The organism is Arthrobacter sp. YAF16 (assembly GCF_052113385.1).
Lineage (GTDB): Bacteria > Actinomycetota > Actinomycetes > Actinomycetales > Micrococcaceae > Arthrobacter.
Window position 1 is genome coordinate 1 of sequence record NZ_JBFRDC010000011.1, and the last position, 54,984, is coordinate 54,984.

Genomic DNA, 54,984 nt, shown 5'->3' on the forward strand with positions numbered 1-54,984 from the left:
GACCGGCGGTCGAGGCCGCAGAAATCCCTCGACGGCCTGGTCGGCGCCTGCAAAGTGGCCCTGGCTTCCGGCGCACTGCCCGCCACCGGAGGGCTCCGGCCCCAGGTCATGGTCACCATCGATTACCGCGACCTCCTCGAACGCCTCCAACGAGACACCGGCACGGCCGCCGACGGGGCCGGCCAGGTCAGCGCCACCGGCCAGTTCGAGCGGGCCGGAACCACCGGACCGGGCCAGTTCGGCCGGGTCGGAGCCACCGGACACGGCCCCGGGGCGGGATCGCTCGGGTTCACCGGCACCGGGACGCTGGCCTTCACCGGCCCCGTCACCGCCGCGACCATCCGCAAAATCGCCTGCGACGCGGACATCATCCCCGTCCTGCTCGGAGCCCAGGGCCGGATCCTGGACATCGGCCGCACCAGCCGGATCTTCCCGCCCCACCTCCGCAAAGCCATCACCGCCCGCGACCAGGGCTGCGCCTTCCCCGGCTGCACCATCCCCGCACCCTGGTGCGAAGCCCACCACATTAACTACTGGTCCACAGGCGGCACCACATCCACCGACAACGGAACGCTCCTCTGCTCCCACCATCACCACCTGACCCACAAAGAACAATGGACCATCCAGATCCGTGCCGGGATCCCGTGGTTCATCCCGCCACCCCACCTCGACCCACGCCAAACACCCCGAAGAAACCACTACTTCAGAAGCTGAACGGCGCACCCGGAGTTGCTGAACGGCGCACCCGGAGTAGCTGAACCACGCACCCGGAGTTGCTGAACGGCGTACCCGGCCGACCGGAATCCGAACGGTCACACGATAGGGGAGCCCAGCAGGGCCGCCGCGTCCGGCCGTGACTGCAGCGAAGGTGTCATGCCGCCTGGGCTCCGAGACCGACGACCCGAGACCGACGACCCGAGACGGACGACCCGAGACCGAAGTCCGAGAGGGAAGGCCGACGGCCGAAGACCTGCGGCCCGGGGCTGTGGACCGGACGTTGGGCCACGGAGGCGGCATCGGTCGCTAGAGGAACCGCACAGCAGATGCGATAGTGACGGGATGATTAACCAGCAACAGCTCTGGGACGACGAGACCGCGAGGAAGTACGACACGCCTGGAGAGGGAATGTTCGCGCCCGAGGTTCTCGGCCCCACGGTAGAGGTCCTGTCGGAGCTCGCGGGTGACGGTCCGGCCATCGAATTTGCCATTGGCACGGGCCGGGTTGCGATTCCGCTTTCGGAAGCGGGGGTTCAAGTCAGCGGTATCGAACTGTCCCACGCGATGATCTCCCGTTTGCGTGAGAAGGCCAGCGAACGCAACATTCCCGTCGTTCAGGGCGACATGACCGAGGCATTGGCGGGGGAGAACTTCTCGCTTGCATTCCTGGTGTTCAACACCATCGCCAACCTCTTGACGCAGGACGATCAGGTGCGCTGTTTCCAGAACGCTGCGCGTCATCTTGCGCCTGGCGGGCGCTTCGTCATAGAGCTCTGGGTGCCACAACTCCGCTCACTGTCGCCCGGCCACGGTGGGACGGTTGAAGAGAGCGAGCCCGGGTATCTCCTAGTCGATACCTACGATGTGCTGAATCAGCACGTCATCTCGCACCATGTGCGGTTCGCCCCGGAGCTAGCGGACGGTCAGGAGGCGCGGATCGGACGGACGCCGCACCGGTACGTCTGGCCCAGCGAGCTGGATCTCATGGCCCGGCTGGCCGGGTTCGAGTTGGAATCCAGGTGGGCGGACTGGGATGGCAGCGAGTTCACCGGAGAATCCCGCAGCCACGTCTCGGTGTACCGGCTTACTTCACCCTGAAGGACCGCTCAGCCGGTCTTGAAGGGGATCGGGGTGCCCGGCGGGAACGGGACAGTGCCCTGGTCCGGCGTCATCGTAAACCAACCGTCGTTTTGCTCGGTCAGGAAGAAGAGATGCCGGCCGCCGACGTCGAGCGGGTCGCCGTCGGGATAGGACTTTCCGCAAGTCACCGGCATGGACGCGATACGGACCGGGCCCTTGCCCAGGCTGCCTTTGAGCACTTTCTCCACTTCCACCACGTGGACATTGGCCTGGTAACCGTAGATCCGGATCTCACCGTCTCTCTGGAGGGGCGTGCCGACCAGGACCGCGCCGGCGTGGTCGAAGCGTTGTTGCATGGTCTGGAAGCGGACCCAGTCAACGCAGGCGTCCGTGCGGGTGACAGGCACCAGCCAACACCCGCAAAGCAGCACGCCCAACACGACGCCGATCGTCGCTGTCCCCGCCAGTCTCCGCATGCTCGAACCTTAGCCGCCACCGGGAGTGCAGTCCATGAAAAGCGTTCTCCCAAGCGCCGCGACGGCAAGGGGCAATAGCCGCAGACCGGTGCTAGCGGATCAACGCGAAAACCCGCAACGGCTCAGGGCTGAAGTCAGCGCCTTCGGTGAAACCCAGGGCTTCGTAGAAGGCTCGCTGGCCCGGCTCGTTGTCGGTGAGGAGGACCGTCTGCCGGACGTGCCCGTACCGCGCCTGGACGGCTTCCAGCAGCGTCCTTCCCACACCGGTTCCTTGGAACGCCGGGTCCACGAGGATGTCCTGCAAGTAGCAGATGGTCGCATCGTCGGAGACGGCCCGGGCAAGCCCAACCAGTTCCCCTCCGACACTCCGGGCAGTGACCACAAACGAAGAATTCCGGATGGCCCGCACGAGCAGTCCCAGGTCCCGGGAGTAGGCGGCCCACCCGACGGATTCATAAAGCGCCAGCGCCTCGGCGTCGGTCACGTCGGCGCTGGCGGAGATAGAGAACTGGGGCATCGCACCAGTGTGGCATGCTGAACTTCGTGCACCCCCGGAATCCAACCGCTGCCCCCTCGCGAGTCCTCTTCTACGGCGTCACCGGGAGCGGGAAGTCCTCCGCCGCCCGTGCCTATGCGGCGAGAACGGGGCTCCCGGAGTTCTCTGCCGACGACGACATTGGCTGGCTTCCGGGCTGGCGGCAGCCGGACACCGCCGTGCAGCGGGAGCTCGCGGCGCGCATCGCCGGCCAGGATGAGTGGGTCCTGGACAGCGCCTATGGAGTGTGGCGTGACCTTGTTGTGCCGCGAGCGGAGCTGATTGTCGGACTGGACTATCCGCGCTGGCTTTCGCTGCTCCGGCTGCTCCGCCGCTCCTTTCGCCGGGTCATCGCCCGAGAGGAAGTCTGCAACGGGAACCGGGAAACGTTCGGCCGCCTGTTCGCCCTGGACTCGATCATCGGGTGGCATTTCCGCTCGTTCAGCCGCAAGCGACGGGTCATGCGCGAACTGGAGAGCAACCCTGGCACCGCCGAGGTCCGCATCTTCCGCCATCCGCGGGAACTCGAGGCGTGGCTCCAAGGGCTCCCGACAGCAGGCCCGCACCCAGCCGGGTAGTGCCAGCCCCGCTCCTGGAGGCCCAATCCAGCGTCAGCGGACGCTATTTCTTCCCGAACAGTCCGCCCAACAGTCCGCCGAGGCCGCCGTCGTTCTTCCGGGGCTCAGCGTCCTGCGGCGCCTCTTCCTGAGGCTGGCCCGGGAGGTCAATGTCGATCAGCTCACCCGGTCGCGGCTCACTGCCGGACGGCTGGACCTGCGGGACAGCCTGCGGCTGGAGCTCGGGCTCGGCGGCATTGCCGGCGTCCGGGGCTACAGCTTCATTGGCCGTCCGCTGCTGCCCGCCGCCAAGCATGCCCCCGAGGATGTCGCCCAGGCCGCCGCCGGCTGCGCCCCCGCCGCCGCCGAGAATTCCACCGAGGATGCCGCCCAGGTCAATGCCTCCGGCTCCGGCCCCGGTTCCGCCGCCGGCCTGGCCGCGACCGCCCAGGACCTTGTTGGCGAGGTAGGACATGACGATCGGCGCGAGCAGCGGCAGGAGCTTGCGGACCAGGTCCCCGCCCATGCCGCCGAGCTGCGCGGTTCCCGCCAGCTGGTTGGCGACCTGGTCCTGCCGGCCGCCAAAAACATGGTTGACGATCTTTTCGCCGTCGGCAGTGTCCACCTGCGCCGCATCGACGCCGCCGTCGACCAGCCCGTCGCGGTGCTGGCCGAGCGCGGACTCCAGCGAGGCCGCGCCCTCCGGAGCCTGTGCGTTGTTATGCAGTCCGGCGAGGAGCGTGGGCACGGCAGCCTCCACCGCGGCCTGGGCGGTCTGCCGGTCAGTCCCGAGCATGCCGGCAATTTGGTCTACCGGGATCTGCCCGAGGATGTCCTGAAGCTCAGTCATGGCGTTCTCCTTCAGCCGCGGGCCGGGCCGCGGACATTGTTGGCGGCGCCGGCAGCGTTGCCGTGGCCGAACTGGTGCCCTTGCATCGTAGCCCGGGGCGGGGGAGGCGGAAAGGCGTCCGCCGGAGCCCCGGGTGCCGTCCAGGAACCGGGGCGATAGCGGGTAATCTTAGAGAGTTCCGGAGCCGGTCCCAACCCTCCGGAGGAGTCAATGGCAGGCAGCAAAAGGCGAGGTAGATGGTCCACATCTGGAACGATCCGTCCGAAGTCCCGGCGGACTTCGGCCCGTCCGTGGTCACGTTCGGCAACTTCGACGGCGTGCACCGCGGCCACCAGCAGGTGCTCTCGCAGCTCATCCGTACCGCCCGCCTGAACCATGCCCGCGCCGTCGCCATCACCTTTGACCCGCACCCGGCGCAGGTCCATCGCCCCGAATCCGCCCCCGAGCTGATCATGGGCCTGGAGGACAAGCTCGTCGCCCTCGGCGAGGTGGGCCTCGACGCCGTCCTTGTGATGAAGTACTCGCTCGAACTGGCCAGCCTCACGCCGGAAGAGTTCGTCTCCTCCGTGCTGGTCGATGCGCTCAAGGCCAGCCACGTGGTGATCGGCCACGACGCCCGCTTCGGCCGCGGCAACTCCGGGGACCTGGACACCATGAAGGAACTGGGGGAGAAGCTCGGCTTCGAGGTCCAGGTCATCAGCGAGTTCGGTTCCGAAGGCTACCCGTTGCACGGACACCACGGCGGCGGACACGACGACGGCGGCGCGAGCGACCGCCGTTGTTCCTCCACCTGGGTCCGGGAAGCGCTGCGGGAGGGCGACGTCGCCACCGCCGCCGCCGTCCTGGGCCGGCCGCACCGGATGCGCGGCGAGGTGGTCCACGGGGCAGCTCGAGGCCGCGACCTCGGTTTCCCTACGGCCAACCTCTCCTCCGATGCCAGCGGCTACATCCCCGCGGACGGCATTTACGCCGGCTGGCTCGTGGACCAGGCCGGCACGCGGTGGCCCGCCGCCATTTCCGTGGGCTCCAACCCGACCTTCGACGGCGTTAGCCGGCAGGTCGAGGCGCACGTGATCGACCGCCCGGAAGAGGCCGTCGAGGACTTCGATCTGTACGGCCAGACAGTGGTGGTCGAGTTCGTGGCCCGTTTGCGCGGCATGGTCGCGTACCGTGGCCCTGAGGCGCTGGTTGAGCAGATGCGGCTGGACGTCGTGCAGGCGCACGACATCCTTTTCACCGGCTAGCGCGCCCCGTTTGGCAAGGAAGGCAAGACGTGACGATTGAGAAGAACACGCGGGAGCTGGACAAGGACATAGTCCGCGACTTCAGCGCCCGGATGAGCTACGCCTCGTACCTGCAGTTGCCGACGCTGCTCAGTGCCCAGCAGCCGGTCAGCGAGCCGGAGCACCACGACGAGATGCTGTTCATCATCCAGCACCAGACCACGGAACTGTGGCTCAAGCTCGTGCTGCACGAACTCCGCAGCGCGGCCGCCTGGCTGCGGGCGGACGACCTCGGCTCCGCGCTCAAGGCGATCGCCCGGGTCAAACACATCCAGAAAACCCTGACCGAGCAGTGGTCCGTGCTGGCCACGCTCACACCCACCGAGTACTCCCAGTTCCGCGGCTTCCTCGGCAACTCGTCCGGGTTCCAGTCCAGCCAGTACCGGGCGGTGGAATTCCTGCTCGGCAACAAGAACCGCAAAATGTTGCCGGTGTTCGAATCAGACCCCGAAGCCCACCTGATGCTCCAGGAACTCCTCGAAGCCCCGAGCATCTACGACGACTTCCTCGCCTACCTCAAGCGCCAGGGCTTCGACGTGCCGGCCTCGGTGCTCAACCGGGACGTGAGCCAGGCCCACGAGTTCTGCCCCGAGCTCGTCCCGGTGTTCAAGTACATCTACGAAAACGCCGCGAGCAACTGGGGCGCCTACGAAGCCTGCGAAGAACTCGTGGACCTGGAAGACAATTTCCAGCTCTGGCGCTTCCGGCACCTGCGCACCGTGCAGCGCACCATCGGCATGAAGGCCGGCACCGGCGGATCCAGCGGCGCCGCGTTCCTGCAAAAAGCCCTCGAACTGACCTTCTTCCCCGAGCTGTTCGCGGTCCGCACGGAGATCGGCCAGTGAGCGCCGAACCGGCGGCCCAGTCCGGCACCGATGCTCTCTGGCAGCGCGCGCTCGACCTCGACGCCGCGGATCCCCTTGCCTCCTACCGCGAGCACTTCCTCGGCACCGACTCGGAGCTGTCCTATCTCGACGGCAACTCACTGGGCCGTCCGCTCAAACGGACCGTCACGGACATCAGCAGCTTCATCCAGGACAGCTGGGGCGGGCGCCTGATCCGCGGCTGGGACGAGGAATGGCTGGAGCTCCCGCAAGCAATCGGAGACCAGCTCGGCCGCGCCGTGCTCGGCGCCGCCCCTGGGCAGACCATCATCGCGGATTCCACCACGGTGGTGCTCTACAAGCTGATCCGCGCCGCGCTGGCCGCCGTCACCGACCCCAGCCGCACCGAGATCGTGCTGGATACGGACAACTTCCCGACCGACCGCTACCTCGTCGAAGGCATCGCGCGCGAGGAGGGCCTCACCCTGCGCTGGATCGAGGCGGACCCGGCCTCCGGCGTGACCGTGGAGCAGGTGCGCGCCGCCACCGGCCCGGCCACGGCCGTCGTGGTCCTGAGCCAGATCGCCTACCGCTCCGGATTCCTCGCGGACCTTCCGGGCATTACCGCCGCCGTGCACGACGCCGGCGCGCTTGTCGTGTGGGACCTGTGCCACTCCGCCGGTTCGGTGGAGATCGGCCTGGACGCCGCGGACGTGGACTTCGGAGCGGGTTGCACCTACAAATACCTGAACGGGGGACCCGGCTCGCCCGCGTTCGCCTACGTCAACGCCCGGCACCTGCCCGGGCTGCAGCAGCCGATCTGGGGCTGGATGGGGCGCAAGGACGCCTTCGAAATGGGGCCCGGCTATGAGGCCGCTGCCGGCATCCGGGGTTTCCTCAGCGGCACCCCGGCCGTCTTCGGCATGCTCGCCATGCGCGGCACGCTGGACCTGCTCGAGGAAGTCGGCATGGCCGCCGTGCGGGAGAAGTCCCGGCTGCTGACCGCGTTCGCCGTCGAACTCCATGACGCCTGGCTGGAACCGGCCGGCGTGCGGCTGGCAACTCCGCGGGACCCGGAGCTGCGCGGCAGCCACATCACCGTGGACCACCCGGCCTTCCGGGAGATGACGGCGGTGCTGTGGGAGCAGGACGTGATCCCCGACTTCCGTGCACCGCAGGGCATCCGGATCGGTCTGTCGCCGCTGAGCACCTCGTTCGCCGAGCTGTACCGGGGCGTCGCGGCGATCCGCGGGCTGCTGGCAGACTCCGAGTAACGGTGGACGGCCCGCGGACTGTTTAGACAACTTCGACGGCGTGCCAGTAAACTAAACGTTGGATCCGGCTGCAGTCCGTGGCGGCTGGCTCTTGTTGTGCTGTGGAAGCCTTCCCAAGGGCGGGGATTTCCGGCGCGGCACACCCGGCAGTGAATTACTGATTCGGGCCTCACGGCACATCTCTAGGAGTTAACGTGGCACTTGAAGCCGCTGTAAAGCAGTCCATCATGAAGGATTTCGCAACGTCCGAGGGCGACACCGGCTCGCCGGAGGTCCAGGTTGCAGTCCTGACCCAGCGGATCAAGGATCTGACGGAGCACATGAAGGTGCACAAGCACGATTACCACACCCAGCGCGGTCTGCTGGCCATGGTTGGTCGTCGCAAGCGCATGCTCACCTACCTCAAGAACACTGACATCAACCGCTACCGTGCGCTCATCGAGCGCCTCGGCCTGCGCCGCTAGTCAGCTCTAGGGGGCGGCCCTTTCCATCGGAAGGGGCCGCCTTCTGCAAAAAAACTCAACAGGAGGATCAACCGCATCACGCATTCGCGGTCCTCGGTAGTGATCTCCGGGAACGGCTTCAAGGACTGAAGCCTTGGCCCGTGGGTCTCGATCGATGACCGGGTGCAGTGCAGTCCAGTAGACAGATGCTGGACTGGGTTGATGCGGCTGGACTCCGTAAATCAAGAAACGGAGGTGACTCTCTTGGAGGGTCCCGAAATCCAGTTCTCAGAAGCCGTCATTGACAATGGCCGCTTCGGCAAGCGGGTTATCCGCTTTGAAACCGGCCGTCTTGCCAAGCAGGCAGCCGGCGCAGCAATGGTCTACATCGATGAAGAGACCGCGCTGCTGTCCGCAACTACCGCCGGCAAGCACCCGCGCGAAGGTTTTGACTTCTTCCCGCTGACCGTCGACGTCGAAGAGCGCATGTACGCCGCGGGCCGCATCCCGGGCTCGTTCTTCCGCCGCGAAGGCCGTCCCTCGACGGAAGCCATCCTGGCCTGCCGCCTGATGGACCGCCCGCTGCGCCCCGCGTTCGTGAAGGGCCTCCGCAACGAGGTCCAGATCGTCGTCACCGTGCTGTCCATCAACCCGGACGAGCTGTACGACGTCGTCGCTATCAACGCGTCCTCGATGTCCACCCAGCTCTCCGGCCTGCCCTTCTCCGGCCCGATCGGCGGCGTCCGCGTTGCCCTCGTCGCCGACGAGCACGGCTCGCAGTGGGTTGCCTTCCCGAAGCACTCGCAGCTGGAGAACGCCGTCTTCAACATGGTTGTTGCCGGCCGCATCGCGGGCGACGACGTTGCGATCATGATGGTCGAAGCCGAAGCCACGGACAACTCCTGGAACCTGATCAAGGAACAGGGCGCCACCGCCCCGACCGAAGAGGTTGTTTCCGAGGGCCTCGAGGCCGCCAAGCCGTTCATCAAGGCTCTCTGCGAAGCGCAGTCCGACCTGGCAGCCCGCGCCGCCAAGCCGACCGTCGAGTTCCCGGTCTTCCTGGACTACCAGGACGACGTCTACGCCGCCGTCGAGTCCGCTGCCGCCGAGAAGCTGGCCGCTGTCTTCCAGATCGCCGACAAGCAGGAGCGCGACACCGCCTCCGACGAGCTGAAGGACGAGGTCACCTCTTCCCTGGCCGGCCAGTTCGAAGGCCGCGAGAAGGAACTGTCCGCAGCCTTCCGCTCCGTCACCAAGCAGGTCGTGCGCCAGCGCATCCTCAAGGACCAGATCCGCATCGACGGCCGCGGCCTGACGGACATCCGCCAGCTCACCGCCGAGGTCGAGGTCCTGCCCCGCGTCCACGGCTCGGCCATCTTCGAACGCGGCGAGACCCAGATCATGGGTGTCACCACGCTGAACATGCTCAAGATGGAACAGCAGATCGACTCGCTGTCTCCCGTGACGCGCAAGCGCTACATGCACAACTACAACTTCCCGCCGTACTCCACCGGCGAGACCGGCCGCGTCGGTTCGCCGAAGCGCCGCGAAATCGGCCACGGTGCCCTCGCAGAGCGCGCCATCATGCCGGTCCTGCCCTCCCGCGAGGAATTCCCCTACGCGATCCGCCAGGTATCTGAGGCTCTCAGCTCCAACGGTTCGACGTCGATGGGTTCCGTCTGCGCCTCCACGCTGTCCCTGCTGAACGCAGGCGTGCCGCTGAAGGCCGCCGTTGCCGGTATCGCCATGGGCCTGGTCTCCGACCAGGTTGACGGCCAGACCCGCTACGCAGCCCTGACCGATATCCTCGGCGCCGAAGATGCCTTCGGCGACATGGACTTCAAGGTTGCCGGTACCTCCGAGTTCGTCACGGCCATCCAGCTGGACACCAAGCTCGACGGTATCCCGGCGTCGGTCCTGGCCGCCGCCCTGAAGCAGGCCCGCGAGGCCCGCCTGCACATCCTGGACGTGCTGAACTCCGCGATCGACACCCCGGACGAGCTCTCCGAGTTCGCGCCGCGCGTCATCGCGGTCAAGATCCCGGTAGACAAGATCGGCGAGGTCATCGGCCCGAAGGGCAAGATGATCAACCAGATCCAGGAAGACACCGGAGCCGACATCTCGATCGAGGACGACGGAACTGTCTACATTGGCGCCACGAACGGCCCGTCTGCCGATGCAGCACGGTCCGCGATCAACGCCATCGCCAACCCGCAGGTCCCGGAAATCGGCGAGCGTTACCTGGGCACGGTCGTCAAGACCACGACCTTCGGCGCCTTCGTTTCCCTGACCCCGGGCAAGGACGGTCTGCTGCACATCTCCGAGCTGCGCAAGATCGCCGGCGGCAAGCGCGTGGACAACGTCGAAGACGTTGTTTCCGTTGGACAGAAGATCCAGGTGGAAATCACCAAGATCGACGACCGCGGAAAGCTCTCCCTCTCGCCCGTCGTGGCCGATGAGGAAGGGTCTGCGGACGCTGCCAACACTGAGGTCTCCGAGGAGTCCGCAGAGTAGTCTTTCCTGACCCAAGCAGCGGGGCCGGTGGATTCGTCCACCGGCCCCGCTGCCGTTAAAGGCAGGTAGGATTGCAGGCAGATTTGGCACGTTTCCCGTGACGGTTTTATTGAAAGGCCTTAATGACTGTCGTTCCCCTGCCGCTTGAGCAGAACCAGCACGCTGACACCCTCATCCACGGAGCCGACGGCGGCTCGCAGGTGCGTCGGTCGGTACTGCCCGGCGGCGTCCGGGTGCTGACCGAGGCAATGCCGGGGCAGCGCTCCGCGACCATCGGTTTCTGGGTCGGCGTCGGCTCGCGTGATGAGGCCCCCGGGCAGCACGGCTCCACCCACTTCCTGGAGCACCTGCTGTTCAAGGGCACCAAGCGGCGCACCGCGCTGGAAATCGCCTCCGCCTTCGACGAGGTGGGCGGGGAATCGAACGCCGCCACCGCCAAGGAGAGCACCTGCTACTTCGCCCGGGTGCTGGACACGGACCTTCCGATGGCCATCGACGTCATCGCGGACATGATCACCGGCGCCGTGCTGGACCCGCAGGAGATGGAGCAGGAGCGCGACGTCATCCTTGAGGAAATCGCCATGGACAGCGACGATCCCACCGACGTCGCGCACGAACACTTCGTCGCCGCGGTCCTCGGCACGCACCCGCTCGGCCGCCCGATCGGCGGCACGCCGGATGCCATCCGCGCCGTTGCCCGCGACTCGGTCTGGGACCACTACCGCCGTTACTACCGACCGGATGAGCTGGTCATCACCGCCGCCGGGGGACTGGACCACGACGTCGTCTGCGAACTCGTGGTGCACGCTTTGCACTCTGCCGGCTGGGAACTCGAACACGACGCCGCCCCCGTGCAGCGCCGCTCCACCGAACGCGCCTCGATCACCGGCACCGCGGGATTGCACGTGGTCAAGCGCCCGGTGGAACAGGCCAACATCATCATGGGCTGCCCGTCCCTGGTAGCCACCGATGACCGGCGCTTCGTGATGAGCGTGCTCAACGCCGTGCTGGGCGGCGGCATGTCATCGCGGCTGTTCCAGGAGGTCCGCGAGAAGCGCGGCCTGGTGTACTCGACCTACTCCTTCGCCTCCTCCTACGCCGACGCCGGCTACTTCGGCATGTACGCCGGGTGCACGCCGTCAAAGGTCCGGCAAGTCCTGGAGCTCCTCGGCGCCGAGCTGGACAAACTGGCCGAGGGCGGCATCTCCGAAGAGGAACTCCGCAAGGCCGTCGGCCAGCTCAGCGGTGGCATCGTCCTGGCCCTGGAAGACACCGGTTCGCGGATGTCCCGGCTGGGCCGCGCCGAACTGGTCTCCGGCGAGTACCAGGACATCGACGAGACCCTGCGGCAGATCAAAGCCGTCACCGCGGCCGAGGTCCAGGAGCTGGCGCGCGAACTCGCGGCCGCCCCGCGGACCGTCACCGTGGTAGGTCCCTTCGAGGAAACCGAGACGTTCGGCCTCTAAGCCGGTCCTCCCGCAGCTCGGGAGGGGTAATTGCCGGTCCTCCCGCAGCTCAGGCGGCGACGGGCGCGGGCTCCGGGACGCGGCGGCACACCGTGGTCATGAAAGGGCTGAAGTCGCTCGCGCTCCCTAGCCGCAGCCCGGCGGAGTGCGTCAGCTGGCCGTTCTCAACCCGCAGGGTGTGCCGGGCGGTACCGCGGTCGCTGCGCCGTTCGATGGTCAGGGTGCCGTCGTGCCAGCTGGCCCGGGCGGGCGCCTCCGGGGGCAGGCCCATGCTGTTGACGTGGTACCAAAGCGTATCGGGATGGTCGGGGTCCATGGTGAACACCCCGACGCCCTCGGTCTTGGCGCCGTCGGCGCCGGTATGGCGGTAGCTCATGGTCACAGCCAGGCCGGCTGCGGCGCGGGCGAAAACGACCTCGGCCGCGGCGGCCCGGGCGGGACCCCAGGCGGTGGCTTCCCACTGGGTGGTGCCGCTCCATTGCCCCAGGAATGCCTCAAGGGCCTCGTGTGCGCTGCCTGGCAGCGGTCGATCCATGCTTCCTCCGACTGGGCTTCGCTTCGGCTGGCCCCGCCACCATCATCACGCCGTGCCCCGCGGCTGTAAAGGATCGGACCCGATTGGGATCCGGGGGAGGGCTCGACGGTCCCGCTCCGGATCCGGGGGAGTGGCGGATGTTCCGCACCCTTCTGCGGGAGGGCCGTTGACGCACGCGGCGCCGGAAAGTTGCCGTTTCGTTACCGGGGCTGCCCCGAATCCCATTGACATGGTGTGAGCCGCGTCATAGGTTTGCCGTAATCTGAATCACCTTTCAGGTTCAGCTGCTACCTCCTGTCGGATCTCCTGCTGAGATTCCGCGGATTCTCAACGAAAGGAACCTCTCGCTCTCACGGACCCTGGACATGGGCAGCAATGACGTGGTGCTGGCCGTGCTCCCGCAGTTCCACGTGAGCGGCTGGAACATCCAGCCGCTGCTGGCGTGGTGGGTCGGCGCCACCGTGGTGCTGGAACGCGGGTTCGATCCGGGCCGCGTGCTGCAGCTCATCGCCGAGCGGGGCGTGACCATGCTGATGGGTGTCCCCACCCAGTACCTGATGCTGGCCGAACACCCGGACTTTGCCCGGGCCGAACTCGGCAGCCTGCGCCACGCCGTGGTGGGCGGGGCGCCGATGCCGGCGCCGCTGCTGCGGATCTGGCACCGCCGGGGAGTGGCCCTGAGCCAGGGCTACGGCCTGACGGAGGCCTCGCCCAATGTGCTGTGCCTGCCGAACGAGGACGCCGAACGGATGGTGGGCTACTCCGGCAAGCCGTATCCGCACGTCGCCGTCGCCGTGGCGGACCCGGTCACCGGAGAAATCCTCGACGGCGCCGCCAGCGGCGAGCTGCTGGTCGGGGGCCCGGGCGTATTTGCCGGCTACTTCCGCGATCCCGCCGCCACGGCTGCCGTCCTCGCCGGCGGCTGGCTGCGCACCGGCGACCTGGTGGAGCGCGACGCCGAGGGGTACATCAAAGTCGTGGACCGGCTCAAGGACATCTACATCTCCGGCGGCGAGAACGTGGCCCCGGCCGAGGTCGAGGCCGCCCTGCTGGGCCACCCGGCGGTGGCGCAGGCCGCCGTCGTCGGGGTGGAGGACGCACGCTGGGGCGAAAGCGGCATGGGCTTCGTCGTGGTCCGTCCCGGGATGGCCACCGACGAGCAGGAGCTGCTGGAACACTGCGCCTCCCAGCTGGCCCGCTTCAAGGTCCCGGCCCGGATCGAGCTGGTCCCAGCGCTGCCACGCACCGCACTGAACAAGGTACTCCGCGCCAAGCTGCGCCAGGACCTGGCCGGTCGCGGCTCCGCGGCAGGGGGACGGGCATGAGCGCCGCGCCGCGCACCGCCCGCGGCACCCGTACCCGGGCCAAGCTGCTCGAGGCCGCGGAGTCCGTCTTCGCCTCCGTGGGCTACCACGAAGCCTCGATCGTCAAGATCACGGAGGCGGCAGGCGTCGGCCTCGGCACGTTTTACCTGTACTTTGACGGCAAACAGGCCATCTTCGACGAAGTGGTCGAGGACCTGAACCGGCGCGTCCGGCACGCCATGACCGATGCGGCCAAGAGCGCAGGTACCCGGCTCGAGGCGGAACGGGCCGGCTTCCGGGCCTTCTTCCGCTTCACCGCGCAGCACCCCGCCCTGTACCGGATCATCCGGCAGGCCGAGTTCGTCTCGCCCGGCGCGCTGCGTCTGCACTACACCCGGGTCGTGAACGGCTACATCGAGGGCCTGAAGGCGGCCCAGCTCAGCGGCGAGGTCCGGGAGATGGACCCCACCGTCGCGGCCTGGGCCCTGATGGGCATCGGTGAGCTGATCGGCATGCGCTGGGTCCTTTGGGACGAGGAGGGTGCCGAACCCGCCACCGGCGCCCGGCCCGACGTACCCGAAGAAGTCTTCGAGGAGATGATGCAGTTCATCGAACGGGCCCTTGCGCCCTCGCCCGGTTCCGCGCCAGGAACGGCCGCGAACCCCACACCGCCCCAGGAAGGGACAGCCCCATGACCCAGACAGCCAGCAAGGACACGTACCGCACCGCCGAAGTGGAGGTCCGCGGCGGCGCGCTGCACACCGCCATCTGGGGCCCGGACGAACCCGACGCCCCGACCATCCTCGCCGTCCATGGGGTCACCGCCTCGCACAAGGCCTGGCCGTACCTGGCCGAGGCGCTGCCCGACGTCCGGATCATCGCCCCGGACCTGCGCGGACGCGGCCGCAGCAATGCTCTTCCCGCCCCGTACGGGATGCCCTCGCACGCGGAGGACCTCGCCGCGGTGCTGGTGGCGCTGGCCCCGGGGCCGGTCGTCGTCGTGGGGCATTCGATGGGCGCCTTCGCCTCGCTCGTCCTGGCGAACCTGTTCCCGGAGCGCGTCCGCTCCCTGGTGCTGGTGGACGGCGGACTGCCGCTCCAGGTCCCGGAGGGGATTTCCGACGAGCAGCTCATCTCCTCGGTGCTCGGCCCGGCTGCCGAGCGCCTCAACGCCACGTTCCCTAGCCGCGAGGTGTACCGCTCCTTCTGGCGGCAGCACCCGGCGTTCAGCGCCGGCTGGGGGCCGCTCGTGGAAGCCTACGTTGACTACGACCTCACCGGCGAGGAGCCGGAACTGCGGCCCGCCACGCGCTATCAGGCGATGGCCGAGGACACCGCGGAACTGCACCGGGGCGCCTCGCTGCTCAAGGCGCTGGACGAACTCGCCGTGGACACCGTGGTCCTCCGGGCGCCGCGCGGGCTGCTGAACGAGCCGGCCGCCCTTTACGCGCCCGGCTACCTGGACGACTGGGCCGCGAAGCTGCCGTCCCTGCGGGTCCGGGAGGTGCCGGATGTCAACCATTACACGATCGTGATGGGCGAGGCGGGCGCCGCGGCCGTGGCCGAAAGCGTGCGGGAGGCCCTGGCCGGCAGTTGAGGGAGCCTGTGGACGGCGCCTGGCGTTGCCGGTGCCGGGCGGCACCGCTCCTCAGCCGGCGGACTCGAGGATCCGGGTTGTCGGAGTCCCCTGCAGTGCCGGGGCCGCGGCGGGCGAATTCCAGACACGATCCTGTAGCTTGGCCAGCAGGGCTTCCGCCTGGACCCGCTGCCCGAAGTCGAGCTCCACCACTACATAATGCGGATCGTCCACCGGCCGGCTGATGCGGTGCGCGGTAACCCCCGACTCCGCACGGTTGACGGGGTCACGGTCGAACGCTGTCTTCCACAGGTCGAAATCCTTGATCTTGTGCTCAATCTGCAAGGTGTACATCTCGAGTCCTCCTAACGTCTCTTCTGTGGCTGCGGGATATTCCACGGTAGGAGCCGCGGGCCGGCCCGCGGTATCCCAGATATCTGGGAGGCCGCCAGGGCCGCGCCGGGGTCCGGAGCGCCCTTGAGCCGGTCGATTCAGAAGGCGATGCCCAAGGTACATACTGATGTCATGACCACCAGTTGGGCGCTGAGCCGGAGTCTGGAACGCATCGGCAACCTCTGCCGGGACGTGCTGGATGACCATGAGCTGCGCCGGGGATTACTGGCTGAACTCGGAAGGACTGTGCCATTCAGCGCCTATGCGTGGCCCTTGGCAGACCCGGAGTCGGCCACCGCTATCTCGCCGATGGCCAGGATTCCCTGCCCGGAAGAACTGCCCGAACTGATCCGGCTTAAATACCTGACGGCGGATGCCCGCTGGACCTCCTTAATGCGTCAGCGCCGGCCGGCGACGACCCTGCTGCTGGCCACGGGAGGGCAGCCGGCGCGGAGCCGGCTCTGGAATGGGCTACTGAGGCGCTACGGCGTGACGGACGTGCTGTCCGTGGTATTCGCCGATAAACAAGGGTGCTGGGGCTGGCTCGACTTGTGGCGTGGCGACGATGAAGGCGCGTTTTCCGAGCCGGAGACCGATTTCCTGGCCACGGCGGCTCCGCTGGTGGCAGCAGGCCTGCGGCGGAGCCGGGCGGCACAATGGCGGCAGGGCGTCGACGTCGGTGCCGCGGCCCGGGCGGGCGTCGCTAAGCCCTTGCCGCCCCAGGCCGTGCTCGTCCTCGACGAGCGGCTCGCCGTGCGGGGCCAGACGGCTTCGGCCGCCGACTGGCTGGGGCTGCTGCAGCGCGGGCCCCGGCCCTACGAAGGGATCCCCGCCGAGGTCCTGAATGTCGCCGCCCAACTCCTGGCGGAGGAAGCCGGAGTGGACGACCACCCGGCGATGTCCCGCGTACCGGTGGGGCGCGGCGGCTGGGCTCTTTTGCGCTCCACCCGGATGGACCCCGGGACGGGGGCAACGCCTTCGCTCGCGGTGACCATCCAGGAATGCCCGGCGGCGGACCGGCTGGAAGCGTTCGCGCGCTGCTTTGCCCTGACGCCGCAGCAGCACCGGTTGCTGGGGCTCTCCGCGGGCGGCCTCAGTACCTCCGAGCTGGCAGCCGCACTGCAGATCCGCCCCTATACCGTGCAGGACCTTTTCAAGGCACTCTTCTTGGCCTGCGGTGTACGGAGCCGGGGCGCCCTGCTAGGGCTGGCCCTTGGAGCGGCGGCCGTGTCGCCTCCGGCTGCGGCAGCAGCTGACGGACAGTGATGACCAGGTGGGGCGCGCCTAGCCGCCGGCGAAGGGCGGCAGCACGTCGACGACGTCGTCCGGGCCCAGGACGGCGGCAGTATTACGGACAGCCACCTCGTTGAGCAGGAAGCTGGAGCGGGAGAGGATGCGTGCCAGCGGCGGCGTGCCGGCGGGCGGCTCTGGGCGTTCGACAGCGAGGACCGCCTCGACCAGGGTGGCCAGCGTGGCGCCGTCGGGCAGCTCGAACTTTTCCTCGTCCATGCCGGCGGCAGCGCGCGCGGCAGCGAAGTAGCGTACGTTCACGGGTGGTTCAGCCTCCGATGGCGCTCATGCTGCGGTCCGGCTGGACGAAGTCCGGGGCGTCCAGTCCGACGTGGTCCATGCCGTGGGCCTTGGGCTTGAGCCACATGGCATCCTGCCAGCGCTCGGCGAGCTGTGCGTCGCTGGCACCGCCGCGCAGCAGCCCCAGCAGGTCGGTCTCCTCGCGGGAGAAGAGGCAGCTCATGATCTTGCCCTCCGCGGTGATCCGGGTGCGGCGGCAGTCCGCGCAGAACGGTTCGGTGACCGAGGCGATGATCCCCACGGTGCCCAGCACCGGGCCGGTGGCCTGGTCCGTGCCCGGCACGCGGGCGCGGACTTCGAATCGCTCGGCCGGGGCACCGTCGCGCTCCCGCGGATCGGCGCTGAGCACGTAGTCGACGGAGAGCAGGTCCCGGATCTCCGCGGCCGTGATCATGTTCCGGCGGGTCCAGCCGTGGTCGGCGTCGAGCGGCATCTGTTCGATGAACCGCAGTTCGTAGCCGCGGCCCAGGGCCCAAGCGAGCAGCGCGGGGGACTCGGCGTCGTTGATGCCGCGCATCAGCACGGCGTTGAGCTTCACGGGCCCCAGTCCGGCGGCCCAGGCGGCGTCGACACCGGCGAGGACTCGGCCCAGGAAAGGACGCCGGGTCAGCTGGGTGAAGGTTTCCTCGTGCAGCGAGTCCAGGGAGACGTTGATCCGGGTCAGCCCGGCTGCCTTCAGCCCGGCGGCCTTCTTGTCCAGCCCGACGGCGTTCGTGGTCATCGAGATCGGCAGGTCCGGGTGCGCCTGGCGAAGGGCCGAAATGATGTCCAGCAAGTCCGCCCTGACCAGCGGTTCGCCTCCGGTGAGCCGGAGTTCGCGGACCCCCAGCTGTTCGACGCCGATCCGCACAATCCGCACGATTTCCTCCGCCGTCATGACAGCCTGCTTGGACAGCCATTCGAGGCCTTCGGCCGGCATGCAGTAGCTGCAGCGGAGGTTGCATTTGTCCGTCAGCGAGAGCCGCATGTCGGTGGCGCGGCGGCCGTACCGGTCCACCAGCCCGGGAGCCATTCCGGCCGGGCGCCCGGCCGGCTGCGGCGCCGGTACGTTCGGGCCGGGGCCGCTTTCCGCACGGGGCTGGGGCATGCCAAGCTGAACACTCATAAAGTCAGGCTACGCCACTGCGGGCCAGGCATCACGCCCCGGAGCCAACGAACTGACGCCTGCGAACTTATGCTGGAAGCGTGAACACGTCCCAGGCCGTTCCATCTTCGGCCCCCAGCGGAACGCCGCAGCCCGCCCCGCGGCGCACCCTGTGGTGGGCCGCCGCTGCCGGGGTGGCCGCCGTCGGGGCCGGCGTCGTCCTGGGCGAACTCGCGGCCGGGCTGCTCAGCCCCTCGGTTTCGCCGGTCACGGCGGTCGGCGGCGCGGTGATCGACGCCGTCCCGCCGGGCGTCAAGGACTGGGCCATCTCGCTCTTCGGCACGGCCGACAAGCTGGCATTGCTCGGCGGGATGGCGCTGGTGATCGCGGCGCTGGCCGCACTGGCCGGGGTGCTGGAATGGCGCCGCCGCTTCGCCGGGCTGGCCGTGATCGCCGTCTTCGGCCTGGTGGGCGTCGCGGCCGTGCTGACCCGGGCCGAGGGGAGCGCCAATGCCGTTCCCGTCCCGCTGCTGGCCGCCGTGCTGGGCATGGTGCTGCTGCGCTGGCTGATCCGCCGGCTCAAAGACTGGTTCGACGCCGGCCCCGCAGCGGAAGGCCCCGCAGCGGAAGGCCCCGCAGCGGAAGGCCCCGCAGATGGCGAACCGGCCGAGGTCACCAGGCGCGAACCGGCCGGCCGCCCTGCCCGCCGCCGCTTCCTGCAGTCCCTTGCGGTTACGGCGGCGATCGCGGGCGTGGGCGGGGTGCTTGCGTCTACGTTGCGCGGCGCGGCGGCGGCCGTCGTGGAGCTGCGCGGCAGGCTGGTCCTGCCCGGCCCGGCGTCCCGTGCGCAGCCGATACCCGCCGGAGCCGAGCTGTCCCTGGCGGGACTGGACCCCCTGGTCACCCCGAACAAGGACTTCTACCGGATCGACACCGCCCTGCGTGTCCCGCTCGTGGATCCGCACGAATGGAAGCTCAAAGTCACCGGCCTCGTGGACCACGAGATCGAGCTGGACTTCGACACCCTGCTGGCCAAGCCCCTGACCGAGCGGTACATCACCATCGCCTGCGTCTCCAACGAGGTGGGCGGTGACCTGATCGGCAACGCGCGCTGGCTCGGCTGGCCGGTCCGGGAACTGCTGGCGCAGGCCGGGCCGAAACCGGGAGCGGACATGGTGCTCTCCCGCAGCGCGGACGGCTGGACCGCCGGCACGCCGCTGGAGGTGCTCACGGACACCCGGGACGCACTGCTGGCGGTGGGCATGAACGGGGAGCCGCTGCCGCTCGAGCACGGCTTCCCGGTCCGACTCGTCGTGCCGGGGCTCTACGGCTACGTCTCGGCGACCAAGTGGGTCACCGAACTGAAGATCACCCGGTTCGCGGACGACGTCGCCTACTGGACCCCGCGGGGCTGGAGCGAGCGCGGACCGATCAAGACATCGTCGCGGATCGACGTGCCGCGGGCCGGCCGGAGCGTGAACGCGGGGACGGTGGACTTCGGCGGCGTGGCCTGGGCCCAGCACCGCGGCATCGGCAAGGTGGAAGTGCGGGTGAACCGTGGTGAGTGGAAGCAGGCCGAACTGGCACCCGCGATCTCCACAGACACCTGGCGCCAGTGGAAGCTCTCCCTGCCGCTGGGCCCGGGACAGTACGAGGTGCAGGTCCGCGCCACCGACCTCGACGGCGTCCCGCAGGCGGAGGAGCGCGCCCCGGTGGCGCCCAGCGGGGCCACCGGCTACCACACCGTTACAGTGGACGTGAAGTCCTAGCCAGCCGAGCCAAAGGTCAACAACGTATGCGCCGCACCGCCAACAGGCCCGTAACCGTGGAAGCCCACCGGGACAAGGTCCGGGCGCTGCTGGCGCCGCTCTCCGCCCGCGTCGACACCGTGCCGCTCCGGGAGGCGCTGGGCCGCGGACTGGCCCTCGGGATCACTGCCCCGCTGGACCTCCCGCCGTTCGCCAACTCGCAGATGGACGGCTTTGCCATCCGCAGCGCCGACGTGCCCGACGGCGGCGCCGAACTGCGCGTCGCGGATCCCGTCCCGGCCGGCGCACAGCCCGCCGGACTGGCCCCCGGCACAGCCGCGCCCATCATGACCGGAGCCATGATCCCGGCCGGGGCAGACGCCGTCGTGCCCATTGAGCAGGCCGTTCCGGATTCCTTCCCCGCCCCCGGGGAAGCCGCCACCGTCCGCCTGCCCGCGACCCCGGCGGGCACCTTCGTCCGCGACGCCGGCCGCGACATTGCCGCCGGGCAGCCAGCCCTGGCCGCCGGAACCTTCCTGGGCCCCGGCCAGCTGGGACTGCTGGCCGCGTTGGGCCTGAGCCAGGTGCCGGTGCACGCCGTTCCGAGGGTCTTGCTGGTGACGACCGGCGATGAGGTGGTGGAACCGGGCAACCCGCTGCAGCCCGGCAAGATCTACGACGCGAACGGCACCTTGCTCGAGTCCGCCCTCCGCCAGGCCGGCCTCCACGTCACCCGCACCGGCATCTCCGCCGACAACCCCGAGGAGCTGGCATCCCTGCTGCGCCGGCACGCGGCCGAGGTGGATCTGATCATTACCACCGGGGGAGTCAGCAAGGGAGCGTACGAGGTGGTCCGGCAGGCACTGGCGGGCCACGACGTCGAGTTCGGCGGCGTGGCAATGCAGCCGGGCGGCCCGCAGGGCATCGGCACCTTCGAGGGCGTGCCGGTCCTCGGCTTCCCGGGGAACCCGGTGAGCTGCCTCGTCTCCTTCGAAATGTTCCTGCGGCCCGTGCTGGCCGAACTGTTCGGCTCGCCGGCGCCGCGGACCGTGGTCCGGGCCCGGCTGGCCGAAGCACTGACTTCCCCCGAGTCCAAGCACCAGGTCCGGCGTGGCACCCTCGGCGCGGACGGCACCGTCCGCTTGGAAGGCGGCGCGGGATCCCATCTGGTGCACGCCCTGGCACACTCCAATGCCCTCGTTCAGCTTCCGGTGGGAACCGCGGCGCTCGCTGAGGGCGACGAGGTGGAAGTATGGATGCTGTGAACGAAGCAGATACCCCAGACAAGCCCGTGCTGACCCATCTCCGGCAGGACGGCACCGCGCAGATGGTCGACGTGTCCAACAAGGCCGAGACCACGCGGGAGGCCACCGCCACCGCCACGGTCAACAGCACCGCGGAGGTCCTGGCCCTGCTCGGTGCAGGTGAATTGCCCAAGGGGGATGCGCTGGCCGTCGCGCGGGTCGCCGGAATCCTGGCTGCCAAGAAGACCCCGGACCTGATTCCGCTCTGCCACCCGCTGCCGATCACCAAGGTGACCGTCGATTTTGAGCTCGCAGCCGAGTCCGTCACCGTGTTCGCCACGGTCAAGACCCGCGGTGTGACCGGGGTGGAGATGGAAGCCCTCACCGCTGTCTCCGTGGCGGCCCTGAGCGTGTACGACATGATCAAGGCCGTGGACAAGCATGCAGTCCTGACGGACATCAAGGTGCTGGCCAAAAGCGGCGGCAAGAGCGGGGACTGGACACTGTGAGCAGCACCGAACCGCACCGCCACGGCGAAGCCACCGGCCGGAAGGCCGGCATCGTGATCGCCTCCACCCGCGCCGCGGCCGGGGTCTATGAAGATCTCACCGGCCCCGTCATCGTCGACTGGCTGACCGAACACGGCTTCGAGACGTTTCCCGCGCTGGTAGTTCCCGACGGCGAGCCCGTCGGTGCAGCCCTGCGGGCGCTGCTGACCCAGCACCCCGCCGTCATCATCACCAGCGGGGGCACCGGCCTCAGCCCCACCGACGCCACCCCGGAACAGACGTTGCCGCTGCTGGACCGGGAGATCCCCGGCATCATGGAAGGTCTGCGGAGCGCGGGCACGGCCAAGACGCCGACTGCCATGCTGAGCCGCGGCCACGCCGGCGCCGCCGGCAGCACCTTCATCGTCAACCTCCCCGGATCCCCGAAGGGCGTCATGGACGGCCTGGGCGTGCTGGACCCGATCATCGGACACCTCTGCGACCAGCTGGAAGGCAGCCATGGACACTGAATCCGCCTTTGAAATCGTGCACGCCGTCCTCAGCGCCGAGCCCATCTCGGTGGACCAGGCCATCGCGGCGGTCGAATCGGACACGGCCGGAGCCGTGGTGAGCTTCAGCGGCGTCGTCCGCAACCACGACGGCGGCAAGCCCGTGCAGCGGCTCAGCTACAGCGCCCATCCCACGGCACACCAGGTGCTGGCCGACGTCGTCGCGCAACTCGTCGCCGAGCAGTCGGCGGCCGGGGCGGGCCAGCCGGGCCAGCCGGTCCGGATCTGGGCCGCGCACCGGACCGGCCCGCTGGAGATCGGCGATCCCGCCCTGGTCTGCGCCGTCTCCGCGGCGCACCGCGGACAAGCCTTCGCGGTCTGCGCCGAACTGGTGGACCGGATCAAGGAGCAGGTTCCGATCTGGAAGGAACAATTCTTCGCCGACGGCACTGTCGAGTGGGTCGGCGCGGGGGGGTAGGAGCCGCGGGCGGGGCGGGTAATGCACGGGTCCCGGTTCCAGCCGGGAAGCGCCACGGCGGTAGGGTTGATGCCATGACCGAACAACTCGCCGTCGCCGTCCTGGGCGCCAACGGGCGCATGGGCGCCGAGGCTGTCAAAGCCGTGGAAACCGCCGAAGACTTGAAGCTAGTCGCTGCCCTGGGCCGCGGTGACTCCCTCGACGCCCTGGTGGACTCCGGCGCCCGCATCGTGATCGACCTGACCGTGCCCGAGAGCACCGAAGCGAACGTCCGCTTCGCCGTCGAACACGGTATGCACGCCGTGGTCGGCACCACCGGCTGGGACGCGGAACGGCTGGCACGGCTGGAAGCGAACCTCGCGGGCCAGCCCGGCGTTGGCGTCCTCATCGCCCCGAACTTCGCCCTCGGCTCGGTCCTGGCGTCCGCGTTCGCCGCGAAGGCATCCCGCTATTTCGAATCGGTTGAAATCATTGAACTGCACCACCCGGAGAAGGTGGACGCCCCCTCCGGCACCGCCGTCCGCACCGCCCAGCTGATCGCCGCCGAGCGCGCCGGCGCCGGCGTCGCGTCCAGCCCCGATGCCACCACCAGCGAACGCCCTGGCGCGCGCGGCTGCGAGGTCGACGGCGTCCGCGTCCACAGCGTCCGGCTGCGCGGCCTCGTGGCGCACCAGGAGGTCCTGCTGGGCGGGCCGGGGGAGCAGTTGACCTTCCGCCACGACTCCTTCGACCGTGCCTCCTTCATGCCCGGCGTCCTGCTGGGGGTGCGCAACGTCGCGGCGCACCCGGGGCTCACCGTAGGCCTGGACGGCTACCTGGATCTGGGCCTCTGATGGCCACCCTCCTGGCGTCCTTCAAAGCCAACCGCACCAAGATCTGGGTGGGCGCGGTGACGCTCCTGCTGGTGTTCTACCTGGTGGTGTCCCTGCAGCGCTCGGTGCTGCTGCTTTCCGATTCGAACATGGTGGCGAAGGCCCTCGGTCTGGCCTATCTGCTGCTGCCGATCGTCGGGGCCTGGGCGCTGGTACGGGAGCTCTTGTTCGGGGCCCGGACCGAGCGGCTGGCCAAGATCCTGGAAGCCGAAGGCGGCCTGCCGGAGGACACCCTGCCGCGCACGCCTGCCGGCCGGATCATCCGCGAGGCGGCGGATCTGGAGTTCGAGAAATACCGGGCGGAAGCCGAGGCCGCCCCGGGGGACTGGCGCTCCTGGTTCCGGCTCAGCTGCGCCTACGACGCCGCGGGGGACCGCAAGCGCGCCCGCGCCTCGATGCGCGACGCCGTCCGCCTCTTCCGCGCCGGGTCACCGGACACCGGCGCCTAGCCGGGCGGACCTTGGCGGGTCGCTATCGGCCGGCGGACGACGGCGGCTAGCCGTTTCCCGGGCCTAGCGTGACCGTGCCCAGCGGCCGCGGCCCAGCTGGTTCGCGGCGTGGCCCACCCATTCCAGCGGTCCGCGCCAGGCCTGTGCCGCGAAAACGCCGCCAATGACCAGCGCGGCGACCGCCTGGGCCAAGTAAACGCCTTCCGTGCTCCACCCGGCGGGCAGCGGGTGTCCGTGCAGGGACGCCATCAGGCACACATGCGCCGTATACAGACTCAGGGTCAGGGCGCCGGCGCCGCGGAGCGGGAGCAGCGGGTCCAACTGCACCCAGTCGGCGAGCCGTGCCAGCAGCAGGCAGAAACCCACCACCGCGGCGGCGACCCCAGAGGTGTGCAGCAGGTCCAGCGTGGTGCCAGAATGCGGGGCGCTCGACGCCAGCCACCAGACGGAACCAGACTGGTCGATGCCCGCGAGGTTCACCTGCAACAGGCTCGCCAGCGGATAGGCCGGATCGCCCACCTTCTCCTGCAGCGCCGCCCGGCCGCCCCAGTCCTCCATCAGCACCACGCTCAGCCACTTGGCGAGAACCGCGGCGATGGTTCCGGCGGCCAGCAGCAGCCAGGGAACGGCCGCCTTGGCCAGCGCCAGCCGACCGATCGCCAGGCCGATCAGCAGGTAGGCGAGCCATTGCAGCACAGGGTAGTACCCGGTCAGGAACACGTCGCCGAGCAGCCGCGCCGGAGTGGCCAGATCCTCCCAGCCGGGGTTGTGGCCGAGCCGGAGGGGCGGTTCGGCGGACAACAGCCATGGCCGCAGGAGATAGGCCAGGACCGGGGTTGCCAGCAACCAGGCCGCCGCCAGGGTCCAGAGGCGTTTCGCGCGGAGGCCGACGAACGGCAGCACACAGAGAAACAGCAGGGCGTAGTTGACCAGGATGACCGCGATGTTGACCTCCAGGCCGCCGAGGGAAAGCCCGACGGCGCCCACGACGAGTGCCCGGAGCGCTATGCCGCGGCGGGCCGCCCATAACTCCGCGCCCTCCAGCGGGCGCTCCTTTCCGGTGGACAGCGCCAGGCCGATCCCCGCGAGCACGGCAAAGAGTGCGGCCGCGCGGCCGGAGAACGTGAGGCCGACCAAGGTCGGGGTGAGCTGCGGATCGGTTTCGAAGGTGGGGAGCACGTGGGTCGCCATCATGCCCAGCAGCGCCAGCCCCCGGGCTGCGTCGACGCCGGTAAGCCGGGGCGCCGCCGCCTTGGCACTGGCGGTCCTTGAAGTCGTAGCCATACCGCGCGAGGTCATCTTCTGATCGTCTCATGTACCGCCGGCCCCGGCCCGTCGCCGGGGCTGCGCCGGCAGGGGTGGCTGTTCGGGTACAGCGGCAAAGCAGTCCTTGTATTCGAATATATGTTCGAATAACATGGCCAGCATGAACAATGCATCAGAGCCGGGCCCCGAAGTCCGCCAGACGGCCGCATTCCACCAGACAGCCGGTTTCCACCAGACGGCCGGTTTCCATCAGACTGCCGCTCCTCTCAAGGCAGCTGGCGCCGTAGATACCACCGGCGTCCTCAAGGCCATGAGCCCGGGTGTGGTGGATTTCCTCTTCCGGCGCCTGGTCGCGGGGGAGGCCGCCGAAGACGTCCAGTGGCATCGTGAAGGGACGGCCCTGTCCGCCCAGGCGCCCGGCGCCGAACTGGCCCGCCGGCTCGCCGAGACCGACCTCGAGGCGCTCACCCCTACGGAGCTGTTCCACTACGTCCGTGCCGCGCAGCGGCTCTCGGCCTGGGCTGAGGCGTTGCGCGAGGAGGCTGTGAGCCGCTACTGCGCCGTTCCCCCGGGGCGTCCCGGAACCCCGGCAGACGCGGCGCGGGAGGGCTGAATTTGACGCGCATCACTCCGTCGCCATTGTCCTAACAAGCCACGGACAAGGTAACGTTTTTCCTATGGCTGACTCTGACATTCGCTCTTACACGTTTGGAACCCTTGTGACCGCCATGGTCACTCCGTTCACCAACGACGGTGAGGTCGACTATCAGCAGTCCGCAGAGCTGGCCAACAAGCTCGTCGACGACGGCAACGACGCCCTCGTAATCTCCGGCACCACGGGTGAAACCTCGACGCTGGAAGATGACGAAAAGGAAAAGCTGTTCCGCGTCATCGTCGAGGCCGTGGGGGACCGGGCCAAGGTCATCGCCGGCACCGGCACCAACCACACCTCGCACTCGATCGAGATGGCCAAGCGGGCCGCCAAGGCCGGCGCGCACGGCCAGCTGATCGTCACCCCCTACTACAACAAGCCGAGCCAGGCCGGGATCCAGGCCCACATCGAGGCCGTCGCCGACGCCGCGGACCTGCCCGTCATGGTCTACGACATCCCGGGCCGTGCCGGTGTGCCGATCCTGCCCGAGACCATGATCCGGCTCGCGGACCACCCCCGCGTCATCGCCCTCAAGGACGCCAAGGCCGACTTCGCCGCGGTCACGCGCGTGATGGCGAACACCGAACTGGATGTCTACTCCGGAGACGACGGGCTGACCCTGCCGTGGATGGCGGCCGGCGCCGTCGGGCTGGTCAGCGTCTCGGCGCACGTGGCCACCAAGCAGTTCCGTGCGATGATCGATGCCGCACTTGCAGGCGATTTTGCCACCGCCCGCACCATACATTTCGAACTGGACCCAGTGGTCCGTGCAGTGATGACCCATATCCAGGGTGCTGTTGCTGCGAAGCAAGTTCTTAAGTGGCAGGGAGTCCTGCCCAACTCGGTTGTCCGTTTGCCCCTCGTGGAGCCGGGCGAAGCCGAGATCGAAACGATCCGCGAGGACTTGGCGGAAGCAGGACTCGTCTTCTCCTGATCCGGCCCTGCCTGATCGAACAGAAGATCCCTCCTGCTCCGCCTGGAAAGTAGTGCACTATGACCCAAACCGCCCTTCCCGGCCTTGTCACGCCGCCGAAACTGCCCAAGAACACCCTGCGGATCGTTCCGCTTGGCGGCCTCGGGGAGATTGGCCGCAACATGACTGTCTTCGAAATCGACGGCAAGCTGCTCATCGTTGACTGCGGCGTCCTCTTCCCGGAAGAGACCCAGCCCGGCGTTGACCTGATCCTGCCCGATTTCTCCTACATCGAGAACCGCATGGACGACATCGTCGCCGTCATCCTCACGCACGGCCACGAGGACCACATTGGTGCCGTCCCGTACCTGCTGCGCCTGCGCAACGACATCCCCATCGTCGGCTCGCAGTTGACGCTGGCCCTGATCGAGGCGAAGCTCCTGGAACACCGGATCAAGCCGAACACCCAGATCGTGAGTGAGGGCCAGATCCAGAAGCTCGGCCCCTTCGAGTGCGAATTCGTAGCCGTCAACCACTCGATCCCGGACGCCCTCGCCGTCTTCCTGCGCACCTCCGGCGGCACCGTGCTGCACACCGGCGACTTCAAGATGGACCAGCTTCCCCTCGACGGCCGAATCACCGACCTGCGCCACTTCGCCAAGCTCGGCGAAGAAGGCGTAGATCTGTTCATGTCCGACTCCACGAACGCCGACGTCCCCGGCTTCACCACCGCGGAAAAGGAAATCGGCCCCACCCTGGACCGGCTCTTCGGCCAGGCGTCCAAGCGCATCATCGTGGCGTCGTTCTCCTCGCACGTGCACCGCGTCCAGCAGGTCCTCGACGCCGCCGCGAACCACAACCGCAAGGTGGCCTTCGTCGGCCGCTCCATGGTCCGCAACATGGCCATCGCCGCCAAGCTCGGCTACCTCGAGGTGCCGGCGGGCATCCTCGTCGACATCAAGAACATCGACAATCTGCCGGATAACCGCGTGGTCCTGATGTCCACCGGCTCCCAGGGCGAGCCGATGGCGGCGCTGTCCCGCATGGCGAACGGCGACCACCGCGTCATCGTCGGCCAAGGCGACACCGTGATCCTCGCGTCCAGCCTCATCCCGGGCAACGAAAACGCCGTCTTCCGCATCATCAACGGCCTGCTCAAGCTCGGCGCGGACGTCATCCACAAGGGCAACGCCAAGGTACACGTCTCCGGCCACGCGGCCGCGGGCGAGCTTCTTTACTGCTACAACATCCTTGAGCCGCTCAACGCGATGCCGGTGCACGGCGAGACGCGCCACCTGATCGCCAACGGCAAGATCGCCCTCGAGTCGGGCGTCCCGGAGGAAAGCATCCTGCTGGCGGACAACGGCACCGTCATCGACCTCCGCGACCACCAGGCCGACGTCGTCGGCCAGGTCGAGGTCGGCTTTGTCTACGTTGACGGCTCCAGCGTCGGCGAAGTCACCGAAGCGGACCTCAAGGACCGCCAGACCCTGGGCGACGAGGGCTTCATCTCGATCATCACGGTCATCCACCGTGCCACCGGCAAGGTGGTCTCCGGGCCGGAGATCCACGCCCGCGGCGTGGCCGAGGACGATTCCGTTTTCGACGAGATCATCCCCAAGATCAACGCCGCACTCGAGGAAGCCGTACAGAACCGGGACCACACCTCGCAGCAGCTCCAGCAGGTTGTCCGCCGCGTCGTCGGTACCTGGGTCAACCGCAAGCTGCGCCGCAAGCCCATGATCATCCCGGTGGTCCTGGAGGCGTAGGCCCGCGCCCGGCCAGGCAAAAGCACAGCCCGGCAACGAGCACGGCACACGAGCTGCAAGGAAACGGCCCTCCCCGCCGGCACCGCCTTCCCGGCGGCGCCGCCGGGGAGGGCCGTTTCCGTTGCCAGGAAGCCCCCTGGGCGCGGTGGCGGCGGGGAAACCAGCCGCCCGGGCGGTTCAACATGAACCCCGCCTGCCCCGGAAATCCGCGGTTTTCCGCCCGGCGTCGGGTACCGTTGCGGGTATGGCGACACGCACCTCCTCCGCGCCTAGAGGCAACTCCAGCGGCAACTCACGCGGCAATTCAAAGAGCACCACCGGCGGCTCTGCAGGCCGGGGCTCGGGCGCAGCTGCGTCCAAGACCAGCCGTCCGCAGGGAACCGCGCGCACCCGGCAGCTTGCCGCCGTCGAACCGCGGCAGCCGTGGCTGGTGCGGATTGTGGCCGGGGCCTGGCTGGGGGTAGGCCATGTGGTGGGCGCCGGTATCCGCCGGATCGGCCACGATGTCAGCGACCTCGACCCGGCCGACCGCCGCGACGGCGCCGCCCTGTTCAACCTCGCGCTCGGCGTCTTCATTGCCACCTTCGCCTGGTGGGGCTTCCAAGGCTGGCTCCCGGACCTGGTCTTCGGAGTCGTCAACGGCACCTTCGGCTGGATGTCCCTGCTGCTGCCGCTGATGCTCTTCGTTTGCGCCTTCCGGCTCTTTCGCCAGCCGGTCGACGGCCGCGGCAACAACCGGATCGGCATCGGCTTCCTCATCATGACCTTCGCCGGCAGCGGCCTGGCGCACATCATCGGCGGCCAGCCGACCGTCGCCGACGGCTTCGACGGGCTCCGCCGCGCAGGCGGCATGCTCGGCTACCTCGCCGCCGCCCCGCTGGCGACCATCCACGCCGCCGTGCCCGTCGCGCTCTACAGCCTGCTGGCCTTCACCTCGCTGCTCATCGTCACGGCCACACCTTTCGGCGCCATCCCGTCCCGGCTGCGCGGCGCCTACGAGCACCTGATGGGCATCGACCTGCAGGACTACCCGGACGAAGCCGGGAACGGCGCCCACGACCGCAGCTACCTGTACGAGAACGACGCCCCCGCACCCAAGAAGAAGCGCAAGCGCCTGTTCGGCAAGGACGACGACGGCGACGCCCGGCTGGAAGGCTACGTCGGCGACGAAGCCTTCGAACACGCCGTCGTCGACGACGACGAAACGACCGCAGGCGCCGCCGGCACAAAGGCAGGCGGCAAGGCCGCCAAGGCCGTGGCGCCCGGCGTCCGGCGGCCCACACAGGCCGAAATCGCCGTCGAAAAGATCAAGGCGGCCCAGGGCCTTGGCAGCACCGCGGCCGGCGCCGCGGCGGAGAACGCCACCGAGGCGATCCCGCTCGTCACCCCCGGCATGGTCGCCGCCGGATCCCTGAACCCCTCCCCGAACGCCGGCGCCGCCGCTCCCAAGGTCCCCGCGAACCCGGTTGCCCCGGCGCCGCCGCCCACCCCGATCCCGCAGCGCACCGAACAGCTCTCGCTCGCCGGCGACGTCACCTACACGCTGCCGGCGTCGGACATGCTCACCCCCGGCTCCATCCCCAAGGAACGCACCGAGGCCAACGACGCGATCGTCGCCTCGCTGACCGAGACGCTCACCCAGTTCAACGTCGATGCCCAGGTCACCGGCTTCAGCCGCGGACCCACCGTGACCCGCTACGAAATCGAACTGTCCCCGGGCACCAAGGTGGAGCGCGTCACCGCCCTGTCCAAGAACATCTCCTACGCCGTCGCGAGCTCGGACGTGCGCATCCTGAGCCCCATCCCGGGCAAGTCGGCCATCGGCATCGAGATCCCCAACACGGACCGCGAGACGGTGTCGCTCGGCGATGTGCTGCGCAGCCAGAACGCGCGCCGTACGGACCACCCCATGGTCATGGGCGTCGGCAAGGACGTCGAGGGCGGCTACGTCGTCGCCAACCTCGCGAAGATGCCGCACCTGCTCGTGGCCGGCGCCACCGGTGCCGGTAAGTCCTCGTTCGTGAACTCGATGATCACCTCGATCCTGATGCGCGCCACCCCGGACGAGGTCCGCATGGTCATGGTGGACCCCAAGCGGGTGGAGCTGACCGCCTACGAGGGCGTCCCGCACCTGATCACCCCGATCATCACCAACCCCAAGAAGGCCGCCGAGGCGCTGCAATGGGTGGTCCGAGAAATGGACGCCCGCTACGACGACCTCGCCAACTACGGCTTCAAGCACATCGACGACTTCAACAAGGCGGTCCGGGCCGGAAAGGTCCACCCGCCGGAGGGCTCCAAGCGCGTCATCCGCCCGTACCCGTACCTGCTGGTGATCGTGGACGAACTCGCCGACCTCATGATGGTGGCCCCGCGCGACGTCGAAGACTCCATCGTCCGCATCACCCAGCTCGCCCGCGCCGCCGGCATCCACCTGGTGCTCGCCACGCAGCGGCCCTCCGTCGACGTCGTCACCGGCCTGATCAAGGCCAACGTCCCGTCCCGCATGGCCTTCGCCACCTCCTCCGTGACCGACTCCCGCGTGGTCCTGGACCAGCCCGGCGCCGAGAAGCTGATCGGCCAGGGCGACGCGCTCTTCCTGCCGATGGGTGCCTCCAAGGCGATGCGCGTGCAGGGCGCCTGGGTGACCGAGTCCGAAATCCATAAGGTCGTCGAACACGTCAAGGGCCAGCTCAAGGCCGTCTACCGGGACGACGTTGCCCCCGAGGCGCAGAAGAAGCAGATCGACGACGACATCGGAGACGACCTCGAGGTCCTGCTGCAGGCCACCGAGCTCGTCGTCACCACGCAGTTCGGCTCGACGTCGATGCTGCAGCGCAAGCTCCGGGTCGGCTTCGCCAAGGCCGGCCGCCTGATGGACCTGCTGGAGTCCAGGGGAGTGGTGGGCCCCTCAGAGGGCTCCAAGGCCCGCGACGTCCTGGTCAAGCCGGACGACCTTGCCGCGGTCCTGGCCGCCATGAAGGGCCAGGACGGCCCGGTCGCCACCGATTCGCAGACGGCCGCGCTGAGCGAGAACGCAAACGCCAACATCGCCCAGGGCGGCTACGCGGAGGACCTGGTGGCCGCCGACCTGGACAACCGCACCCAGAGCGTCGACTACTACGACGGCGCCGACGGCCCCGGCGACGACGACGAGGGTTCCGAGGACGCCTGGTCGCTGACCGGACGGTAGCCGGCGGCGAGACGGTAGCCTAGGAAGGTGACTAGCGCCGAAACCAACGCCGGGTCCGCCCCGCGGATCTGGAACCTGCCCAACATCCTCACGATGCTGCGGATCGCGCTGGTGCCGTTTTTCGTCTGGTTCCTCCTCGCCGATGCCCCGGGCCTGGACGCGCAGAACGGCGCGTGGCGCTGGGCCGCCGTCGTCGTCTTCGCGGTGGCGATCTACACTGACAAGCTCGACGGCGACATCGCGCGCAGCCGCGGGCTAATCACCGACTTCGGCAAGATCGCGGACCCGATCGCGGACAAACTGCTGATCGGCTCGGCCCTGGTGATGCTTTCCCTGCTCGGCGAACTGCCCTGGTGGGTCACGGTCCTGATTCTCGTCCGCGAGTGGGGCGTCACGGCGCTGCGCTTCTTCGTGATCCGCTACGGCGTGATTCCGGCATCCCGCGGCGGCAAGCTCAAGACCGTCGTGCAGACCGCGGCGATCTTCCTGTACGTGATGCCGCTGGCCTCGATTGCGCCGTGGCTGGGATTCCTGGCCTTCGCGGTCATGATGGCCGCCCTGGCGATCACGGTCTGGACCGGCGCCGAATATGTCGTTGAAGCCCTCAAGCTGCGCGCCAGCGGCATCCGGGCCAAAAAGCAGCAGGTCCAGGAGGGGACGCCATGAGCAATCCGCAGCAAAACGCCCACCCGGGGCTGCACCCGAATCTGCACCGACTCGCCGAGCAGGCTGTGGCCCGCGCCATTGAGCGCGGGCTGACCGTGGCCACGGCTGAGTCGCTCACCGCCGGAATGGTGGCCGCCGTGCTGGCCGATACCCCCGGTGCGTCCGGCATGCTGCAGGGCGGTGTGGTCGCCTATGCGAACTCGGTCAAGGCCAGCATCCTGGGCGTGTCCCGCGAACTCCTCGACGCCGCCGGGTCGGTGGACGGTCAGGTTGCCGCGGCGATGGCCGCCGGTGCGCGCACCGCGTGCGGTACCGACGTCGCCGTGGCCACCACCGGGGTGGCGGGCCCGGAGGCGCACGACGGCAAGGATGTGGGAACCGTTTTCGTCGGCCTCGCCACGGCAGAAGGCGCGACCTCGTTCGCGTACCACTTCGAGGGGAGCCGCCAGGAGATCCGGGCGCTGGCGTGCGGCGCCGCCCTGGAGCGCCTGCTCGAAGCCCTATCGCCGGCAAGCTACCGCGGGTAAAGTTGCCGGGAACAAAAGTTGATTCCGAATAGTTGTTACATTGTGTCGCCCCCGAATAAGGGTGGCGCCTAGGATGAAATCATCACAACGTTCGCACTAAACCGCGAACAACACATACGAGGGAGCAAGGCGATACAGATGGTAAAGCAGCCCGTATCCGTAAACGGCGTTGTCCGCTGGAAGGATGTGGGCCTCGCCGATCAGGCAAAGAGCGAACAGAAGGAGCGCAAGATGGTTGTACTTCGTCACGAAATCGGTGATGTCCTGCGCGATGTCCGCCAACGCCAAGGCCGTACCCTCCGCGAAGTCTCGCACAGTGCCCGTGTATCCCTGGGCTACCTGAGTGAAGTGGAACGCGGCCAGAAGGAAGCCTCCTCGGAGCTGCTCTCCTCGATCTGCTCGGCCCTCGACGTCCCGTTGTCCAGCATGCTCCGCGAAGTCAGCGACCGCGTCGCCGTGGCCGAGGGCGTAGCGGTACCGGACACCGTGCCCCAGGAATTTGCGCAGCGCTACGGCCGTGACCTGGACCGTGAACTCAACACCGAGCTGAACGACGAGCTGGCCACAGGCCTGCTCTCCGGGGCCCGCTAGCCCCACTCCATTCGATCCAAAGGAAGGTCCCCGGCGGTGTGCCGGGGACCTTTTCCGTGTCCTGGAGCCATATGTTCTGGCCGGTGCTCCTTCGCCGGAGCGGCTTAGAGGCCTTCGTCGCGCGGGAAGCCGTCGCGTTCGTAGGTGGCGTTGAGCTTCGCCATGTAGCCGGCGAAGGCTTCCAGTTCCCCGGCCGGCCACTCTGCCAGCCGTTCGCGGAAGACCTCGCGGCGCGCATCCTGGACCAGGTGCATCTTCTCCTCGCCCTTGGCCGTCAGGCTGATGGCCTGGGCGCGGCCGTCCAGCGGGTCGGCTTCCTTTGATACCAGGCCGAGGCCTTCCAGGAAGGCGACCTGGCGGCTCACCGAGGGCTTGCCGACGCCGATGCAGGAGGCCAGTTCGGTCAGCCGGATGGGGCCCTTGGTCCGAAGGACCGACAGCAGCCCGTACGCCGCAGGCTCCATCTCGGGATGGACTTGGCGGGAGAGCTGCTGCGACATGGAACGGGCACGCCGCCACAGCAGGCTCAACTGGCGCTCGACGGCGGCCAGCGCCTCCTCCGCGGCGGGTTCGCCGGTCCCGGAAATTGGCGCCGGATCCGGGGCGGCGTCGCTTGGGTTGCTCATAGCAACCATTCTAGGGTCCGCGCCCGTGAGAGACTTTATCGGTGAGAATCAGCGACTTCTGGCGGCTTATGGACGACGAGTTCGGGGCGGGATATTCCCGGGTCCTCAGCAGCTCCCTGGTGCTGGCGGGTGTGGGCGGACGCACCGCGGACCAGGCGCTGAGCGCGGGCGTACCGCCCAAACAGGTCTGGCTGGCGCTCTGCGATGTCCAGGATGTGCCCGCCGAACGGCGGCTCGGCCGCGACGTTAAGCCGCGCTGACCGGGCCCTCCCCGGCGCCGCGCCGGCACCGGTCCGGCACCGGTCGTCGGGCATCGGACGACTGACACGCCGCTGCGATTGTTCGAATATCTGTTCGGGTCGGGCTATGCTTTTTTCAGAGCGTTATCCACATACGCGACGGCGGCGGCAACTTTGTCAGTGGCTGCCACTAGCGTCAGGGATGACATAACAACGGCCGCGACGGCCACTCTCCAGCGAGAAAGTATTAGAGGTGTGAATCATGGCCGCAGCCCCGGATCGCCAGAAGGCGCTCGACGCAGCGCTAGCCCAGATTGACAAGCAGTTCGGCAAGGGCTCCGTCATGCGCCTGGGCGACGAAGTCCGCGCACCCATCGAGGTCATCCCCACCGGCTCCATCGCACTGGACGTGGCCCTCGGAATTGGCGGCCTGCCCCGCGGCCGCGTCGTCGAGATTTACGGCCCTGAGTCCTCCGGTAAGACCACCGTCGCGCTGCACGCCGTGGCCAACGCCCAGCGCCAGGGCGGCATCGCCGCATTCATCGACGCCGAGCACGCCCTCGACCCGGAATACGCCGCCAAGCTCGGTGTGGACACCGACGCGCTGCTCGTCTCCCAGCCGGACACGGGTGAGCAGGCGCTTGAAATCATGGACATGCTGATCGGCTCCGGCTCGCTGGACGTGATCGTCATCGACTCCGTCGCCGCTCTGGTACCCCGCGCCGAAATCGAAGGCGACATGGGCGACAGCCACGTCGGCCTGCAGGCGCGGCTGATGAGCCAGGCGCTGCGTAAGATCACCGGCCGGTTGAGCCAGACCAAGACCACGGCAATCTTCATCAACCAGCTGCGCGAGAAGATCGGCGTGTTCTTCGGCTCCCCGGAAACCACCACCGGCGGTAAGGCGCTGAAGTTCTACGCCTCGATCCGCATCGACGTCCGCCGCATCCAGACCCTCAAGGAGGGCGCGGACTCTGTCGGCAACCGGACCAAGGCGAAGATCGTCAAGAACAAGATGGCTCCGCCCTTCAAGATCGCCGAATTCGATATCATCTACGGCCAGGGCATCTCCCGCGAGGGCGGCATCATCGATATGGGTGTCGAGCACGGCCTGATCAAGAAGTCCGGCTCGTGGTTCACCTACGACGGGGACCAGCTGGGCCAGGGCATGGAGAACTCCCGGCGATTCCTGCGGGACAACCCGGAACTCGCCGCCGAACTCGAGCGCCTGATCAAGGAAAAGCTCGGCGTCGGCGTCAAGGCCGCCGACCCGGAGGAATCACCGAAGCTGAAGGCCGTTGACGGCTTCTAACAGCCGGGCCTCCGCCGCACGACGCCGTAAGGGGTCAGGATTCTCTTCCCGGAATCCTGGCCCCGGCGTCGTTGACGGCCCCGGCGACCCGCACCGGACCGTGCAGCCGGCGCCCGAGCAGGATGCCGACGCTGATCCCGCCGCCGTGGCACGCGCCGTCGTGCTGCGGCAGCTGACCAACTCGCCCAAGAGCCGGCTGCAGCTTTCCCGCAAGCTGGCCGAGCGCAACATCCCGGACGACGTGGCCGAGGCCGTCCTTGACCGCTTCGAAGAGGTCGGCCTCATCGACGACGCCGAGTTCGCCGATATGTGGGTGCGGAGCAGGTCCCAGACGCGGAAGCTGGCCAAGGGCGCCCTGCGCCGGGAGCTGGCTGAGAAGGGCATCGACGAGGAGACCGCTGCCGGCGCCCTCGAACAGCTCAGTGACGAGGACGAGGAAACCGCAGCGCGGGAACTCGTGGAACGCAAGGTGCGGAACGCGAGGGGACTGAAAGACCGTGCCGAGCGGGACAAAACGGTGCGTCGGCTGGCCTCCATGCTCGCGCGAAAGGGCTACCAGCCGTCGCAGGCCTTCCGGATCGTGGGGGAGGTCCTGGACGCTGCCCTCGAAGAGCAGGACGGCGGTGCCTGATGCGATGCCCTTCGCGGCATCGAAACGAGGCATCCGCGAATACGGCCACGCCGAACCGGTACCCTTAACAGGTGAGTTTGACCATTCCTTCCCCCGCCGCCGGCGGAGCCCCTTATCCGGATGAGACTGGCCCGGCCCGCACCTACCAGGTGCGGACCTTCGGCTGCCAGATGAACGTGCACGACTCCGAGCGGATGTCCGGAATGCTCGAAGCCGCCGGTTACGTCCGCTCCGAAGGCGAACTGGCCGACGTCGTCGTCTTCAACACCTGCGCGGTGCGGGAAAACGCCGACAACAAGCTCTACGGCAACCTCGGCATCCTCCGCCCGGTCAAGGAAGCCAACCCCGGCATGCAGATCGCCGTTGGCGGCTGCCTGGCGCAGAAGGACCGCGAAACCATCCTCAAGAAGGCGCCCTGGGTCGACGCCGTCTTCGGAACGCACAACGTCGGCGCCTTGCCCGCCCTGCTGGACCGCGCACGCCACAATGACGAGGCGCAGCTGGAAATCCTGGAATCGCTCGATGTGTTCCCCTCGACGCTGCCCACCAAGCGTGACTCCGTCTATTCCGGCTGGGTCTCCATCTCGGTCGGCTGCAACAACACCTGCACCTTCTGCATCGTCCCCGCGCTGCGCGGCAAGGAAAAGGACCGCCGGCCCGGCGACATCCTCGCCGAAATCCAGGCCCTCGTCGACGACGGCGCCATCGAAGTCACACTGCTGGGCCAGAACGTGAACTCCTACGGCGTCGAGTTCGGCGACCGGCAGGCGTTCTCCAAGCTGCTGCGCGCCTGCGGCGGGATCCCCGGGCTGGAGCGCGTCCGGTTCACCAGCCCGCACCCGGCCGCCTTCACCGACGACGTCATCGACGCCATGGCCGAGACCCCCAATGTCATGCCGCAACTGCACATGCCGCTGCAGTCCGGCTCGGACAAGGTGCTCCGGGAGATGAAGCGGTCCTACCGTTCCACCAAGTTCCTCGGCATCCTGGACAAGGTCCGGGAGAAGATCCCGCATGCCGCCATCTCCACCGACATCATCGTCGGGTTCCCCGGTGAAACCGAGGAGGACTTCCAGGCCACGCTCGACGTCGTGGAGAAGTCCCGCTTCGCCACCGCCTTCACCTTCCAGTACTCCAAGCGGCCCGGCACGCCTGCCGCGGAACTCCCGGACCAGCTGCCCAAGGCCGTGGTCCAGGAACGCTTCGAACGGCTCACCGCCCTGCAGGACCGGATCGCCGCCGAGGAGAACGCCCGCCAGCTGGGCCGCCGCGTCGAGGTCATGGTGACTGCGCAGTCGGGCCGAAAGGCCGGGGAAACCCACCGCCTCTCCGGCCGCGCCCAGGACCAGCGCCTAGTGCACTTCTCCGCACCGGACGGCGCCGAAGCACCCCGCCCCGGAGACCTCGTCACGGTGACAATCACCGAGGCCGCGGCGTTCCACCTCGTCGCCGACCCGGCCACTGCCGACGACTACAGCCTGCGCCGCTCACGCGCCGGCGACGCCTGGGACCGGTCCCAGGCCGATTCCTGCGGCGCTCCGGCCGCCGGCAGCGGCTCGGGAGGCACATCCGGCGTTTCGCTGGGCATGCCGAGCCTCCCCGTCCGCGGCCGCTAACCCCGTGCCCGCCCCCGCCCCTTACGACGGCCCCGACCCTGCCGGCGCCCCCGACGATTCCGCGGCACCGGGAAACTCCGGCGCCGCGGAACCGACACCGCCGGTCATCGCCGTCGTCGGGCCCACCGGCTCCGGAAAGTCGGATCTGGCTGTCTCGCTGGCACTGGCCCTCGACGGCGAGGTCGTCAACGCCGACGCTATGCAGTTCTACCGCGGCATGGACATCGGTACGGCCAAGATCACCGCCGCCGAACGCCGGGGAGTGCCGCACCACCTCCTGGACATCCTCGACGTGACCGAGGAGGCCAGTGTCTCGGACTTCCAGCAGCAGGCGAGGGCCGTGATTGCGGACATCCACGCCCGGGGCAAACGGGCCATCCTGGCCGGCGGCTCAGGCTTATACGTCCGCGCCGCCCTGGACGTGCTCGAATTCCCCGGAACCGACCCCGCCATCCGGCGCCGCCTGGAAGCGGAGGAGGCAGCGGCCGGCCTCGCGCCGCTGCGTACCCGGCTGGAACTCGTGGATCCGGTCTCGGCCGGGCGGCTGGGTGATGCCCGCCGCGTCATCCGGGCACTGGAGGTCTTCGAACTGACCGGGCGGCCCTTCAGCTCCTTCATGCCCACCCGCGAGTACTTCCAGCCGGCCGTGCAGATCGGGCTCCAGGTGGACCGCGAACAGCTGCGGGCACGCCTAGCCGCCCGGGTTCACGCGATGGTGCAGCAGGGGCTGCTGGCGGAGGTCCGGCGCCTCGACGCCGAAGGGCTGCGCCGCGGCAAGACCGCCTCGCGGGCACTGGGCTACGCGCAGTTCCTGAAAGTCGTCGACGGCGCGGCGGACCAGGAGCAGGCCGCCGAAGAGACCATTGTCGCCACCCGGCAGTTCGCCCGGCGCCAGCTCACCTGGTTCCGCGCCGACCCCCGGATCAACTGGCTTGACTGGCAGGACCCCGGACTGCTGGCGAAGGCCACTGCGCTCTCCCGCTGAAGATCTCCCGCTGAAGCCACCGCCAAAGATCCATCGCTACGGATCCCGGCGCTGCGGCTTTTGACGGGGTGGCCGGTGTCACGGTTCCGTCCCGGCCCGGCCGGAACGGTAACCTTGGAGCATGGACGAAACCCTTGCCACGGCCGCTGACCACCATGCTGCTTCAGGCACTGCCGCGCTCGGCGGCCTGAAGTTCTCGAAGGGCCACGGAACCGGCAACGACTTCGTCCTGATCGCGGACCCCAACGGTGCCCTCTCCGTCACCCCGGAGCAGGTCGCCGCCCTCTGCGACCGCCACCGCGGCATCGGTGGCGACGGACTCATCCGCGCCGTTCCCTCCCGGCTGCTCGCCGAAGGCCGGGAGCTGCTTGCCGACCACCCCGCGGCCGAATGGTTCATGGACTACCGCAACGGTGACGGCTCGCTGTCGGAAATGTGCGGCAACGGCGTCCGCGTCTTCGTCCACTTCCTCATCAACGAGGGACTGGTCGACCTGCCGGCCGGCGAGTCGCTCACCATCGGAACCCGCGGCGGTGTGAAGACCGTGGTCCGCACCGCGGCCGGCTACGCCGTGGACATGGGCCCCTGGGAGTTCATCTTCCCGGGAGAAGCAACCGCGCGGGCCATGGATTCGCTGGTCAGCGCCGACGGTCTGGAAGTCGCCAGGCCCGCGCTGTCCGTAAGCATGGGGAACCCGCACACCGTGGTCGCGCTGGCGGAACTCGCGGAACTCGACGCCACGGACCTCTTCAGGGCACCCCGCGTCGACCCGGTGCCGCCGCACGGGACCAACGTTGAGTTCGTCGTGCCGTCCGAGCCGCTCGTTCACGACGGTGTCGGGACCATCACCATGCGCGTGCACGAAAGGGGAGTGGGGGAGACCCTGTCCTGCGGGACCGGCGCCTGCGCCGCCGCCGTCGCGATCCGGCACTGGGCCGGCCAGGGCGCCCCGGACACCTGGAACGTTGCGGTTCCCGGCGGCGTCGTCGGCGTGAAATTCTTCCTCGCCGCGGACGGCCACGAGCACGTGGAGCTTAGCGGCCCGGCCGTGATCGTTGCTAGCGGGACGCTTTCCTGACCCGCAGGATCCGGAAGGATTTTGACGTGCTCTCGCGGGTGACGCTGAAGCTGCTGTCGAGCTCCGCCGTCAGCCAGCGCTGAAGCGAATCCGAACCAAGGTTCTTCTGGACCACCAGCCAGGCCGACCCGCCCGGGGCAAGGCGCGGCAGCCAAAGCAGCAGCAGGGCGTGGAGTTCGTCCTTGCCGATCCGGATGGGCGGGTTGGACCAGATCGTGTCGAAGCGCAGTTCCGGGTCGACGTCCCCGGGTGCGCTGGCCGTGACATTCTCCAGCCCCAGCAGGGCTGCATTTTCATTCGTCAGCGCCACGCAGCGCTCATTGACATCCACCGCATAAACCCGGGCATGGGGCGCCCTCAGGGCCATGGTCAGCGCGATCGGCCCCCAGCCGCAGCCGATGTCCAGCAGGTTTCCCTGCGGTGCCGGGGCCGGGACGTCGGCCAGCAGGACGGCGGTCCCTTTATCGATTCCATCCGGGCTGAAGATTCCCGAGGACGTCTGCAGTTGCCGCTGCTCGCCGGCAAGCTCCACGGTCAGTGGCTTGCGGGTGAACGGCCCGGCGGGCTGGGCGCTGAAATAGTGTGCAGACTCCATAACTGGCCAGATTAGTTGGCGGTCCGGCGGTATGGGAAACCGGCCCGGACACGCCAGCGACCGGCACAGCCCCGCCGCGCCGTGGCCACCGCACGGTCTGCTAATCTTAAAAACATGATCCTTAACTTCAAGTAACCGGCACGGGCCTTCGATTCGTTGTCGAATGTCCCGTCCCCGCAGCGACGCAGGTAGTTACCTTCCGCTCAGTGCGCCCCCTCCGTGATGCAAACATCACCCGCTGGCGCCAGACCACTTGGAGTCAAGCCTTGAAGCCAAAGGGCTTTAAACCAAAGCAGTGCCCGGCAGCAGTTGCCGCAGTGCTGAACGGACCGTTTCTCACCGCCACACGGCGCCATCAGACGCCATTCCCCTCCCATATCCACCGCCCCGCTCCCTTGTTTAGCGCTTTGCCAGGGAGCCCCGCCCGGCCAGCGGCGCCGCAGCCGCCAGGCAACCCAGGAGGCACGGATGACCAATAGTCGTCAGCCCAGCGCGAATACCGCGCCACGAAACACCGAACAGCACTATTCTGAAGTTGTAGACCCTTCAAAGGAGACCATGACCAGTCAGCCCAACACCGGACCCGATTCAGCCGCCCAGGACATGAGCCCTGCGGAAATCCAGGCTGTCATCGACCGGATCCTCTCCAAAGACGCCCCCGCCCCGAAGACCGGACGCAGCGCCGACGCCGGGCACCCCGGCGAGTCCAAGGCGGTGTTCGGCAAGGCCCAGGCGATTTCGCGGCTGGATGAGGAACACAGCAGCTACGACGGCGACCAACAGGACCTCGAGGAGCGCCACGCGCTGCGCCGAACCGCAGGCCTGTCGACGGAACTCGAAGATGTCACCGAAGTCGAGTACCGGCAGCTGCGCCTCGAGCGCGTTGTGCTTGCCGGGCTTTGGACAGAAGGCACCCTCGCCGATGCCGAGAACTCCCTGCGCGAACTGGCAGCCCTCGCGGAAACGGCCGGTTCCGAGGTGCTCGACGGGCTCGTCCAGCGCCGCGCCAAGCCCGACCCTGGCACCTTCCTGGGCTCCGGCAAGGCCCAGGAGCTCAAGGACATCGTGATGTCCACCGGCGCCGACACGGTGGTGGTCGACGCCGAACTCGCCCCCTCCCAGCGCCGCAGCCTGGAAGACATCGTCAAGGTCAAAGTCATCGACCGCACGGCCCTGATCCTGGACATCTTCGCCCAGCACGCCAAGAGCCGCGAGGGCAAGGCCCAGGTGGAACTGGCGCAGCTCGAATACCTGCTCCCGCGCCTGCGCGGCTGGGGTGAGTCGATGTCCCGCCAGGCCGGGGGCCAGGTGGGCGGCGCCGGAGCCGGCATGGGTTCGCGCGGCCCCGGTGAAACCAAGATCGAGCTGGACCGCCGCCGGATCCGCACCCGGATGGCCAAGCTGCGGCGCGAAATCGCCGCGATGAAGCCGGCCCGGGAAACGAAGCGGGCCAACCGGCGTCGTAATGCCGTGCCGTCGGTGGCGATCGCCGGCTACACCAACGCCGGTAAGTCCTCGCTGCTGAACCGCCTGACCGACGCCGGCGTCCTGGTGGAGAACGCCCTGTTCGCCACCCTGGACCCGACGGTCCGCAAGGCCGAAACCTCGGACGGCCTGGGGTACACCCTCGCCGACACCGTGGGCTTTGTCCGCTCGCTGCCGACCCAGCTGGTGGAGGCCTTCCGCTCCACCCTGGAGGAGGTCGCCGACTCGGACCTGATCCTGCACGTCGTCGACGTCTCCCACCCAGATCCGGAGGGCCAGATTGCGGCCGTCCGCAAGGTGTTCAGCGAAGTCGACGCCCGCAAGGTGCCGGAAATCATCGTCCTGAACAAGGCCGACGCCGCCGACCCGTTCGTGATCGAACGGCTCAAGCAGCGCGAGCCGCGCCACGTTGTGGTCTCGGCCCGCACCGGGGAAGGCATCTCGGAGCTGCTCAAGGCCATCAGCGAGGGCATTCCGCGGCCCAGCGTCAAGATGGAACTGATGATCCCGTACAACCGCGGGGACCTGCTCAGCAAGCTGCACGAGACCGACGCCGAGATCATCAGCCTCGACCACGAGGAGACCGGCACCCGAGCCGTGGTGATGGTGCGCGAGGGGCTCGCGGCCGAACTGGATTCCTTCGTCAGCAATGACTGAACCAGCGGAGGCTGAAGGGGCGGCCGCGCCGTCCCAAAGCGGCCCGTCCGGCAGCAGCCCGTCCGAAAGCGGCCCGGCTAAAGACAAGGTTAAAAGCGGCCCGTCCGGCGAGCAGTTCGTGGTTGAACTGCTCGACCGGGCGGTCGCCGGCATGGGCGGCCAGAGCCGCGACGGCCAGCACGAAATGGCACGGCAGGTGGCGCGAGCGATCGAGACCGGCGACCACCTGCTGGTCCAGGCCGGCACCGGCACCGGCAAATCCCTGGCCTACCTGATTCCGCTGATCGCCCACTCGCTGGTCAGCGACAAGCCCACCCTTGTCTCCACCGCCACCCTGGCACTTCAGACCCAGATTGTCGGCAGGGACCTGCCCCGGCTGCTCAAGACCATCACCCCGGCCCTGGAGCGGCCGGTGAAGGTCGCACTGGTCAAGGGCCGGTCCAACTATGTCTGCCGCCATAAGCTCGAAGGCGGCTTCCCCTCCGAGGAACCGTCCGAGGGCCAACTGTTCTCCCTCGGCGAGGACACCTCGGTGCCGCACTTCGCCGCCGCGATGGGCGGCCCGTCCTCGCAACTCGGCAAGGAAGTGGTCCGGCTCCGCGAATGGGCCGAGGACACCCACACCGGGGACCGCGACGAGCTCATGCCGGGCGTGACCGACCGTGCCTGGCGGCAGGTCTCCGTTACGTCCATGGAGTGCCTGGGCGCGCAGAAGTGCCCGCTCGCCGCCGAATGCTTCAGCGAACTCGCCCGCCAGAACGCCGCCGATGCCGATGTGGTGGTTACCAACCACGCCATGCTGGCCGTCAGCGCCTTCGAGGGCCTGGCCGTGCTGCCCGAATACGACGTCGTGGTGGTGGACGAGGCGCACGAACTGCAGGACCGGGTCACGGGCGCCGTGTCCGGCCAGCTGTCCGTGGCCATGGTCCACGCCGCCGCCTCCGGCGCCCGCAAGCACACCGGGATCACGGTAGATGCGCTCAATAACGCCGCGTCCAACCTTGAGCTCGCCATCGAGGGCGTTCCCAGCGGGCTGATGCCGAACGGACTGAACAGCGAACAGCTCGACTGCGTGGACCAGCTGCGCGACGCCTGCCGCGCCGCGCTCTCCGATTCAAAGGGGGACAGCGCCAACACGGCCGACGGCGGCCGGCAGCTTGCGCGGTCCCGGCTGATGGTGATCCTGGAACTGTGCGAACGGCTCCTGGCCGCCAAGGAGAACCGCGAGGTGGTCTGGTTCTCCCGCAACAGCAGCTTCGACCCGCAACAGGGCTACTCGCAGCCCGATGACTCCGCGCCGGCCCTGATCAACATCGCCCCGCTCAGCGTCGCCGGTCGGCTCCGCGAGGGACTGTTCGCCGACCATACAGTCGTCCTGACATCGGCAACCCTGGCGATCGGTTCGGCTTTCGAGCCGGCGGCCGGAGGGCTCGGCCTGGTGGGCCCGGGCGCACCCAGCTGGACGGGCGTCGACGTCGGTTCGCCCTTCGAATATCCGAAGCAAGGCATCCTCTACGTTGCCAAGCACCTGCCCAAGCCGGGCCGGGGAACATCCCCGGAAGCCCTCGATGAGCTCGAGAAGCTGATCCGTGCCTCCGGCGGCGGCGCCCTGTGTCTCTTCTCTTCCCGGCGCGCCGCCGAGGAGGCGGCCGAGGCGATGCGTCCCCGGCTGGGCCTGAGCATTCTCTGCCAAGGCGAGTCGACCATGACCGCGCTCGTGAAGCAGTTCGCCGATGAGCCGGACACCTGTCTCTTTGGCACCATGTCGCTCTGGCAGGGTGTCGACGTGCCCGGGAACTCCTGCCGCCTGGTAGTGATCGACAGGATCCCGTTCCCGCGGCCGGACGATCCATTGATGACCGCCCGCTCCCGGGCTGTGGCCCAGTCCGGCGGCAACGGCTTCATGAGCGTCTCGGCGACCCACGCGGCCATCCGCCTCGCCCAGGGCGCCGGCCGGCTGATCCGTTCGACGTCGGACAAGGGCGTGGTGGCGGTCCTCGATTCCAGGCTGTCCACCGAACGGTACGGAGCGTTCCTCCGGGCCGCCCTGCCCCCCTTCTGGCCCACTACCGACACCTCGGTGGCCTTGGCCGCCCTGGAACGCCTCGCCAAGGAGAGCCCCGCCAAGCAGCCCGCCACGTAACCGGTGAAGCGGCCCGCCAAGCAGGCTGCCGCCGGCCGGGGCCGGGCCGGGGGTATGTGGGCCGGCGCTTGCGTTCCCGCCCGCTTTTTCCGCGCCCGGGACCGGCACTGCCGGGTCACCGCGGCACCGCGCGGGCGGGCGCGCCGTCAGTGTGCCAAGAACCGGGCGGGAGCGCAGAAGGCCCCGTCCGGAACTGCGGACGGGGCCTTCGAGCTGCCGGGAGATGGGCCGGCCGGAGAGTGGTGTGGCAGGGGCGCTACAGGGAGCGCAGCACCGAGACGACCTTGCCCATAATGACGGCATGGTCGCCGAGGATCGGCTCGTACTGGGTGTTCTGCGGGAGCAGCCAGGTGTGGCCGTCCCGCTGGCGGAACGTCTTGACCGTTGCCTCGTCATCGAGCAGGGCGGCCACGATGTCCCCGTTGACGGCATCGTTCTGACGCCGGACGACGACCCAGTCGCCGTCGCAGATGGCGGCGTCGATCATCGAATCGCCTGCCACCCGGAGCATAAACAGTTCGCCGTGGCCCACCAGTTGGCGCGGCAGGGGCATCACGTCCTCCACCACCTGATCGGCCAGGATCGGCCCGCCGGCGGCGATACGGCCCACGAACGGCACCATGGCCGTGTCCGTGGCGCTGGCAAGCTCCGAGACGGCGAGGCCGCCGACAGCCCGCAGGCCGCTGGACTTCTCCACGCCGGAAATCCTGGTCGTGCCTTCATCCAGTGTCAGCGGCATGAGGACTTCCATGGCGCGCGGCCGCTTGGGGTCCCGCCGCAGGTAGCCGAGCTTTTCCAGTTGCGAGAGCTGGTGGGTGACGCTGGAGAGGCTGGCGAGCCCTACCGTGTCGCCGATCTCGCGCATCGAGGGCGGGTAACCGTTGTCCGTCACGGAACGCTGGATGGTCTCCAGGATCTTTTTCTGCCGGACGGTCAGGCTTTTCGGCGCCCGGCCGGTTTGGGGGCTGCGCTGGGAAGCCCTCCCGCCGGCGGCTTGTGCTGCCATGTTCGCCATGCCTTTCCATTCCGCCCGGCCGCTGTGGCTACCGGGACCTGCCGAGCTGAAAATGTCAGACCCCGCTGATCAACTGATGTTCATCAACACAAGTGGTTGTCCTGTGATTCAAAAGTAGGCCAGCCAACAAGGTTTTTCAAACATTTGTTCTAGCGAGTCTCGACAATGTTCGTTCATAAGTGCTAAAACAGGAATAGCAATGTTCGAATATGTGTTCGAAGCTCCACCCTTGGTCCGGTCCACTGGTTTCGGTTCTGTGTTCGAAGTTTCGGGTTCGAGGGTTCGCATTCAAGGGTTTTGCGTTTGAAGGTTAGGCCGGTTGGCGGCAGGTACGAGGAGTACGCCGGGCGGCACAGGTATTTCCAGTGGCACAGATAAGTCCAGGAGGGCTCAGCTCATGTCAGCAGTAAGCGCTATTTCCGGTTCGCTGGTTTCCATCCCCATGGAGGCCGCACCCGCGGCACCAGCCCGGCAGGCTCGGCTGCGGCTGACCCGCCGCGGCCGGTTCGTCTTCTTCGGGCTGCCGCTGGTTCTGTTGGCCGTCCTCGTCCTGTCACTGTCCGGCTTCCTGAATGCTCCGGCCAAGGCCGCCGACTCGGCCGCGGAGCTCTCGCTCACCCCGACGGTCACCGTCACGGTCCAGCCGGGGGAGTCCCTCTGGGCCATCGCCGGTGCCGTCGCCCCGGAGCGCGACCCCCGTGACGTGGTCGCCGACATCGTTCAGCTCAACAACCTCGGAGCCGCCCGCGTCCTCCCCGGCCAGCAGCTCTACGTACCCTCCAAGTAAGCCCTACCTGGGCGAGTGGCGCGCCGGGCCATCGGTGCCGCCGGGCGGCCATTCGCGGTCACAGTTTCGGGGCGGGGCCGGGTCTCACTTAAACTGGGCAAGTGACTGACCAGCTAGAGCGCCTCAACCGACTGCCCCTCCGGACCAATCTGCGGGGACTGCGCCCCTACGGTGCGCCCCAACTGGATGTCCCCATCCTGCTGAACGTCAACGAAAACACCCACGGAGTCCCGGCGGACGTCCGCGCCGCCATAGCCGAAGCCGTGACGGAGGCCGCTGCGGGACTGAACCGGTACCCGGACCGCGAGTTCACCGAACTGCGGGAAGCCCTCGCCGAGTATCTCGGCCACGGACTGGATGCCACCAACATCTGGGCAGCAAATGGCTCGAACGAAGTACTGCAGCAAATCCTCCAGGCCTTCGGTGGCCCGGGACGCACCGCGCTCGGCTTCCCTCCCACTTACTCGATGTACCCGCTGCTCGCCGCTGGCACAGACACCGAATACATCGTCGGTGTACGCGCCGAGGACTACGGGCTGAGCGCCGACTCGGCGGCCCGCCAGGTCCGGGAGCTGAAGCCCAATGTCGTCTTCCTCTGTTCGCCGAACAACCCCACCGGCACAGGCCTGGGGCTTGACGTGGTCGAGGCGGTCTACGAGGCCGGAGAAGCAAGCCAGACCATCGTCATCGTCGACGAGGCCTACCACGAGTTCGCCCACGACGGGACGCCCAGCGCCCTGGCGTTGCTGCCCGGCCGGGAGCGGCTGATCGTCTCACGCACCATGAGCAAGGCCTTCGCCCTGGCCGGCGCCCGGCTCGGCTACATGGCGGCGGCGCCGGAGGTGACGGATGCCCTGCGGCTGGTCCGGCTGCCGTATCACCTCTCCGCCATCACCCAGGCGACGGCGCTGGCCGCCCTGCACCACCGCGTCGCGCTGATGGCCGACGTCGAGGACATCAAGCGCCAGCGGGACCGGATCGTGACGGAGTTGACCCGGATGGGCCTCAAGCCGGCCGCTTCGGATTCGAACTACGTTTTCTTCGGCGGCCTCGAGAACCCGCACGAGACCTGGCAGGGTCTGCTCGACGCCGGCGTCCTCATCCGCGACGTCGGCATTCCCGGCCACCTCCGCGTGACCGCCGGAACTGAGACGGAAACCACAGCGTTTCTGGAAGCCCTGGAACGGATCCTGACCGGCCACGAAGTGCAGTCCGCCTAGACTTAAGCCAGGACCCACGCACACCGCCCCGTTCGCCGGGCGCCCGCCACATCCAAAGGACACCCACATGAGCAACACCGGATCAGCCGCTGCCCGGACCGCACGCATGGAGCGGACCACCAGCGAATCCTCCGTCCTGGTCGAGATCAACCTTGACGGCACCGGCGTCTCGGACATCAGCACCTCGGTACCGTTCTACGACCACATGCTGACCGCGCTGAGCAAGCACTCGCTGATCGACATGACGGTCAAGGCCACGGGCGACACCCACATCGACGTCCACCACACCGTGGAAGACGTCGCCATCACCTTCGGCGAGGTCCTCCGCACGGCGCTGGGCAATAAGGCCGGCATCCGCCGCTTCGGCGAGGCCACGGTCCCGCTGGATGAGGCGCTCGCGCAGGCCGTCGTCGACGTCTCCGGCCGGCCCTACCTGGTACACGCCGGCGAACCGGCCGGCCAGGAATACCACCTGATCGGCGGACACTTCACCGGGTCCCTGACCCGGCACGTCTTCGAAGCCATCACCCTGCACGCCGGGATCTGCCTGCACATGAATGTCACTGCCGGCCGGGACCCGCACCACATCGTCGAGGCCCAGTTCAAAGCCTTCGCCCGTGCGCTCCGGGCCGCCGTGGAGCCGGATCCCCGCGTCGAGGGCATTCCCTCCACCAAGGGCGCACTGTGACCGGCAAGGTGCTCCGGGACGGCGCCATCATCGACCCCGACGCCGCGAGGAAGCCGGCTTCGCCGGAGGGCAAGCCCACCGTCACCGTGCTCGACTACGGTTCCGGCAACGTCCGCTCGGCCGTCCGCGCCCTGGAACGCGCCGGCGCCGAGGTCATCCTCAGCTCCAAGCCCGAAGACGTGCTCAACGCCGACGGGCTCGTTGTCCCCGGCGTCGGTGCCTTCGAAACCGTCATGAACGAGCTCAAGGCCGTTGACGCCGTACGCATGATCGGCCGCCGCGTCGCCGGCGGCCGCCCCGTGCTCGCGATCTGCGTCGGGCTGCAGGTCCTGTTCGAAGCCGGCGTGGAACACGGCACCGTCGCCGAAGGCATGGGGGAGTGGCCCGGCAAGGTCGAGCTCCTCCCGGCCGAGGTCGTGCCGCACATGGGCTGGAACACGGTCACCGTGCCGGAGGGCTCCCGGCTCTTCGCCGGCGTCGAGAACGAGCGCTTCTACTTCGTGCACTCCTACGGCGTCCAGCACTGGGACTTCGACGTGATCCAGCCGCGCATGGCGGCCCCGCTCGTTACCTGGTCCGAGCACGGCGCCCCGTTCATCGCGGCGGTGGAAAACGGCCCGTTGTGCGCCACCCAGTTCCACCCGGAGAAGTCTGGCGACGCCGGTGCGCGCCTGCTGCGCAACTGGGTCGACAGCCTGCGTGGCGGCGCCAAAGCCCGCACCGGCCAGGCCGGCACCCCGGAACAGACCGCCTAGATGTGGTCCCTAGTCCTGATGGGCCTCGCCGGCCTGCTCGTCGGCGGCGCCTTGTCCTTCCGCCAGCAGAAAAGCCCGCTGTGGGTCCAGATCGTCTTCTACTTCCTGGCCGGGATGTCGCTGCTGGCCGCCTGGCTCTTGACCTTGCCGGGAAACTGACCCCTGCCGGGAAACTGGCCCCAGCCGGAAAACTGACCGGCCCGCAAGCACGCTCCCTATCCCGACCTGCCGCCCCAACACCGTGAGGACCCTACGATGACCACCGAAACCCCGCTGCCGGTACTCGAGCTGCTCCCCGCCGTCGACGTCGTCAACGGCCAGGCCGTGCGCCTGGTCCAGGGCGAAGCCGGCAGCGAAACCAGCTACGGCACGCCGCTGGAAGCCGCGCTCAACTGGCAGGAACAGGGCGCCGAATGGGTCCACCTCGTTGACCTCGACGCCGCCTTCGGCCGAGGCTCCAACGCCGAACTGCTGCGCGAAGTCGTGGGCCGGCTGGACATCAAGGTCGAGCTCTCCGGCGGCCTGCGCGACGACGAGTCCCTGGAAAAGGCCCTGGAGCTCGGCGTCGCCCGGGTAAACCTGGGCACCGCGGCGCTGGAGAATCCCGAGTGGACGCAGCGGGTGATCGAGCGCTTCGGCGACAAGATCGCCGTCGGCCTCGACGTCCGCGGCACCACCCTCGCCGGCCGCGGCTGGACCAAGGAAGGCGGCGACCTCTGGGAGGTCCTCGGCCGCCTCGAAGAGGCCGGCTGCGCCCGCTACGTCGTCACCGACGTCACCAAGGACGGCACCTTGCAGGGACCCAACGTGGAGCTGCTGCGCCAAATGGTGGAGAAGACCGGCAAACCCGTCGTGGCTTCCGGCGGCATCTCCAGCCTCGAAGACCTCAAGGTCCTGCGCTCCCTCGTGCCGCTCGGCGTCGAGGGCGCCATCGTCGGCAAGGCCCTCTACAACGGGAACTTCACGCTGCCCGAGGCCCTCGACGTCGCCGGCCGCCGCTAGGCACGTCCCAGCCATGGAGCACAGCACCCAGCCCGCCGGGCGGCCGTTGCCCGGGCATATCGCTGCCGCCCTCGCCGGTGCCGGCGGCGCGACGGACTCGGCCGGGCAGCCCTGGGCGGGCCGCAGCCTCAGCGGTGACGACGCCAGGATCCACAACTTCGAGGACGACGACGGCGCCGCCGACGCCGGCTACCTGGCGGCGCTGGCAGCGCTGGCCGCCGGCCAGGGCGACGAGGCATCGGTAGTGGCATCCCTGGCGACCGCACGTGTCTTCGTGCCGATCCTCGCCCGGCTCGCTGAAGAAGGCGAGGCTGTGATCGGCCAGGAAGGCAAGGAACAGTACGGCGGGGAACTACACGGGGACAAGCAGGCGGATATGGCCCTGGTGACCCTCAAGGCGCCCGACGGCCGGACCGCGCTGCCGGTGTTCACCTCGGCCGAAGCCCTGGCCGCGTGGCACCCCGAGGCCCGGCCCGTGGCGGTGTACGCGGCACGTGCCGCGCTCTCCGCCGTTGCCGAGGACGCCGAACTGCTGGTGCTGGACCCCGGCTCCGCCGCCACCTTCGTGGTGCGCCGCCCGGCCGTGTGGGCGCTGGCCCGGCAGCACGCCTGGACGCCGAGCTACAGCGATCCGGCGGTGGCGGAAGCGGTCGAAGCGGCCGCGGCCGGTGTTCCGGCGCTCCGGCGCGTGGAAATTCGTCCCGGCGGTGGCGTTGCGTCGGCGCAGGCCGGCGGCAGGCAGCTTCCCGGCGGTGGCGCCGGTCCGGAGCTGCGCGTTGTGCTGTACCTTGAAGACGGACTCGACGCCGCCGCGGTGCAGTCCATCGTGGCCGGCCTCAACGAAGCCTGGGCCCGGAATGAAACGTTTGCTGAACGGGTTGACTCGATCGAAATCAAGTTGCAGCGCGCAGCTCAATAGCCGACGGCCAGTTCGGAGACATCCCGGCGCTGCCGCAGGCAGTACTCAAAGGAATGCAGTTTCGTGAATTTCGCGCTTTACCGGGACCTGCTTGCCGTGAGGCCCATCAGGAACCTCCTGCTGGTCGGCATGGTCGCCCGCATCCCGCACTCCGCCGCAGGCGTGCTGTTGACCCTTCACATCGTCCTCACCCTGGGCCAGGGCTATGCCGCGGCCGGGGCGGCAGCCGCTGTCATGACGATCGGCATTGCCGTCGGCGCCCCGTGGCGCGGCCGCCGCGTGGATACCGTGGGTCTGCGGAGGGCGCTGATCCCCTCGGTCGTCTCCGAGACCGTCATCTGGTCGATCGTGCCGCACGTCAGCTATCAGCTGCTGCTGCCACTGGTCTTCGTGGGCGGCCTGCTGACGCTGCCGATCTTCAGCGTCGTGCGCCAGTCGCTGGGCATCCTGGCCAGCGGCGAGCAGCGGCGGACAGCCTTCGCCCTGGACGCGATCAGCACCGAACTGGTCTTCATGATCGGCCCCGCCGCAGGGGCCCTCGTCGCCACCGCGGGATTCTCCGTGTTGGGCCTGACCGTGGTGGGGGTCGCCACCTCCCTGTCCGGCCTGTTCCTGATGTGGATCAACCCGCCCACCCGCAGTGCCGCGCCCGGCGTCGAACCGGATCCGGCCTTCGAAGCGGGCCAGCAGGAGGGTGCGGAGACGGCCCTCGTCGCCGCGGCACCCCATGTCCAGGAGGCTGCAGCGGAACTGGCGCCGCTGGCCGCCGCGGAACAGCGGCGGCAGAGCAGGCCCGGCTTGCGGCACAAGGTCATCCACAACTTCGCCTGGTTCACGGCCGCCGTCGCGGCGGTCTTCGCCGTCGCAGCCGGGGCGGGCATGGTGCTGAGCGGCACCGACGTCGGCATTGTCGCCGCCCTGCAGACGGGTGGCCATCAGGCCGAAATCGGCATCGTGTTCCTGTTCTGGTGCGCGGCATCGGTGCTGGGCGGCCTGGTCTACGGCGCCATGCACCGGCCCGTCTCGCCGGTCCTGCTGCTGCTGGGCATGTCCGCACTGACCCTTCCAATGGCGTTCGCCCAGGACACCTGGACGCTCGCACTGCTCTCGCTGCTGCCGGGCCTGCTGTGCGCACCGGTGCTCTCTGCCGCGTCCGAGAAGGTGGCGGAACTGGTTGAGGAGGGCCGCCGAGGCGAGGCGATGGGCTGGTATGGCTCCGCCCTTACCGGCGGGGTGGCACTCGGCGCCCCGCTGGCCGGGCTTTTCATCGACGGCGTGGGCCCTGGCGCGGGCTTCGTCTCGGTGGGGCTGGCCGGCGTCGTGCTGTGCCTCGTGGGCCTGGTGCTGCAGCACCGCCGCCGGCGGCGGCTGGCCGCAGCCTGACCTGCCGCAACCCTGATAACGGAGGGTTAACGACGACGGCGGCGGGCGGACCGATGTGGTCCGCTACTTCTCGCCCGGACCCTTGCCCGGGGCGTCCGGAATGGCGGATTCCTCGCGGAAGGCCAGCTGCAGGGACCGCAGGCCGTCGCGCAACGGGCCGGCATGCTGGGAGCCGATCTCGGGGGCCGCGGCGGTGACCAGCCCGGCGAGGGCGGTGATCAGTTTGCGCGCCTCATCCAGGTCCTTGAGCTCCTCGGCGTTCTCCTCGGCGGCCAGGCCGAGCTTCACTGCGGCGGCACTCATCAGGTGCACGGCGGCGGTGGTAATGACTTCGATCGCGGGGACCTCGGAGATGTCGCGGATCTGCTGGGAAACATCGGCCTGGGCATCGGCCGGCTGGTAAACGTGTGAATTACTGTCTGGAGTGCTCATGCTGGTAAGCTTGTCACAGACCAACTGAATGTCGTTATTTCTGCAGAAGTCCACAAACGGAACAGAGACCCGGCGGCGCCACGTGCGTTGAGCCGGTATCTTTCTGTAGAATTGGTTTTCAGTTTGCAAGCGGAGTTCTCTCCCACCCGCGTCAGCCGCGAGTATTCCCTAGGAATCAAGGTTGCCGGGTACCTGGTCGGGCATTTTCTCCGGGCATTTAGCCTGGCGGGTATGCATGCCTCCTCCTCGCGGGGACGGCAGTACCGATCTTTGAGGCCTTCGATTGCTCCGGCAATTGGAGGCCTTCTTCATTTGCCGGCGGAGTACCCCTCACGAACACAGGAGCTTTAACATTAGCGAGCCAAGAATCAATGAGCGTATCCGCGTCCCCGAGGTGCGGCTGGTCGGCCCTGCAGGCGAACAAGTAGGCGTCGTCCGTATTGAGGATGCCCTGCGTTTGGCTGCCGAGTCCGATCTTGATCTCGTTGAAGTTGCACCGCAGGCCAAGCCTCCGGTGTGCAAGCTGATGGACTTCGGCAAGTACAAGTACGAAGCCGCCGTCAAGGCACGCGAAGCCCGGAAGAACCAGACCAACACGGTCCTGAAGGAAATCCGCTTCCGCCTGAAGATCGACACCCACGACTACGAGACGAAGCGCGGCCACGCGCTCCGCTTCCTCGGCGCCGGTGACAAGGTCAAGGCCATGATCCAGTTCCGCGGCCGTGAGCAGCAGCGCCCCGAGATGGGTATCCGCCTGCTCCAGCGCTTCGCTGACGACGTCGCCGAAGTGGGCGTCGTGGAGTCAAGCCCGCGCATCGACGGCCGCAACATGGTCATGGTTGTCGGACCGCTGAAGAACAAGGCAGAAGCCAAGGCAGAGGCCCGCCGTGCAACGCAGCGCGCAGAAGCCAAGGCCGAGAACGAAGCCAAGTCTTCGGGCGGAGGCCGCGTTGACACGTCCGCCCCCGAGGCACCCCTGACGCAGTCGCTTGCCGACCTGCTGCCGGAGGGCTACCAGGTCCGGACTGAGGCGCCCAAGGCTGAGGAAGCCGCGACGGAGGCTCCGGCAACGGAAGCCCCCGCCGCTGAGGCGCCCAAGGCTGAGGAAGCCGCGACGGAGGCTCCGGCGACGGAAGCCCCCGCCCAGGAAGAGCCGAAGCAGGAGGCCCCCAAGGCCCCCAAGGCGGCTGCTCCGAAGCAGGCAGCTCCGAAGGCCGCCGCGAAGCCCGCAGTGACCAAGGCGCCGGCCGCTCCCAAGGCTGCAGCACCGAAGGCACCTGCGGCACCGGCAACGCCGGCGGCCGAGAAGCCTGCGCCGAAGCCGGCTGCGGCACCGAAGCCGGTCGCCCGGCCTGCGGCTCCGAAGCCTGCGGCACGGCCGGCGGCCCCCAAGGCCGCCCCGAAGCCGGGCAGCAAGAAGACCAACTAGTTCACGGCTGCCGGACAGCAATGTCCGGCAGCAAGCAACCAGCACGCCGCCCGCAGGGGTGGCTGCACGAAAGACTGCAGACCCCGTCTGCGGATACGTAAGGAGATCGGTTCCCATGCCG

At 68.5% G+C, this 54,984-nt stretch carries 57 protein-coding genes (1 of these 57 only partly in view); 45 read left to right on the top strand and 12 right to left on the bottom strand.

Features of this window, described 5'->3' with window-relative positions; genetic code table 11:
• Positions 1 to 714 (top strand): HNH endonuclease (locus AB4Y91_RS15770; RefSeq protein WP_441419372.1); only part of this gene is annotated, 714 nt, incomplete at its 5' end.
• Between the two features lie 345 nt (positions 715 to 1,059).
• On the top strand, positions 1,060 to 1,815 hold the full coding sequence (locus AB4Y91_RS15775; RefSeq protein WP_441419373.1) for a class I SAM-dependent methyltransferase: 756 nt from the start codon (positions 1,060 to 1,062) through the stop codon (positions 1,813 to 1,815).
• Positions 1,816 to 1,823: 8 nt separating this feature from the next.
• Here AB4Y91_RS15775 and AB4Y91_RS15780 read toward each other — a convergent pair whose 3' ends face one another.
• Positions 1,824 to 2,273 (bottom strand): hypothetical protein, encoded by a 450-nt coding sequence (locus AB4Y91_RS15780; RefSeq protein WP_441419374.1) that lies wholly within the window; start codon positions 2,271 to 2,273, stop codon positions 1,824 to 1,826.
• 91 nt (positions 2,274 to 2,364) lie between these two features.
• Complete coding sequence (locus tag AB4Y91_RS15785) at positions 2,365 to 2,790, bottom strand: GNAT family N-acetyltransferase (protein ID WP_441419375.1); 426 nt, start codon at positions 2,788 to 2,790, stop codon at positions 2,365 to 2,367.
• A gap of 14 nt (positions 2,791 to 2,804) precedes the next feature.
• Between AB4Y91_RS15785 and AB4Y91_RS15790 the strand changes: the two genes are divergently transcribed.
• Positions 2,805 to 3,386, top strand: coding sequence for an adenylate kinase (locus AB4Y91_RS15790; protein ID WP_441419376.1), 582 nt, complete (start codon positions 2,805 to 2,807; stop codon positions 3,384 to 3,386).
• A 43-nt stretch (positions 3,387 to 3,429) separates the two neighbouring features.
• Here AB4Y91_RS15790 and AB4Y91_RS15795 read toward each other — a convergent pair whose 3' ends face one another.
• Positions 3,430 to 4,215: a DUF937 domain-containing protein gene (locus tag AB4Y91_RS15795; protein ID WP_441419377.1), complete on the bottom strand. Its 786-nt coding sequence runs from the start codon at positions 4,213 to 4,215 to the stop codon at positions 3,430 to 3,432.
• A gap of 236 nt (positions 4,216 to 4,451) precedes the next feature.
• On the opposite strand from AB4Y91_RS15795, the gene AB4Y91_RS15800 reads away from it, so the two are divergent.
• From AB4Y91_RS15800 to AB4Y91_RS15825, 6 genes are all read left to right on the top strand, one after another.
• On the top strand, positions 4,452 to 5,459 hold the full coding sequence (locus tag AB4Y91_RS15800) for a bifunctional riboflavin kinase/FAD synthetase (protein ID WP_441419378.1): 1,008 nt from the start codon (positions 4,452 to 4,454) through the stop codon (positions 5,457 to 5,459).
• 29 nt (positions 5,460 to 5,488) lie between these two features.
• Positions 5,489 to 6,343 (top strand): tryptophan 2,3-dioxygenase, encoded by an 855-nt coding sequence (gene kynA / locus AB4Y91_RS15805; protein WP_441419379.1) that lies wholly within the window; start codon positions 5,489 to 5,491, stop codon positions 6,341 to 6,343.
• On the top strand, positions 6,340 to 7,596 hold the full coding sequence (locus AB4Y91_RS15810; protein ID WP_441419380.1) for a kynureninase: 1,257 nt from the start codon (positions 6,340 to 6,342) through the stop codon (positions 7,594 to 7,596). Before kynA ends, AB4Y91_RS15810 begins: the two co-directional genes overlap by 4 nt.
• Before the next feature lie 194 nt (positions 7,597 to 7,790).
• Positions 7,791 to 8,060, top strand: coding sequence for a 30S ribosomal protein S15 (gene rpsO / locus AB4Y91_RS15815; RefSeq protein ID WP_290258342.1), 270 nt, complete (start codon positions 7,791 to 7,793; stop codon positions 8,058 to 8,060).
• A gap of 243 nt (positions 8,061 to 8,303) precedes the next feature.
• Entirely contained in the window at positions 8,304 to 10,553 is a 2,250-nt protein-coding gene (locus AB4Y91_RS15820; RefSeq protein WP_441419447.1) for a polyribonucleotide nucleotidyltransferase, read from the top strand.
• Between the two features lie 122 nt (positions 10,554 to 10,675).
• Entirely contained in the window at positions 10,676 to 12,019 is a 1,344-nt protein-coding gene (locus tag AB4Y91_RS15825) for a M16 family metallopeptidase (protein ID WP_441419381.1), read from the top strand.
• 49 nt (positions 12,020 to 12,068) lie between these two features.
• On the opposite strand, the gene AB4Y91_RS15830 is transcribed toward AB4Y91_RS15825, so the two are convergent.
• On the bottom strand, positions 12,069 to 12,554 hold the full coding sequence (locus tag AB4Y91_RS15830; protein WP_441419382.1) for a DUF1579 domain-containing protein: 486 nt from the start codon (positions 12,552 to 12,554) through the stop codon (positions 12,069 to 12,071).
• A 359-nt stretch (positions 12,555 to 12,913) separates the two neighbouring features.
• Between AB4Y91_RS15830 and AB4Y91_RS15835 the strand changes: the two genes are divergently transcribed.
• Genes AB4Y91_RS15835 through AB4Y91_RS15845 form a run of 3 tightly spaced genes read left to right on the top strand, consistent with a single transcriptional unit; the run spans position 12,914 to position 15,455 of the window.
• Entirely contained in the window at positions 12,914 to 13,879 is a 966-nt protein-coding gene (locus AB4Y91_RS15835) for a class I adenylate-forming enzyme family protein (protein WP_441419448.1), read from the top strand.
• A complete protein-coding gene (locus AB4Y91_RS15840; protein ID WP_441419383.1) occupies positions 13,876 to 14,553 on the top strand; it encodes a TetR/AcrR family transcriptional regulator in 678 nt (225 codons plus the stop codon). The genes AB4Y91_RS15835 and AB4Y91_RS15840 overlap by 4 nt, the downstream gene beginning before the upstream one ends.
• The gene (locus AB4Y91_RS15845) at positions 14,550 to 15,455 is read left to right on the top strand and encodes an alpha/beta hydrolase (RefSeq protein ID WP_441419384.1); all 906 of its coding nucleotides are present in this window, start codon (positions 14,550 to 14,552) and stop codon (positions 15,453 to 15,455) included. The genes AB4Y91_RS15840 and AB4Y91_RS15845 overlap by 4 nt, the downstream gene beginning before the upstream one ends.
• Before the next feature lie 51 nt (positions 15,456 to 15,506).
• Here AB4Y91_RS15845 and AB4Y91_RS15850 read toward each other — a convergent pair whose 3' ends face one another.
• Positions 15,507 to 15,788, bottom strand: a complete 282-nt coding sequence (locus AB4Y91_RS15850; protein WP_441419385.1) for a hypothetical protein — start codon at positions 15,786 to 15,788, stop codon at positions 15,507 to 15,509.
• Positions 15,789 to 15,959: 171 nt separating this feature from the next.
• Here AB4Y91_RS15850 and AB4Y91_RS15855 point away from each other — a divergent pair, with 171 nt between their 5' ends.
• Positions 15,960 to 17,093, top strand: a complete 1,134-nt coding sequence (locus AB4Y91_RS15855; RefSeq protein ID WP_441419386.1) for a helix-turn-helix transcriptional regulator — start codon at positions 15,960 to 15,962, stop codon at positions 17,091 to 17,093.
• Between the two features lie 18 nt (positions 17,094 to 17,111).
• Here the strand turns inward: AB4Y91_RS15855 and AB4Y91_RS15860 are convergent, their stop codons facing one another.
• Positions 17,112 to 17,378, bottom strand: coding sequence for a MoaD/ThiS family protein (locus AB4Y91_RS15860; RefSeq protein ID WP_441419387.1), 267 nt, complete (start codon positions 17,376 to 17,378; stop codon positions 17,112 to 17,114).
• A 7-nt stretch (positions 17,379 to 17,385) separates the two neighbouring features.
• Positions 17,386 to 18,522 carry a GTP 3',8-cyclase MoaA gene (moaA, locus tag AB4Y91_RS15865; protein WP_441419388.1) on the bottom strand — a complete coding sequence of 379 codons (1,137 nt, stop codon included), beginning with the start codon at positions 18,520 to 18,522 and terminating at the stop codon, positions 17,386 to 17,388.
• Between the two features lie 149 nt (positions 18,523 to 18,671).
• Here moaA and AB4Y91_RS15870 point away from each other — a divergent pair, with 149 nt between their 5' ends.
• From AB4Y91_RS15870 to AB4Y91_RS15900, 7 genes are all read left to right on the top strand, one after another.
• Positions 18,672 to 20,270, top strand: a complete 1,599-nt coding sequence (locus AB4Y91_RS15870) for a molybdopterin-dependent oxidoreductase (protein WP_441419449.1) — start codon at positions 18,672 to 18,674, stop codon at positions 20,268 to 20,270.
• A 26-nt stretch (positions 20,271 to 20,296) separates the two neighbouring features.
• The gene (locus AB4Y91_RS15875) at positions 20,297 to 21,514 is read left to right on the top strand and encodes a molybdopterin molybdotransferase MoeA (protein WP_441419389.1); all 1,218 of its coding nucleotides are present in this window, start codon (positions 20,297 to 20,299) and stop codon (positions 21,512 to 21,514) included.
• The gene (moaC, locus tag AB4Y91_RS15880; RefSeq protein WP_441419390.1) at positions 21,502 to 22,002 is read left to right on the top strand and encodes a cyclic pyranopterin monophosphate synthase MoaC; all 501 of its coding nucleotides are present in this window, start codon (positions 21,502 to 21,504) and stop codon (positions 22,000 to 22,002) included. The genes AB4Y91_RS15875 and moaC overlap by 13 nt, the downstream gene beginning before the upstream one ends.
• On the top strand, positions 21,999 to 22,511 hold the full coding sequence (locus tag AB4Y91_RS15885) for a MogA/MoaB family molybdenum cofactor biosynthesis protein (protein ID WP_441419391.1): 513 nt from the start codon (positions 21,999 to 22,001) through the stop codon (positions 22,509 to 22,511). Before moaC ends, AB4Y91_RS15885 begins: the two co-directional genes overlap by 4 nt.
• A complete protein-coding gene (locus tag AB4Y91_RS15890; protein WP_441419392.1) occupies positions 22,501 to 22,968 on the top strand; it encodes a molybdenum cofactor biosynthesis protein MoaE in 468 nt (155 codons plus the stop codon). Before AB4Y91_RS15885 ends, AB4Y91_RS15890 begins: the two co-directional genes overlap by 11 nt.
• Before the next feature lie 74 nt (positions 22,969 to 23,042).
• Positions 23,043 to 23,801: a 4-hydroxy-tetrahydrodipicolinate reductase gene (gene dapB, locus AB4Y91_RS15895; protein ID WP_441419393.1), complete on the top strand. Its 759-nt coding sequence runs from the start codon at positions 23,043 to 23,045 to the stop codon at positions 23,799 to 23,801.
• Positions 23,801 to 24,289 (top strand): hypothetical protein, encoded by a 489-nt coding sequence (locus tag AB4Y91_RS15900; protein WP_441419394.1) that lies wholly within the window; start codon positions 23,801 to 23,803, stop codon positions 24,287 to 24,289. Before dapB ends, AB4Y91_RS15900 begins: the two co-directional genes overlap by 1 nt.
• Positions 24,290 to 24,352: 63 nt before the next feature.
• On the opposite strand, the gene AB4Y91_RS15905 is transcribed toward AB4Y91_RS15900, so the two are convergent.
• Entirely contained in the window at positions 24,353 to 25,588 is a 1,236-nt protein-coding gene (locus AB4Y91_RS15905) for a heparan-alpha-glucosaminide N-acetyltransferase domain-containing protein (protein ID WP_441419395.1), read from the bottom strand.
• 127 nt (positions 25,589 to 25,715) lie between these two features.
• On the opposite strand from AB4Y91_RS15905, the gene AB4Y91_RS15910 reads away from it, so the two are divergent.
• The 7 genes from AB4Y91_RS15910 (at position 25,716) to AB4Y91_RS15940 (ending at position 33,866) form a co-directional block, all read left to right on the top strand.
• The gene (locus AB4Y91_RS15910; protein WP_441419396.1) at positions 25,716 to 26,168 is read left to right on the top strand and encodes a hypothetical protein; all 453 of its coding nucleotides are present in this window, start codon (positions 25,716 to 25,718) and stop codon (positions 26,166 to 26,168) included.
• Positions 26,169 to 26,232: 64 nt separating this feature from the next.
• Positions 26,233 to 27,141 (top strand): 4-hydroxy-tetrahydrodipicolinate synthase, encoded by a 909-nt coding sequence (gene dapA, locus AB4Y91_RS15915; protein WP_441419397.1) that lies wholly within the window; start codon positions 26,233 to 26,235, stop codon positions 27,139 to 27,141.
• 59 nt (positions 27,142 to 27,200) lie between these two features.
• Positions 27,201 to 28,889: a ribonuclease J gene (locus tag AB4Y91_RS15920; protein ID WP_441419398.1), complete on the top strand. Its 1,689-nt coding sequence runs from the start codon at positions 27,201 to 27,203 to the stop codon at positions 28,887 to 28,889.
• A gap of 244 nt (positions 28,890 to 29,133) precedes the next feature.
• Complete coding sequence (locus AB4Y91_RS15925) at positions 29,134 to 32,082, top strand: DNA translocase FtsK (protein WP_441419399.1); 2,949 nt, start codon at positions 29,134 to 29,136, stop codon at positions 32,080 to 32,082.
• A 93-nt stretch (positions 32,083 to 32,175) separates the two neighbouring features.
• Positions 32,176 to 32,748 (top strand): CDP-alcohol phosphatidyltransferase family protein, encoded by a 573-nt coding sequence (locus AB4Y91_RS15930; protein WP_441419450.1) that lies wholly within the window; start codon positions 32,176 to 32,178, stop codon positions 32,746 to 32,748.
• The gene (locus AB4Y91_RS15935) at positions 32,745 to 33,275 is read left to right on the top strand and encodes a CinA family protein (RefSeq protein WP_441419400.1); all 531 of its coding nucleotides are present in this window, start codon (positions 32,745 to 32,747) and stop codon (positions 33,273 to 33,275) included. The genes AB4Y91_RS15930 and AB4Y91_RS15935 overlap by 4 nt, the downstream gene beginning before the upstream one ends.
• Positions 33,276 to 33,413: 138 nt before the next feature.
• Positions 33,414 to 33,866, top strand: coding sequence for a helix-turn-helix domain-containing protein (locus AB4Y91_RS15940; RefSeq protein WP_138769747.1), 453 nt, complete (start codon positions 33,414 to 33,416; stop codon positions 33,864 to 33,866).
• A 104-nt stretch (positions 33,867 to 33,970) separates the two neighbouring features.
• On the opposite strand, the gene AB4Y91_RS15945 is transcribed toward AB4Y91_RS15940, so the two are convergent.
• Positions 33,971 to 34,492, bottom strand: a complete 522-nt coding sequence (locus tag AB4Y91_RS15945) for a MarR family winged helix-turn-helix transcriptional regulator (RefSeq protein ID WP_441419401.1) — start codon at positions 34,490 to 34,492, stop codon at positions 33,971 to 33,973.
• A gap of 41 nt (positions 34,493 to 34,533) precedes the next feature.
• Here AB4Y91_RS15945 and AB4Y91_RS15950 point away from each other — a divergent pair, with 41 nt between their 5' ends.
• The 6 genes from AB4Y91_RS15950 to dapF all read left to right on the top strand — a co-directional run bounded on the left by AB4Y91_RS15950 (position 34,534) and on the right by dapF (position 40,353).
• Positions 34,534 to 34,752 carry a DUF3046 domain-containing protein gene (locus tag AB4Y91_RS15950; protein WP_056740635.1) on the top strand — a complete coding sequence of 73 codons (219 nt, stop codon included), beginning with the start codon at positions 34,534 to 34,536 and terminating at the stop codon, positions 34,750 to 34,752.
• Between the two features lie 241 nt (positions 34,753 to 34,993).
• Complete coding sequence (recA, locus tag AB4Y91_RS15955; RefSeq protein ID WP_138769744.1) at positions 34,994 to 36,043, top strand: recombinase RecA; 1,050 nt, start codon at positions 34,994 to 34,996, stop codon at positions 36,041 to 36,043.
• 145 nt (positions 36,044 to 36,188) lie between these two features.
• Positions 36,189 to 36,674, top strand: coding sequence for a regulatory protein RecX (locus AB4Y91_RS15960; protein WP_441419451.1), 486 nt, complete (start codon positions 36,189 to 36,191; stop codon positions 36,672 to 36,674).
• A 71-nt stretch (positions 36,675 to 36,745) separates the two neighbouring features.
• Positions 36,746 to 38,290, top strand: a complete 1,545-nt coding sequence (gene miaB / locus AB4Y91_RS15965; protein WP_441419402.1) for a tRNA (N6-isopentenyl adenosine(37)-C2)-methylthiotransferase MiaB — start codon at positions 36,746 to 36,748, stop codon at positions 38,288 to 38,290.
• A 106-nt stretch (positions 38,291 to 38,396) separates the two neighbouring features.
• Complete coding sequence (gene miaA / locus AB4Y91_RS15970) at positions 38,397 to 39,275, top strand: tRNA (adenosine(37)-N6)-dimethylallyltransferase MiaA (protein WP_441419452.1); 879 nt, start codon at positions 38,397 to 38,399, stop codon at positions 39,273 to 39,275.
• 121 nt (positions 39,276 to 39,396) lie between these two features.
• On the top strand, positions 39,397 to 40,353 hold the full coding sequence (gene dapF, locus AB4Y91_RS15975; RefSeq protein ID WP_441419403.1) for a diaminopimelate epimerase: 957 nt from the start codon (positions 39,397 to 39,399) through the stop codon (positions 40,351 to 40,353).
• Here dapF and AB4Y91_RS15980 read toward each other — a convergent pair.
• Complete coding sequence (locus tag AB4Y91_RS15980; RefSeq protein ID WP_441419404.1) at positions 40,334 to 40,948, bottom strand: class I SAM-dependent methyltransferase; 615 nt, start codon at positions 40,946 to 40,948, stop codon at positions 40,334 to 40,336. The genes dapF and AB4Y91_RS15980 overlap by 20 nt on opposite strands.
• A 558-nt stretch (positions 40,949 to 41,506) precedes the next feature.
• On the opposite strand from AB4Y91_RS15980, the gene hflX reads away from it, so the two are divergent.
• Positions 41,507 to 43,090: a GTPase HflX gene (gene hflX, locus AB4Y91_RS15985; protein ID WP_441419405.1), complete on the top strand. Its 1,584-nt coding sequence runs from the start codon at positions 41,507 to 41,509 to the stop codon at positions 43,088 to 43,090.
• Positions 43,083 to 45,233: an ATP-dependent DNA helicase gene (locus tag AB4Y91_RS15990; protein ID WP_441419406.1), complete on the top strand. Its 2,151-nt coding sequence runs from the start codon at positions 43,083 to 43,085 to the stop codon at positions 45,231 to 45,233. The genes hflX and AB4Y91_RS15990 overlap by 8 nt, the downstream gene beginning before the upstream one ends.
• A gap of 256 nt (positions 45,234 to 45,489) precedes the next feature.
• Here AB4Y91_RS15990 and lexA read toward each other — a convergent pair whose 3' ends face one another.
• The gene (gene lexA, locus AB4Y91_RS15995; protein ID WP_175323240.1) at positions 45,490 to 46,239 is read right to left on the bottom strand and encodes a transcriptional repressor LexA; all 750 of its coding nucleotides are present in this window, start codon (positions 46,237 to 46,239) and stop codon (positions 45,490 to 45,492) included.
• A gap of 451 nt (positions 46,240 to 46,690) precedes the next feature.
• Between lexA and AB4Y91_RS16000 the strand changes: the two genes are divergently transcribed.
• The 8 genes from AB4Y91_RS16000 to AB4Y91_RS16035 all read left to right on the top strand — a co-directional run bounded on the left by AB4Y91_RS16000 (position 46,691) and on the right by AB4Y91_RS16035 (position 53,002).
• Entirely contained in the window at positions 46,691 to 47,035 is a 345-nt protein-coding gene (locus AB4Y91_RS16000; protein WP_441419453.1) for a LysM peptidoglycan-binding domain-containing protein, read from the top strand.
• 101 nt (positions 47,036 to 47,136) lie between these two features.
• The gene (locus tag AB4Y91_RS16005) at positions 47,137 to 48,255 is read left to right on the top strand and encodes a histidinol-phosphate transaminase (RefSeq protein WP_441419407.1); all 1,119 of its coding nucleotides are present in this window, start codon (positions 47,137 to 47,139) and stop codon (positions 48,253 to 48,255) included.
• Between the two features lie 67 nt (positions 48,256 to 48,322).
• Positions 48,323 to 48,943, top strand: a complete 621-nt coding sequence (gene hisB, locus AB4Y91_RS16010; protein WP_175323243.1) for an imidazoleglycerol-phosphate dehydratase HisB — start codon at positions 48,323 to 48,325, stop codon at positions 48,941 to 48,943.
• Positions 48,940 to 49,698 carry an imidazole glycerol phosphate synthase subunit HisH gene (gene hisH, locus AB4Y91_RS16015; RefSeq protein ID WP_441419408.1) on the top strand — a complete coding sequence of 253 codons (759 nt, stop codon included), beginning with the start codon at positions 48,940 to 48,942 and terminating at the stop codon, positions 49,696 to 49,698. Before hisB ends, hisH begins: the two co-directional genes overlap by 4 nt.
• Complete coding sequence (locus tag AB4Y91_RS16020) at positions 49,699 to 49,857, top strand: hypothetical protein (RefSeq protein WP_441419409.1); 159 nt, start codon at positions 49,699 to 49,701, stop codon at positions 49,855 to 49,857.
• Between the two features lie 96 nt (positions 49,858 to 49,953).
• Positions 49,954 to 50,700, top strand: a complete 747-nt coding sequence (gene priA, locus AB4Y91_RS16025) for a bifunctional 1-(5-phosphoribosyl)-5-((5-phosphoribosylamino)methylideneamino)imidazole-4-carboxamide isomerase/phosphoribosylanthranilate isomerase PriA (protein ID WP_441419410.1) — start codon at positions 49,954 to 49,956, stop codon at positions 50,698 to 50,700.
• 13 nt (positions 50,701 to 50,713) lie between these two features.
• Positions 50,714 to 51,619, top strand: a complete 906-nt coding sequence (locus tag AB4Y91_RS16030; protein WP_441419411.1) for an SseB family protein — start codon at positions 50,714 to 50,716, stop codon at positions 51,617 to 51,619.
• Positions 51,620 to 51,682: 63 nt separating this feature from the next.
• The gene (locus AB4Y91_RS16035) at positions 51,683 to 53,002 is read left to right on the top strand and encodes an MFS transporter (RefSeq protein ID WP_441419412.1); all 1,320 of its coding nucleotides are present in this window, start codon (positions 51,683 to 51,685) and stop codon (positions 53,000 to 53,002) included.
• Positions 53,003 to 53,065: 63 nt separating this feature from the next.
• Here the strand turns inward: AB4Y91_RS16035 and AB4Y91_RS16040 are convergent, their stop codons facing one another.
• On the bottom strand, positions 53,066 to 53,434 hold the full coding sequence (locus tag AB4Y91_RS16040) for a DUF1844 domain-containing protein (protein WP_441419413.1): 369 nt from the start codon (positions 53,432 to 53,434) through the stop codon (positions 53,066 to 53,068).
• Between the two features lie 394 nt (positions 53,435 to 53,828).
• Between AB4Y91_RS16040 and infC the strand changes: the two genes are divergently transcribed.
• Positions 53,829 to 54,863, top strand: a complete 1,035-nt coding sequence (gene infC / locus AB4Y91_RS16045) for a translation initiation factor IF-3 (RefSeq protein ID WP_441419414.1) — start codon at positions 53,829 to 53,831, stop codon at positions 54,861 to 54,863.
• A gap of 115 nt (positions 54,864 to 54,978) precedes the next feature.
• Positions 54,979 to 54,984, top strand: the 5' end (the start) of a protein-coding gene (gene rpmI, locus AB4Y91_RS16050) for a 50S ribosomal protein L35 (protein ID WP_009358635.1). Its footprint extends 189 nt past the window's final position; the window shows 6 of its 195 coding nt (coding positions 1-6); it begins with the start codon at positions 54,979 to 54,981; its stop codon lies off the right edge, out of view.

Excerpts from the sequence above, each read along its gene's own strand:
- dapB (WP_441419393.1), top strand. The coding sequence starts at position 23,043 with ATGACCGAACAACTCGCCGTCGCCGTCCTGGGCGCCAACGGGCGCATG.
- AB4Y91_RS16020 (WP_441419409.1), top strand. The coding sequence starts at position 49,699 with ATGTGGTCCCTAGTCCTGATGGGCCTCGCCGGCCTGCTCGTCGGCGGC.
- dapA (WP_441419397.1), top strand. The coding sequence starts at position 26,233 with ATGGCTGACTCTGACATTCGCTCTTACACGTTTGGAACCCTTGTGACC.
- hisB (WP_175323243.1), top strand. The coding sequence starts at position 48,323 with ATGAGCAACACCGGATCAGCCGCTGCCCGGACCGCACGCATGGAGCGG.
- AB4Y91_RS16040 (WP_441419413.1), bottom strand. The coding sequence starts at position 53,434 with ATGAGCACTCCAGACAGTAATTCACACGTTTACCAGCCGGCCGATGCC.
- AB4Y91_RS15825 (WP_441419381.1), top strand. The coding sequence starts at position 10,676 with ATGACTGTCGTTCCCCTGCCGCTTGAGCAGAACCAGCACGCTGACACC.
- AB4Y91_RS15795 (WP_441419377.1), bottom strand. The coding sequence starts at position 4,215 with ATGACTGAGCTTCAGGACATCCTCGGGCAGATCCCGGTAGACCAAATT.
- AB4Y91_RS15980 (WP_441419404.1), bottom strand. The coding sequence starts at position 40,948 with ATGGAGTCTGCACACTATTTCAGCGCCCAGCCCGCCGGGCCGTTCACC.
- lexA (WP_175323240.1), bottom strand. The coding sequence starts at position 46,239 with ATGGCAGCACAAGCCGCCGGCGGGAGGGCTTCCCAGCGCAGCCCCCAA.
- AB4Y91_RS15930 (WP_441419450.1), top strand. The coding sequence starts at position 32,176 with ATGCTGCGGATCGCGCTGGTGCCGTTTTTCGTCTGGTTCCTCCTCGCC.
- AB4Y91_RS16000 (WP_441419453.1), top strand. The coding sequence starts at position 46,691 with ATGGAGGCCGCACCCGCGGCACCAGCCCGGCAGGCTCGGCTGCGGCTG.
- AB4Y91_RS15910 (WP_441419396.1), top strand. The coding sequence starts at position 25,716 with ATGAACAATGCATCAGAGCCGGGCCCCGAAGTCCGCCAGACGGCCGCA.
- AB4Y91_RS15925 (WP_441419399.1), top strand. The coding sequence starts at position 29,134 with ATGGCGACACGCACCTCCTCCGCGCCTAGAGGCAACTCCAGCGGCAAC.
- dapF (WP_441419403.1), top strand. The coding sequence starts at position 39,397 with ATGGACGAAACCCTTGCCACGGCCGCTGACCACCATGCTGCTTCAGGC.
- AB4Y91_RS15935 (WP_441419400.1), top strand. The coding sequence starts at position 32,745 with ATGAGCAATCCGCAGCAAAACGCCCACCCGGGGCTGCACCCGAATCTG.
- AB4Y91_RS15990 (WP_441419406.1), top strand. The coding sequence starts at position 43,083 with ATGACTGAACCAGCGGAGGCTGAAGGGGCGGCCGCGCCGTCCCAAAGC.
- AB4Y91_RS15785 (WP_441419375.1), bottom strand. The coding sequence starts at position 2,790 with ATGCCCCAGTTCTCTATCTCCGCCAGCGCCGACGTGACCGACGCCGAG.
- AB4Y91_RS15945 (WP_441419401.1), bottom strand. The coding sequence starts at position 34,492 with ATGAGCAACCCAAGCGACGCCGCCCCGGATCCGGCGCCAATTTCCGGG.
- moaA (WP_441419388.1), bottom strand. The coding sequence starts at position 18,522 with ATGAGTGTTCAGCTTGGCATGCCCCAGCCCCGTGCGGAAAGCGGCCCC.
- AB4Y91_RS15875 (WP_441419389.1), top strand. The coding sequence starts at position 20,297 with ATGCGCCGCACCGCCAACAGGCCCGTAACCGTGGAAGCCCACCGGGAC.
- AB4Y91_RS15800 (WP_441419378.1), top strand. The coding sequence starts at position 4,452 with ATGGTCCACATCTGGAACGATCCGTCCGAAGTCCCGGCGGACTTCGGC.
- priA (WP_441419410.1), top strand. The coding sequence starts at position 49,954 with ATGACCACCGAAACCCCGCTGCCGGTACTCGAGCTGCTCCCCGCCGTC.
- AB4Y91_RS15900 (WP_441419394.1), top strand. The coding sequence starts at position 23,801 with ATGGCCACCCTCCTGGCGTCCTTCAAAGCCAACCGCACCAAGATCTGG.
- AB4Y91_RS15920 (WP_441419398.1), top strand. The coding sequence starts at position 27,201 with ATGACCCAAACCGCCCTTCCCGGCCTTGTCACGCCGCCGAAACTGCCC.
- AB4Y91_RS15890 (WP_441419392.1), top strand. The coding sequence starts at position 22,501 with ATGGACACTGAATCCGCCTTTGAAATCGTGCACGCCGTCCTCAGCGCC.
- AB4Y91_RS15850 (WP_441419385.1), bottom strand. The coding sequence starts at position 15,788 with ATGTACACCTTGCAGATTGAGCACAAGATCAAGGATTTCGACCTGTGG.
- AB4Y91_RS16030 (WP_441419411.1), top strand. The coding sequence starts at position 50,714 with ATGGAGCACAGCACCCAGCCCGCCGGGCGGCCGTTGCCCGGGCATATC.
- AB4Y91_RS15840 (WP_441419383.1), top strand. The coding sequence starts at position 13,876 with ATGAGCGCCGCGCCGCGCACCGCCCGCGGCACCCGTACCCGGGCCAAG.
- AB4Y91_RS15790 (WP_441419376.1), top strand. The coding sequence starts at position 2,805 with ATGCTGAACTTCGTGCACCCCCGGAATCCAACCGCTGCCCCCTCGCGA.
- AB4Y91_RS15845 (WP_441419384.1), top strand. The coding sequence starts at position 14,550 with ATGACCCAGACAGCCAGCAAGGACACGTACCGCACCGCCGAAGTGGAG.
- AB4Y91_RS15775 (WP_441419373.1), top strand. The coding sequence starts at position 1,060 with ATGATTAACCAGCAACAGCTCTGGGACGACGAGACCGCGAGGAAGTAC.
- hflX (WP_441419405.1), top strand. The coding sequence starts at position 41,507 with ATGACCAGTCAGCCCAACACCGGACCCGATTCAGCCGCCCAGGACATG.
- AB4Y91_RS15855 (WP_441419386.1), top strand. The coding sequence starts at position 15,960 with ATGACCACCAGTTGGGCGCTGAGCCGGAGTCTGGAACGCATCGGCAAC.
- AB4Y91_RS15940 (WP_138769747.1), top strand. The coding sequence starts at position 33,414 with ATGGTAAAGCAGCCCGTATCCGTAAACGGCGTTGTCCGCTGGAAGGAT.
- AB4Y91_RS15780 (WP_441419374.1), bottom strand. The coding sequence starts at position 2,273 with ATGCGGAGACTGGCGGGGACAGCGACGATCGGCGTCGTGTTGGGCGTG.
- AB4Y91_RS15830 (WP_441419382.1), bottom strand. The coding sequence starts at position 12,554 with ATGGATCGACCGCTGCCAGGCAGCGCACACGAGGCCCTTGAGGCATTC.
- recA (WP_138769744.1), top strand. The coding sequence starts at position 34,994 with ATGGCCGCAGCCCCGGATCGCCAGAAGGCGCTCGACGCAGCGCTAGCC.
- AB4Y91_RS15905 (WP_441419395.1), bottom strand. The coding sequence starts at position 25,588 with ATGACCTCGCGCGGTATGGCTACGACTTCAAGGACCGCCAGTGCCAAG.
- moaC (WP_441419390.1), top strand. The coding sequence starts at position 21,502 with ATGGATGCTGTGAACGAAGCAGATACCCCAGACAAGCCCGTGCTGACC.